The 57,671-nt window shown below is 71.1% G+C and carries 53 protein-coding genes and 1 pseudogene (1 of these 54 running past the window's edge); 43 read left to right on the top strand and 11 right to left on the bottom strand.

From position 1 onward, the window contains the following. On the top strand, positions 1-360 hold the final stretch of the coding sequence (locus tag GVL05_RS07495; protein ID WP_111086095.1) for an NAD(P)H-dependent glycerol-3-phosphate dehydrogenase. Its footprint begins 654 nt before the window's first position; only the last 360 of its 1,014 coding nucleotides appear in the window; its start codon lies off the left edge, out of view; it ends in the stop codon at positions 358-360. 32 nt (positions 361-392) lie between these two features. Continuing rightward, entirely contained in the window at positions 393-1,502 is a 1,110-nt protein-coding gene (locus tag GVL05_RS07490) for a D-alanine--D-alanine ligase family protein (protein ID WP_327785634.1), read from the top strand. Between the two features lie 30 nt (positions 1,503-1,532). Here GVL05_RS07490 and GVL05_RS07485 read toward each other — a convergent pair whose 3' ends face one another. Continuing rightward, entirely contained in the window at positions 1,533-2,018 is a 486-nt protein-coding gene (locus tag GVL05_RS07485; protein WP_123937673.1) for a DUF3515 family protein, read from the bottom strand. 24 nt (positions 2,019-2,042) lie between these two features. Here GVL05_RS07485 and thiL point away from each other — a divergent pair, with 24 nt between their 5' ends. Further along, entirely contained in the window at positions 2,043-3,038 is a 996-nt protein-coding gene (gene thiL, locus GVL05_RS07480; RefSeq protein ID WP_159572577.1) for a thiamine-phosphate kinase, read from the top strand. Between the two features lie 217 nt (positions 3,039-3,255). On the opposite strand, the gene GVL05_RS07475 is transcribed toward thiL, so the two are convergent. After that, complete coding sequence (locus tag GVL05_RS07475; RefSeq protein WP_123937675.1) at positions 3,256-3,819, bottom strand: RsmD family RNA methyltransferase; 564 nt, start codon at positions 3,817-3,819, stop codon at positions 3,256-3,258. Positions 3,820-3,905: 86 nt separating this feature from the next. Here GVL05_RS07475 and GVL05_RS07470 point away from each other — a divergent pair, with 86 nt between their 5' ends. From GVL05_RS07470 to GVL05_RS07440, 7 genes are all read left to right on the top strand, one after another. Continuing rightward, the gene (locus tag GVL05_RS07470; RefSeq protein ID WP_159572575.1) at positions 3,906-6,134 is read left to right on the top strand and encodes an ATP-dependent DNA helicase RecG; all 2,229 of its coding nucleotides are present in this window, start codon (positions 3,906-3,908) and stop codon (positions 6,132-6,134) included. A 43-nt stretch (positions 6,135-6,177) separates the two neighbouring features. Continuing rightward, the gene (gene coaD / locus GVL05_RS07465) at positions 6,178-6,663 is read left to right on the top strand and encodes a pantetheine-phosphate adenylyltransferase (protein ID WP_159572573.1); all 486 of its coding nucleotides are present in this window, start codon (positions 6,178-6,180) and stop codon (positions 6,661-6,663) included. 106 nt (positions 6,664-6,769) lie between these two features. Continuing rightward, on the top strand, positions 6,770-7,363 hold the full coding sequence (locus GVL05_RS07460; protein WP_307860992.1) for a DUF177 domain-containing protein: 594 nt from the start codon (positions 6,770-6,772) through the stop codon (positions 7,361-7,363). Between the two features lie 55 nt (positions 7,364-7,418). Continuing rightward, the gene (gene rpmF / locus GVL05_RS07455; protein WP_017888273.1) at positions 7,419-7,622 is read left to right on the top strand and encodes a 50S ribosomal protein L32; all 204 of its coding nucleotides are present in this window, start codon (positions 7,419-7,421) and stop codon (positions 7,620-7,622) included. A 13-nt stretch (positions 7,623-7,635) separates the two neighbouring features. Next, a complete protein-coding gene (gene rnc, locus GVL05_RS07450) occupies positions 7,636-8,361 on the top strand; it encodes a ribonuclease III (RefSeq protein WP_228506018.1) in 726 nt (241 codons plus the stop codon). A 4-nt stretch (positions 8,362-8,365) separates the two neighbouring features. Next, positions 8,366-9,337 carry a bifunctional DNA-formamidopyrimidine glycosylase/DNA-(apurinic or apyrimidinic site) lyase gene (gene mutM, locus GVL05_RS07445; RefSeq protein WP_159572571.1) on the top strand — a complete coding sequence of 324 codons (972 nt, stop codon included), beginning with the start codon at positions 8,366-8,368 and terminating at the stop codon, positions 9,335-9,337. Between the two features lie 68 nt (positions 9,338-9,405). Further along, positions 9,406-13,224 (top strand): AAA family ATPase, encoded by a 3,819-nt coding sequence (locus GVL05_RS07440; RefSeq protein ID WP_159572569.1) that lies wholly within the window; start codon positions 9,406-9,408, stop codon positions 13,222-13,224. A 215-nt stretch (positions 13,225-13,439) separates the two neighbouring features. Here the strand turns inward: GVL05_RS07440 and GVL05_RS07435 are convergent, their stop codons facing one another. Continuing rightward, complete coding sequence (locus tag GVL05_RS07435) at positions 13,440-14,468, bottom strand: TerC family protein (RefSeq protein WP_111086101.1); 1,029 nt, start codon at positions 14,466-14,468, stop codon at positions 13,440-13,442. 229 nt (positions 14,469-14,697) lie between these two features. On the opposite strand from GVL05_RS07435, the gene ftsY reads away from it, so the two are divergent. Together ftsY and GVL05_RS19970 are read left to right on the top strand one after the other, a co-directional pair. Further along, positions 14,698-15,567, top strand: a complete 870-nt coding sequence (gene ftsY / locus GVL05_RS07430; protein WP_111086057.1) for a signal recognition particle-docking protein FtsY — start codon at positions 14,698-14,700, stop codon at positions 15,565-15,567. A 60-nt stretch (positions 15,568-15,627) separates the two neighbouring features. Further along, the gene (locus tag GVL05_RS19970) at positions 15,628-15,786 is read left to right on the top strand and encodes a DUF4175 domain-containing protein (protein ID WP_139199230.1); all 159 of its coding nucleotides are present in this window, start codon (positions 15,628-15,630) and stop codon (positions 15,784-15,786) included. 189 nt (positions 15,787-15,975) lie between these two features. Here GVL05_RS19970 and lipA read toward each other — a convergent pair whose 3' ends face one another. Both lipA and lipB read right to left on the bottom strand, forming a co-directional pair. Beyond that, positions 15,976-16,959, bottom strand: coding sequence for a lipoyl synthase (gene lipA, locus GVL05_RS07425; RefSeq protein WP_111086058.1), 984 nt, complete (start codon positions 16,957-16,959; stop codon positions 15,976-15,978). Then, a complete protein-coding gene (gene lipB, locus GVL05_RS07420; protein ID WP_159572567.1) occupies positions 16,956-17,717 on the bottom strand; it encodes a lipoyl(octanoyl) transferase LipB in 762 nt (253 codons plus the stop codon). The genes lipA and lipB overlap by 4 nt, the downstream gene beginning before the upstream one ends. 89 nt (positions 17,718-17,806) lie before the next feature. Between lipB and GVL05_RS07415 the strand changes: the two genes are divergently transcribed. Then, on the top strand, positions 17,807-18,469 hold the full coding sequence (locus GVL05_RS07415) for a hypothetical protein (RefSeq protein WP_159572566.1): 663 nt from the start codon (positions 17,807-17,809) through the stop codon (positions 18,467-18,469). A 54-nt stretch (positions 18,470-18,523) separates the two neighbouring features. Here the strand turns inward: GVL05_RS07415 and GVL05_RS07410 are convergent. Further along, positions 18,524-19,317, bottom strand: a pseudogene (locus tag GVL05_RS07410) (nucleotidyltransferase domain-containing protein). Between the two features lie 70 nt (positions 19,318-19,387). Between GVL05_RS07410 and ffh the strand changes: the two are divergent. Further along, positions 19,388-20,941 carry a signal recognition particle protein gene (ffh, locus tag GVL05_RS07405; RefSeq protein ID WP_111086061.1) on the top strand — a complete coding sequence of 518 codons (1,554 nt, stop codon included), beginning with the start codon at positions 19,388-19,390 and terminating at the stop codon, positions 20,939-20,941. 327 nt (positions 20,942-21,268) lie between these two features. Here the strand turns inward: ffh and GVL05_RS07400 are convergent, their stop codons facing one another. After that, complete coding sequence (locus GVL05_RS07400) at positions 21,269-22,408, bottom strand: glutamate--cysteine ligase (protein ID WP_200849175.1); 1,140 nt, start codon at positions 22,406-22,408, stop codon at positions 21,269-21,271. Positions 22,409-22,527: 119 nt separating this feature from the next. Between GVL05_RS07400 and aroA the strand changes: the two genes are divergently transcribed. The 8 genes from aroA to trmD all read left to right on the top strand — a co-directional run bounded on the left by aroA (position 22,528) and on the right by trmD (position 32,090). After that, positions 22,528-25,788 carry a 3-phosphoshikimate 1-carboxyvinyltransferase gene (gene aroA / locus GVL05_RS07395; protein WP_159572565.1) on the top strand — a complete coding sequence of 1,087 codons (3,261 nt, stop codon included), beginning with the start codon at positions 22,528-22,530 and terminating at the stop codon, positions 25,786-25,788. After that, positions 25,785-26,954, top strand: coding sequence for an acyl-CoA dehydrogenase family protein (locus tag GVL05_RS07390; protein ID WP_159572563.1), 1,170 nt, complete (start codon positions 25,785-25,787; stop codon positions 26,952-26,954). Before aroA ends, GVL05_RS07390 begins: the two co-directional genes overlap by 4 nt. 84 nt (positions 26,955-27,038) lie before the next feature. Beyond that, a complete protein-coding gene (locus GVL05_RS07385; protein WP_159572561.1) occupies positions 27,039-27,884 on the top strand; it encodes an SDR family oxidoreductase in 846 nt (281 codons plus the stop codon). A gap of 4 nt (positions 27,885-27,888) precedes the next feature. Next, on the top strand, positions 27,889-30,009 hold the full coding sequence (locus tag GVL05_RS07380) for an FAD-dependent oxidoreductase (protein WP_235035897.1): 2,121 nt from the start codon (positions 27,889-27,891) through the stop codon (positions 30,007-30,009). A gap of 164 nt (positions 30,010-30,173) precedes the next feature. Further along, positions 30,174-30,587 carry a 30S ribosomal protein S16 gene (gene rpsP / locus GVL05_RS07375; RefSeq protein ID WP_111086066.1) on the top strand — a complete coding sequence of 138 codons (414 nt, stop codon included), beginning with the start codon at positions 30,174-30,176 and terminating at the stop codon, positions 30,585-30,587. Between the two features lie 3 nt (positions 30,588-30,590). After that, positions 30,591-30,827 carry an RNA-binding protein gene (locus tag GVL05_RS07370; RefSeq protein WP_111086067.1) on the top strand — a complete coding sequence of 79 codons (237 nt, stop codon included), beginning with the start codon at positions 30,591-30,593 and terminating at the stop codon, positions 30,825-30,827. A 19-nt stretch (positions 30,828-30,846) separates the two neighbouring features. After that, positions 30,847-31,392 carry a ribosome maturation factor RimM gene (gene rimM / locus GVL05_RS07365; protein ID WP_123294799.1) on the top strand — a complete coding sequence of 182 codons (546 nt, stop codon included), beginning with the start codon at positions 30,847-30,849 and terminating at the stop codon, positions 31,390-31,392. Positions 31,393-31,397: 5 nt separating this feature from the next. After that, a complete protein-coding gene (trmD, locus tag GVL05_RS07360) occupies positions 31,398-32,090 on the top strand; it encodes a tRNA (guanosine(37)-N1)-methyltransferase TrmD (protein WP_123294798.1) in 693 nt (230 codons plus the stop codon). Between the two features lie 143 nt (positions 32,091-32,233). On the opposite strand, the gene map is transcribed toward trmD, so the two are convergent. Beyond that, complete coding sequence (map, locus tag GVL05_RS07355; RefSeq protein WP_159572559.1) at positions 32,234-33,025, bottom strand: type I methionyl aminopeptidase; 792 nt, start codon at positions 33,023-33,025, stop codon at positions 32,234-32,236. 167 nt (positions 33,026-33,192) lie between these two features. Between map and rplS the strand changes: the two genes are divergently transcribed. From rplS to GVL05_RS07310, 9 genes are all read left to right on the top strand, one after another. Beyond that, a complete protein-coding gene (rplS, locus tag GVL05_RS07350; RefSeq protein ID WP_123339832.1) occupies positions 33,193-33,549 on the top strand; it encodes a 50S ribosomal protein L19 in 357 nt (118 codons plus the stop codon). A 133-nt stretch (positions 33,550-33,682) separates the two neighbouring features. After that, entirely contained in the window at positions 33,683-34,426 is a 744-nt protein-coding gene (gene lepB, locus GVL05_RS07345; RefSeq protein ID WP_111086070.1) for a signal peptidase I, read from the top strand. Beyond that, positions 34,423-35,121: a ribonuclease HII gene (locus tag GVL05_RS07340; protein ID WP_159572557.1), complete on the top strand. Its 699-nt coding sequence runs from the start codon at positions 34,423-34,425 to the stop codon at positions 35,119-35,121. Before lepB ends, GVL05_RS07340 begins: the two co-directional genes overlap by 4 nt. Positions 35,122-35,359: 238 nt before the next feature. After that, positions 35,360-35,683, top strand: coding sequence for a DUF2469 family protein (locus GVL05_RS07335; RefSeq protein ID WP_111086072.1), 324 nt, complete (start codon positions 35,360-35,362; stop codon positions 35,681-35,683). A gap of 105 nt (positions 35,684-35,788) precedes the next feature. After that, entirely contained in the window at positions 35,789-36,136 is a 348-nt protein-coding gene (locus GVL05_RS07330) for an Lsr2 family protein (RefSeq protein ID WP_111086073.1), read from the top strand. Positions 36,137-36,288: 152 nt separating this feature from the next. Continuing rightward, complete coding sequence (locus GVL05_RS07325) at positions 36,289-36,678, top strand: YraN family protein (protein ID WP_123294793.1); 390 nt, start codon at positions 36,289-36,291, stop codon at positions 36,676-36,678. Next, positions 36,675-38,198: a YifB family Mg chelatase-like AAA ATPase gene (locus GVL05_RS07320; RefSeq protein ID WP_123937692.1), complete on the top strand. Its 1,524-nt coding sequence runs from the start codon at positions 36,675-36,677 to the stop codon at positions 38,196-38,198. Before GVL05_RS07325 ends, GVL05_RS07320 begins: the two co-directional genes overlap by 4 nt. Beyond that, a complete protein-coding gene (dprA, locus tag GVL05_RS07315; protein ID WP_159572555.1) occupies positions 38,195-39,442 on the top strand; it encodes a DNA-processing protein DprA in 1,248 nt (415 codons plus the stop codon). Before GVL05_RS07320 ends, dprA begins: the two co-directional genes overlap by 4 nt. 61 nt (positions 39,443-39,503) lie before the next feature. Beyond that, entirely contained in the window at positions 39,504-40,406 is a 903-nt protein-coding gene (locus GVL05_RS07310) for a tyrosine recombinase XerC (protein ID WP_159572618.1), read from the top strand. A 130-nt stretch (positions 40,407-40,536) separates the two neighbouring features. Here GVL05_RS07310 and GVL05_RS07305 read toward each other — a convergent pair whose 3' ends face one another. Further along, a complete protein-coding gene (locus tag GVL05_RS07305; protein WP_159572553.1) occupies positions 40,537-41,127 on the bottom strand; it encodes a M23 family metallopeptidase in 591 nt (196 codons plus the stop codon). 358 nt (positions 41,128-41,485) lie between these two features. Here GVL05_RS07305 and GVL05_RS07300 point away from each other — a divergent pair, with 358 nt between their 5' ends. From GVL05_RS07300 to GVL05_RS07255, 10 genes are all read left to right on the top strand, one after another. Beyond that, the gene (locus tag GVL05_RS07300; RefSeq protein WP_235035896.1) at positions 41,486-42,928 is read left to right on the top strand and encodes a sugar porter family MFS transporter; all 1,443 of its coding nucleotides are present in this window, start codon (positions 41,486-41,488) and stop codon (positions 42,926-42,928) included. 312 nt (positions 42,929-43,240) lie between these two features. Next, positions 43,241-44,167, top strand: coding sequence for a 30S ribosomal protein S2 (rpsB, locus tag GVL05_RS07295; protein ID WP_111086086.1), 927 nt, complete (start codon positions 43,241-43,243; stop codon positions 44,165-44,167). Between the two features lie 82 nt (positions 44,168-44,249). After that, entirely contained in the window at positions 44,250-45,077 is an 828-nt protein-coding gene (gene tsf / locus GVL05_RS07290) for a translation elongation factor Ts (protein WP_111086087.1), read from the top strand. A gap of 126 nt (positions 45,078-45,203) precedes the next feature. Next, positions 45,204-45,923, top strand: a complete 720-nt coding sequence (gene pyrH, locus GVL05_RS07285) for a UMP kinase (protein ID WP_111086088.1) — start codon at positions 45,204-45,206, stop codon at positions 45,921-45,923. 47 nt (positions 45,924-45,970) lie between these two features. After that, on the top strand, positions 45,971-46,525 hold the full coding sequence (gene frr / locus GVL05_RS07280) for a ribosome recycling factor (protein WP_111086089.1): 555 nt from the start codon (positions 45,971-45,973) through the stop codon (positions 46,523-46,525). 65 nt (positions 46,526-46,590) lie between these two features. Beyond that, positions 46,591-47,535, top strand: coding sequence for a phosphatidate cytidylyltransferase (locus GVL05_RS07275; RefSeq protein WP_123294841.1), 945 nt, complete (start codon positions 46,591-46,593; stop codon positions 47,533-47,535). A gap of 90 nt (positions 47,536-47,625) precedes the next feature. Further along, a complete protein-coding gene (locus GVL05_RS07270; RefSeq protein ID WP_111086090.1) occupies positions 47,626-48,174 on the top strand; it encodes a DivIVA domain-containing protein in 549 nt (182 codons plus the stop codon). Positions 48,175-48,234: 60 nt separating this feature from the next. Next, positions 48,235-49,212, top strand: coding sequence for a lytic transglycosylase domain-containing protein (locus GVL05_RS20145; RefSeq protein ID WP_235035895.1), 978 nt, complete (start codon positions 48,235-48,237; stop codon positions 49,210-49,212). A 12-nt stretch (positions 49,213-49,224) separates the two neighbouring features. Then, the gene (locus GVL05_RS07260) at positions 49,225-49,527 is read left to right on the top strand and encodes a hypothetical protein (protein ID WP_235035894.1); all 303 of its coding nucleotides are present in this window, start codon (positions 49,225-49,227) and stop codon (positions 49,525-49,527) included. Next, positions 49,524-50,258 (top strand): alpha/beta hydrolase, encoded by a 735-nt coding sequence (locus GVL05_RS07255; protein ID WP_131846410.1) that lies wholly within the window; start codon positions 49,524-49,526, stop codon positions 50,256-50,258. Before GVL05_RS07260 ends, GVL05_RS07255 begins: the two co-directional genes overlap by 4 nt. A 91-nt stretch (positions 50,259-50,349) precedes the next feature. Here GVL05_RS07255 and GVL05_RS07250 read toward each other — a convergent pair whose 3' ends face one another. Next, entirely contained in the window at positions 50,350-52,188 is a 1,839-nt protein-coding gene (locus GVL05_RS07250; protein WP_131879802.1) for a hypothetical protein, read from the bottom strand. A 184-nt stretch (positions 52,189-52,372) separates the two neighbouring features. Between GVL05_RS07250 and GVL05_RS07245 the strand changes: the two genes are divergently transcribed. Both GVL05_RS07245 and GVL05_RS07240 read left to right on the top strand, forming a co-directional pair. After that, complete coding sequence (locus GVL05_RS07245) at positions 52,373-54,115, top strand: hypothetical protein (RefSeq protein ID WP_131846412.1); 1,743 nt, start codon at positions 52,373-52,375, stop codon at positions 54,113-54,115. Further along, positions 54,112-55,119, top strand: a complete 1,008-nt coding sequence (locus GVL05_RS07240; protein ID WP_131879800.1) for a tetratricopeptide repeat protein — start codon at positions 54,112-54,114, stop codon at positions 55,117-55,119. Before GVL05_RS07245 ends, GVL05_RS07240 begins: the two co-directional genes overlap by 4 nt. 90 nt (positions 55,120-55,209) lie before the next feature. On the opposite strand, the gene glgB is transcribed toward GVL05_RS07240, so the two are convergent. Continuing rightward, entirely contained in the window at positions 55,210-57,354 is a 2,145-nt protein-coding gene (gene glgB / locus GVL05_RS07235; protein WP_159572616.1) for a 1,4-alpha-glucan branching protein GlgB, read from the bottom strand. Positions 57,355-57,671 lie beyond the last annotated feature (317 nt).

Below are 57,671 nucleotides of genomic sequence, written 5' to 3'. Positions count from 1 at the left end.
ATCATCACCCGTGGGCTCGCCGAGATGACCGAGTTCGCGGTGTCGCTCGGCGCGCAGCCGTCGACCCTGTCGGGCCTCGCGGGCCTCGGCGACCTCATCGCCACCTGCCAGTCGCCGCTGTCCCGGAACAACACCGCCGGGCGCCTGCTCGGGCAGGGGTACCGGTTCGACGAGGTCGTGCGGCAGATGAACCAGACCGCCGAGGGCCTGGCGTCCGTCGCACCGATCCTCGAGCTCGCCGCCGCGAACGGCGTCGACATGCCCATCGTCAGCCAGGTCGGCGAGGTCCTCGCCGGTAGGCTCGATCCGCGCAACATCGCGCCGCACCTCACCGAGACCGACGAGCCCCAGGGCGAGTGACCGGTCCCGCACCGAGTCACGAAGGGACTCCCGTGCCCACGATCCCCGAGGGAACCGACGTTCCCACGACCACCGTCGCCGTCCTGTTCGGCGGGCGCTCGAGCGAGCACGAGATCAGCTGCGTGACCGCCGGCGGCATCATGGACGTCGTCGACCGCACCGAGTACCAGATCGTCCCGATCGGCATCACGAAGGACGGCGCGTTCACGCTGCAGTCCGACGACCCCTCGCAGTGGGCGATCCGCGACGGCTCCCTGCCGACCGTGCCCGACAACGGCACGCGCGTGGCGTTCCCGACGTCGCCGGCGACGAACGAACTCGTCGTCTCGCACCCGGACGGCTCGGTCACGACCGTCGCCGTCGACGTGGTGTTCCCGATCCTGCACGGTCCGTTCGGCGAGGACGGCACGATCCAGGGCCTCCTCGAGATCGCTGGTCTGCCGTACGTCGGTGACGGCGTGCTCGCGAGCGCCCTGGCGATGGACAAGCACGTCGCGAAGGCCGTCCTCGAGCACGCCGGTCTGCGGGTCGCTCCCTGGACGACCGTGCTCCGCCGTGAATGGGCGGCCGCCCCGGTCGACGTCGCCGAGGCGATCGCGGCGCACGGCTGGCCGCTGTTCGTGAAGCCGGCACGCGCCGGGTCGAGCATGGGCGTCTCGCGCGTCGACGGGCCCGACGAGCTCGGCGCCGCGATGGACCTGGCGTTCGAGCACGACTCCAAGGTGATCGTCGAACCCCGCGTCGTCGGCCGCGAGGTCGAGGTCGCCGTGCTCGAGGGCCGTGACGGTGCGCCGCGCACGAGCCTGCCCGGCGAGATCGTCGTGGCCGAGGACGGCTTCTACGACTTCGCGTCGAAGTACCTCGGTGGCGATGAGTCCCTGCTGTGCCCGGCGCCGCTCACCGAGGCGCAGACCGACGAGATCCGGTCGATCGGTGCTCGTGCGTTCGAGGCCATCGGTGGTTCCGGGCTCGCCCGCGTCGACTGCTTCCTGACCGACGACGGCTTCGTCGTGAACGAGGTCAACACGATGCCCGGGTTCACCCCGCTGTCGATGTACCCGCGCTGCTGGGCGGCATCCGGTGTGTCCTACGGCGAGCTGGTCACCGAGCTCATCGAGCTGGGGCGCGCCGCCGTCCGGTGACGCTGGGCGGGGCGACGGGGTCGGCCCGCGTCAGCCCTGCACGTCGGACGGGTCCAGGCACTTGTGCCCGTCCTCCGGCAGCGTCGACACCGCCGTCGCGATGTCCTGCAGCACCGCGCTGCCGGTCTTCGACGTGTCGACGACGACCTGCACCGCGGGGGACCGTCCGAACGTCGTGTAGACGATCTGCTTGCCGCGGTCGTCGCGGATCCAGTCGACCGACCCGAGCGTGAAGCACGGCAGGTCGGACACGGTGGGCACGGCCACGCCGCAGTGGTAGAGCGCGGCCTCCGGGTCGCCCCAGGCCGCGGTGGACTGCGCGTTGGTGTTCCGCAGGTCGTACGTCGAGTCGACGGTCGCGGGCAACCGCACCTGTGCGGCCGCGCACGCCGCCGCGTTCGCGGAGGGTGCCGCGCTCATGCCGACGGAGTTGGTGCACCCGGTCAGCCCTGCCGCGAGGGCGATCACGACCCCCGCGATCGCGAGGGTGCGAGGGGTGCGGCGCGCGGTGTCCATCGCGGTCCAGGCTACCGTTCTCGTGTGGACGCGACGTACGACGCCTGGGCCGGACCGACCGTGGGGGAGCTCGGTGAGCTGGTCGTCCTCGACCGGATCACGAGCCGGCTGCCGACGGGCTCGCCGCTCGTGGGGCCCGGGGACGACTGCGCCGTGGTCGCCGCCCCCGACGGCCGGTTCGTCGTGACGACGGACATGATGGTGCACGGCCCGGACTTCCGGTGGGCGTGGTCCTCGCCCGAGGACGTCGGCTGGAAGGCCGCCGCGACGAACCTGTCGGACGTCGCGGCGATGGGCGCGGTGCCGAGTGGCCTCGTCATCGCCCTCGCCGCACCGCAGGACACCCCCGTGGCGGTGCTCGAGGGCATCGCGGACGGGTTCCGCCTCGCTGTCGACGCCCTCGCGCCCGGATGCGGTGTGGTCGGCGGCGACCTCTCCACCTCGGCGACCTTCACGGTGGCGGTGACGGCGTTCGGCGACCTCGGTGGTCGCGCCCCGGTGCTCCGGTCAGGGGCTCGTGCGGGGGACGTCGTGGCGGTCTCCGGCGAACTCGGCCGTGCTGCCCGCGGGCTCGCGCGGCTCTTCCGTGACGGCGTGGACGCGCAGGGCGAACCGGACCGTGCAGCGACGGTGGCGAGCGGTGCGGACGACGATCCCGACGTCGGCCGCCAGCGCCGCCCCGTGCCCCCGATCGGCGACGGGCCCCTCGCCGCCGCGGCCGGGGCGACGGCGATGCTCGACCTGTCCGACGGCCTGGCGATCGACGCCGGACGGCTCGCCCGTGCGAGCCGGGTGACGCTCGACCTCGATGCCGACGCCCCGCTCGACGAGGTCGCGCTGCACGGCGGCGAGGACCACGGCCTACTCGCGACCTTCCCCGCCGAGGCTGCGCTGCCGGGTGGCTTCCGCCGCATCGGTGTCGTGCGCGACCGCGGCGACGCGGACCTGCTGCGCGCCGGGTCTCCGGTGCCGACGACCGGCTGGGACCCCTACGCCGACTGGGACGGCGCCGCCGGCTGACCCGCCCGGCCCGACGTCGGACGGCGGCAACGTGGCGGAGCCGAGCCGGGCCTCCCGGTCAGTGCGCGCGCATCTGTCGACGGAACACGCGTCGATCACCTGGTGTCCTGTCGGAAGTTGCGCACGCATCCGATGCATGCGCACCTTGCGACACGGCACGCGTCGATCGACTCGTGGATCGTCGCGAAACGCGCCCACGCCCCGAGATCCGCGCGGCTCAGGACGCGGCAGCCACCGCCTCCCACGCCACGGTCTCGCCGTAGCTGCGCTTGCTGAACGGCTCGAGCCCGGCGGGCCACGTCGGTTCGGCGGAGCGCTTGCTCCGCTCGACGACCACCACGGCACCGGCCGTCAACCGCGGCACGAGCGTCTCGAGCACCTCGGCGATCTCGTGCTCGGTCACGTCGTAGGGCGGGTCGATGAACACCAGGTCGAACGTGCGCACCGTCCCGCGCAGGTACCCGAGCACCGGCTGCGGCTGCACGTCGATCCGCACCCCGGGAATCCGCTGCTGCACGGCCTTCGCGTTCGCCCGGCACGCCTGCGCCGCGGCCGACGCGCGGTCGACCAGCACGACCTCGACCGCACCGCGCGACGCCGCTTCGAGCCCGAGGGCACCGGTGCCGGCGTAGAGGTCCGCGACGGAGGTGTCGTCGACGAGTCCACGGGCCTCGAGCGACGAGAACAGCGCTTCGCGCACCCGGTCGCTCGTCGGCCGCGTGCCGGACTTCGGCACACGGAGCGTCGTGTTGCCGGCGGCGCCGGCGATGATGCGGGTCATGCAGCCACCGTATCGGCCGGCGGCGTCGTCCACAGGCCGGACGGGAGGCACGTGGCACGTCGGTCGTGCCCGGTACCGTGGTGTCCGTGGTCACCACCGGAACCCCCGCTGCGCCGGCCGCGCCCGACCTCGGTCCGGCGCCCCTCGACGCGCGGCTCGCGAACGTGCTCGGTGGTCGGACCGCGTCCGCGATCCAGAAGGCGTTCGGCCACCGCACGGTGGGGGAGTTCCTCGAGCACGCACCCCGGCGCTACGCCGAGCGCGGGGCCCTGACGGCGCTCGACTCCCTGGCGATCGGCGAGCCGGTCACCATCGTGGCCGAGGTGGTCGACGTCCGCGAGCGCACGATGCGTGCCCGCCGCGGATCGATCCTCGAAGCCAAGATCGGCGACGGCAAGGGGCTGCTCACCCTGACGTTCTTCAACCAGGGCTGGCGCACCAAGGACCTGGTGCCCGGTGCCCGCGGCATCTTCTCCGGCAAGGTCAGCGACTACCGCGGTGCCCGCCAGCTCGCCCACCCGGACTACGAGCTCTTCGACCCCGACGACCCGCGTGCCACGGCCGACCCGGGTTCGGACGAAGCGATCCGGTGGTCGCGGCAGCCGATCCCGATCTACCCGGCGACGGCGTCGCTCACCTCGTGGCAGATCGCGAAGTCGATGGGGATCGTGCTCGACACCCTGTCGGACCTGCCCGACCCGGTGCCGGCCTCGGCGCGCAGCCGGCTCGACCTCGTCCCGTTCCGCCGGGCGCTCGAGCTGCTCCACCGCCCCGAGAAGGTCGCGGACTTCAAGCGCGCGCAGGACGCCCTGCGCTACCGCGAGGCGTTCGTGCTGCAGACCGCCCTGGTGCAGCGCCGGATCCGAGCCCGACGCACCGCGGCGACCCCGCGGGTGGCGGCTCCCGGTGGCATCCTCGAGCGGTTCGACGCCACCCTGCCGTTCACCCTGACCGACGACCAGCGTGCCGTCGGTGCCGAGATCGACACCGACATCGCCCGCACCTGGCCGATGCACCGGCTGGTGCAGGGCGAGGTCGGCTCCGGCAAGACCCTCGTGGCCATCCGCGCCATGCTCACGGTGGCCGAGTCCGGTGGGCAGTCCGCCCTCATCGCCCCGACCGAGGTGCTGGCCGCGCAGCACCTGCGGTCCATCGTGAAGTTCCTCGGACCGGACCTGGCGGCCGAGCTCCGCCCGGTGATCCTGACCGGGTCGCAGTCCACCGACGAACGCCGACGGGCCCTGCTCGCCGCGGCGTCGGGCAGCTCGCGGCTCGTGGTCGGCACCCACGCCCTGCTCGGCGACCGCGTCGACTTCGCCGAACTCGGGCTCGTGGTCGTCGACGAGCAGCACCGCTTCGGCGTCGAGCAACGTGAAGCGCTCCGGACCAAGGGCGCCACCCCGCCGCACGTCCTGGTGCTCACCGCCACGCCGATCCCACGCACCGTCGCGATGACGGTGTTCGGCGACCTCGACGTCTCGACGATCACCGGGCTGCCCTCCGGTCGTGCCGGCGTCGAGACCTTCACGGTCCCGCTGGCGGAGCGCCCCGGGTGGGAGTCCCGCATCTGGTCCCGGATGGCGGAGGAGCTCGACAAGGGGCGTCAGGCCTTCGTGGTCTGCCCCGCCATCGACGACGCCCACGCCGAGGACGACGGCGAACCCGCGCCCGCCGAGTCCGAGGACGACGCCCCCAAGCGCGCCCCGGCGACCGTGCTCGCCACCGCCGAGCGGATGCGCACGATGCCCGTGCTCGAAGGCCGAAGGATCGCGGTGCTGCACGGCCGGATGACGGCGGAGGAGAAGGACCGCGTGATGACGTCCTTCGCCGCCGGCGACCTGGACGTCCTCGTCGCCACGACCGTGATCGAGGTCGGTGTCGACGTGCCGAACGCCGCGATGATGGCCGTGCTCGACGCCGATCGCTTCGGCGTCTCCCAGCTGCACCAGCTGCGCGGCCGCATCGGCCGTGGGCAGTGGGCGGGCGTCTGCCTGCTCGTCACCACCGCCGAGCTCGAGACCACCTCGCGGGAACGCGTCGACGCGGTGTCCGCCTCGGACGACGGCTTCGAGCTCGCCCGGGTCGACCTCGAGCTCCGGCGCGAGGGCGACGTGCTCGGCGAGCGGCAGTCGGGCGGCCGGTCGTCGCTGAACCTGCTGCGCGTGGTCGAGCACGCCGACCTCATCGTGGACGCCCGTGGCGAAGCCGAGCGGGTCCTCGAACCCGATCCCGAGCTCGACGGGTCCCCGGCCCTGCGCGAGGCACTGGCACGCCGCCTCGACGAGTCCGACGCGGCGTTCCTCGGCAAGAACTGACCCGGAGCCGGACGCCCTGGCACGGACCGGTATCGTCGCTGCCATGGCGCAGATCGCGGTGGTCCCCGGTTCCTTCGACCCCGTCACGCTCGGGCACCTCGACGTCATCGGTCGAGCTGCCGGGCTGTTCGACGAGGTGCACGTGCTCGTGGTGCACAACCCGGACAAGAAGCCCGCGATGTTCGAGGCGGTCGACCGCGTCCGGCTCATCGAGGAGTCCCTGGCCGAGGTCGGCACGCCGGGAACGGTCCGGGTCGGGGAGTGGACCTCCGGGCTCCTGGTCGACTACTGCCGGCAGGTCGGGGCGAAGGTGCTCGTCAAGGGCGTGCGGTCGGGCGAGGACGTCGCCTACGAGACCCCGATGGCGATCATGAACCGGCACCTCGCCGACGTCGAGACCGTGTTCCTGCTGCCCGACGCCTCGCGCTCCCACGTGTCGAGCTCGCTCATCCGCCAGGTGTCGACGCTCGGCGGCGACGTCACCCCCTACGTGCCGAAGGCCGTGGCGGTAGCCCTCGCCGCACGCTGAGCCGTGCGCTGAGCCGCGCGCCGAGCCGGAGGCACGGCCGGCCGACGCGCGGACACACCCCCGCCTGCCTCGACTCTCGGCTGCGTTCACGCTAGGGTTGACGATCGTGTCTTCCCACGTGAACAGCCCCTACGCCCTGCGCGTGCGCGACCTGGCGCACCGTCCGGGCGAGATGCGCGAGCACTCGCTCGACATCGTGGTGCCGGACGCGCTGGGAGCCGGTGTGATCGCGGTGCGCGAAGGTGCTCCGCTGCGCATCGACCTGCGGCTCGAGGGCCTGCACGAGGGTGTCCTCGTGTCCGGTCACGCCTCGGCCGACGCGACGGGGGAGTGCTCGCGCTGCCTCATCGACATCAGCGAACCCGTCGAGGTCGATTTCGCCGAGCTGTTCGCGTATGATGCCTCGGAGGATTTCGACTTCTTCGTTCGCGATGACCACGTGGACTGCGAACAGGTCGTTCGAGATGCGGTGGTGCTGGCGCTGCCGTTCCAGCCGGTCTGCCGACCGGACTGCCCAGGCCTCGACCCGGTGACGGGCGAGCGACTGGCCGACCTCGATGAGCAGCCCGTTCACGAGACCCTGGACCCGCGCTGGGCAGCCCTGACCGGCATCCAGCTCGAAGCAGCCGAGCGTGCCGCCCACGGCGACACCACCGACACGAAGACCACCGAGGGCGAGGAGCGGGCCGAGGCCGAGTAGGCCCCGACACCGCCAGCCCCCGTACCGACCACCGACCAACCGAAAGAGATTCACCATGGCCGTTCCCAAGCGCAAGCAGTCCCGTGCGAACACGCACGCCCGTCGTTCGCAGTGGAAGGCCACGCCGATCCAGCTCGTCAAGACGATCGAGAACGGTCAGGTCACCTACAGCCTCCCGCACCGCGCGAAGGTCGTCGAGGACTCGGCCGGCACCCCCCTGTACATGGAGTACAAGGGCCGCAAGGTCGCTGACGTCTGATCGGACCGAACGCATGACGACGACGTCCGGCGCCACGGGGTCCCGCCCCGTTGGGCCGGACGTCGTTCGTCTGCAGGGCCAGCTCGGGGTCGACATCGACCTCGAGCTGCTCCAGCTCGCCCTGACGCACCGCTCTTACGCGTACGAGCACGGGGGCATCAAGCACAACGAGCGCCTCGAGTTCCTCGGCGACTCGATCCTCGGCCAGGCCGTGACCGTGAAGCTCTACCGGTCCTTCCCCGACCTCGACGAGGGTGACCTCGCGAAGCGTCGCGCCAGTCTGGTGTCGACGGTCGCGCTGGCCGAGATCGCCCGGATGATCGGGCTCGGCCAGTACCTGCGCCTCGGCAAGGGCGAGGAACAGACCGGCGGCCGCGACAAGTCGTCGATCCTCGCCGACACCGTCGAAGCCGTCATCGGTGCCACCTACCTGTCCGCGGGCCCCGACCCGGCGACCGACCTGGTGCTCCGCCTGGTCGAGCCGCTGATGATCGACCCTGATCGCTTCGGCGCCGCGATGGACCCGAAGACGAGCCTGCAGGAGCTCGCGGCGAGCCTGTCGCTCGGCAACCCGGCCTACCGCGTCACCGAGACCGGCCCGGACCACGACAAGACCTTCAGCGCGACCGTCGTCCTGCAGGGCGAGGACATCGCCGTCGGCACCGGCTCGAGCAAGAAGGCCGCCGAGATGTCCGCGGCGCTCGACGCCTGGACCCGGCTGTCCGGCCGAGCGGCCTGACCGCGTGCCCGAACTCCCCGAGGTCGAGGTCGTCCGCGCCGGCCTCGAACCCGCGGTCAGCGGCGCTCGGGTGCTGCACGTCGACGTCCTGGACGAGCGAGCGCTCACCCGGCACGACGGCCCGGCCGAGGACTTCGCCGACCGCCTGACCGGTCGCACCATCGCCGCAGCGGTCCGTCGGGGCAAGTTCCTCTGGATGCCGTTGCAGCCCGAGCACGAGGGCGACCGGCCCGAAGCGCTCGTCGCCCACCTCGGCATGAGCGGTCAGATCCTGCTCGGCCGCGATCGACCGGCGGCGAAGCACCGCCGCATCCTCATCGACGTGCAACCCGCAGGCACCGACCGCGACGGCATCGCCGAACCCGCGGTCGAGCTCGAGTTCGTCGACCAGCGCACCTTCGGCTCGATGGCGATCGACGCGATGGTGCCGACGGTGGACGGCGCCCCCGCCGGGTTCGCCGGGCACGTCGACGCATCGGACCCCGACGCCGTGTGGCGCCGGAGCGTGCCGCAGCAGGTGTCGCACATCGCCCGCGACCCGCTCGACCCCGCGTTCGACGACGACCGCTTCACCGCCATCGCCCGGAAGCGTTCGAGCGGCATCAAGCGGATCCTGCTCGACCAGGGCGTCGTGAGCGGCATCGGGAACATCTACGCCGACGAGTCCCTCTGGGCTGCGAAGCTGCACTACGACCGACCGGCCGAGCGGCTGACCCGTGCCGACCTCGCACGCCTGCTCCACGAGGTGCGCAGTGTCCTCCGGCGTGCGCTGGAGGACGGCGGGACGAGCTTCGACGCCCAGTACGTCAACGTCAACGGGCAGTCCGGGTACTTCTCGCAGCGGCTGAACGTGTACGGACAGCAGGGGAAGCCCTGCCCCCGCTGCGGCACGACGATCGTGCGCGAGGCCTTCATGAACCGGTCGAGCCACATCTGCCCCGTGTGCCAACCGCGTCCCCGCGCCCACACGCGTTAGCCTGACGCCCAGCAGCACAGCCCAGCAGCGGCCCCGCCGCAGCACGCGTGAGCACACCCGGAGACCGCATGTACTTGAAGAGCCTGACCATCAAGGGGTTCAAGTCCTTCGCGCAGCCGACGACGTTCGCGTTCGAGCCGGGCGTCACGTGCATCGTCGGCCCGAACGGCTCGGGCAAGTCCAACGTCGTCGACGCCCTGGCCTGGGTGATGGGGGAGCAGGGGGCGAAGACCCTGCGCGGCGGCAAGATGGAGGACGTCATCTTCGCGGGCACCTCGACCCGCGGGCCGCTCGGCCGCGCCCAGGTGCTGCTGACGATCGACAACACCGACGGGCTGCTGCCGATCGACTACTCCGAGGTGACGATCGCGCGCACGCTGTTCCGCAACGGCGGCAGCGAGTACGCCATCAACGGCGAGAACTGCCGGCTGCTCGACGTGCAGGAGCTCCTGAGTGACACCGGCCTCGGCCGCGAGATGCACGTCATCGTCGGGCAGGGGCAGCTCGACAAGGTCCTGCACGCCACCCCGGAGGACCGCCGCGGCTTCATCGAGGAAGCCGCCGGCATCCTGAAGCACCGTCGCCGCAAGGAGAAGACCCTCCGGAAGCTCGACGCGATGCAGACGAACCTGACCCGCCTGTCCGACCTCGCGGGCGAGATCCGGCGCCAGCTGAAGCCGCTCGGACGCCAGGCCGAGGTCGCGCGCAAGGCCCAGTCCGTCGCCGCCGTCGCGCGGGACGCCAAGGCCCGCATCCTCGCCGACGACGTCGTCCGGCTGCGCCGCGAACTGCACGACCACCAGGAGGTCGAGGCGGGCCGCAAGTCCGAGCGCATCGTCCTGACCGAGCGACTCGACCAGACCCGGGTCCGCCAGCAGCACGTCGAGCAGAGCATGGTCGGCGATGACGTCGATCGCGCCCGGACCGTGGTGCACCGCCTGGAGAGCGTGCAGGAGCGCCTGCGCGGGCTGTCCAGCCTGGCGAACCAGCGGCTGATGTTCCTGGCGCAGCAGGCCGACGCCCCGCAGCAGGGCCCCTCGATCACCCCGGAGCGGGTGGCCGGTGTCCGTGCCGAGGCCGATCGGCTCGCCGCCCGTGCCGACGAGATGCAGGGCGGTTCCGCCGAGACCGCCCGTGCGGTGCAGGCCGCCCGTGACGCGCTCGACGCCCTCGACGAACGAATCGCCGCGCAGGCCGCCCGCGTCTCGCAGCACGACCTCGAGGCGCAGCGGCTGGCGAACGCCGTCGACGTGGCCCGGTCGAAGCGCGGGTCCACGGTGGCGGACCGTGAGCGTCGCCAGCGGGCCCTCGCCGAGGCGGGCGAACGCGCCGAGCGTGCGACCGCGGCCCTCGCCGAACTCGGCACCGATCCGTCCGAGGGCGTCGACGACGAGGCCCTCGCCGCCACGCTCCAGGCGGCTCGTGCCCAGCTGGAGACCGCGCAGGCCGCCCGCGACGAGCAGCGCGACCGACTGCACGCCCTCGAGCGCGAGCGGGACGCGCTCGACGCGCGGGTCGCGGCGCTCGGCATGTCGATCGACGTCCGCGACGGTTCGCAGGCGCTCATCGACGCCGGACGTGCGGGCATCGTCGGGCGCCTGGCCGACGCGCTCACGGTGACGCCCGGGTTCGAGGGCGCCGTCGCCGTCGCGCTCGACGGGCTCGCGGACGCCGTCCTCGCGGACGACCGCGCGGTCGCGCTCGACGCCGTCGACCACGCCCGCTCCGCGGACATCGGACGCATCGACGTCGTCGTCGCGGATGCCGAGGTCGTCCCCACGGACCTGCCGGACACGCTGCCGGCCGGCGTCCGCCGCGCCCTCGACCTGGTGCAGGGCCCGCCGGCGATCACCGCGATCCTGCGGAACACCCTGATCGCGGAGACTGCCGACGGCCAAGGCGCGAACGCGGACACGCTCGACCTGGAGGCCGTGCTCGCCGCCGCCCCGCACGCGACGGTCGTCACCCGGTCCGGTGACCTCGTGCGCGCCACCCGCGTCACCGGCGGCGGGGAACGCGTGACCTCGCGGATCGAGCTCGTCGCGGAGCGCGACGACGCCGCGACGCGACGCGACGCCATCAGGGCGGACGCCGAGGACGCGGCCACGGGCCTCCAGGCAGCACGCACCGCCGTCGAGGACGCACGCCGCCGTGCGGACGAGGCCGACGCGGCATCGCGCGCGCACGCGAAGGCGACGGCCGAGTACGACCGGGCCAGCGCCTCGACGCGGGCGAAGGCCGAGAACGCAGCGGCCGAGGTGGAGCGCCTGCGTGCCGCCCTCGCCGAGACCGACGGCGCCGTCGAGCTCGTCGACGCCGCCCTGGCAGAGGCCGAGACGGCGCACCGCGCGTTCACCGAGCAGGAGCGTCCCGTCGTCGATGCCTCCGAGCGTCCGGGCCTGCAGGACGCACTCGAGGCCGCACGCGCCGCCGAGGTCGAGCAGCGCATCCAGGTGCAGACCGTGCGCGAGCGTGTCCGCGCCGAACGGCACCGCGCCGACCAGCTCGAACGGCAACTCGAGGCCGAGCGCGCGGCGGCAGAGGAAGCAGCGCGCCGTGCGGTGATCCGCCGCGGGCAGATCGAGACCGCCGAAGCCGTCCTCGCCGACCTGCCGGGCGTGCTGGGCGCCGTCGACCGGTCGCTGGCCGAGGCGCGCGTGCAGCTCGCGACCGAGGAGTCCGAACGGTCGAAGCGCAACACCGAACTGCAGGCGATCCGGAACGAGGAGCGCGAGCTCCGCGACCGGCTGCAGACGATCACCGACGGCGTGCACTCGCTCGAGATGGAGATCTACGAGAAGAAGCTGCACGTGTCGGGCGTGCTCGACCGGGCGCTGAGCGACCTCGGGCTGACCGAGGCCGTGCTCGTCACCGAGTACGGGCCGACCGTGCCGGTGCCGGTCGACGTGCTGGTGGACCCGCGGGTGCTCGCGCGGAAGCACCGCGACGCCGAGCGCGCGGCGGCTGCCGCGGCGGGCCTCGACGAGCCGGCGGAGGGCGACACGGTGCCGGCGGACGGCGACACGGCGCCGGTCGGCGATGCCGACACCGACACTGCACCCGACGACGGCACGGCGGACCTCGACACCAGCCCCGGCGACGACACGGTGGCGCTCGTCGACGCCGAATCGACCCTGCCCGGCGGCCCCGCCCTGCCCGAGTTCGACGTCACCGACGAGGTCGACCCCGCCGACGTCGAGACCGTGCCGTACGTCCGCGCCGAGCAGGAGCGCCGCCTGCAGGCCGCCGAACGCGACCTCGGCCGGCTCGGCAAGGTGAACCCGCTCGCGCTCGAGGAGTTCCAGGCGCTGGAGCAGCGGCACGCGTTCCTCGCCGAGCAGCTCGAGGACCTGCAGAAGACCCGCACCGACCTGATGACGATCATCGACGAGCTCGACACGAAGATGCAGACGATCTTCGAGTCCGCGTTCAACGACACGAAGGACGCCTTCGACGTCATCTTCCCGATCCTGTTCCCGGGCGGCTCCGGCTCGATCAACCTCACCGACCCGACCGACCTGCTCGGCACCGGGATCGACGTGCAGGTGAAGCCCGCCGGCAAGAAGATCGACCGCCTGACGCTGCTGTCCGGCGGCGAGCGGTCCCTGGCCGCAGTGGCGCTGCTCGTCGCGATCTTCACCGCCAGGCCGTCGCCGTTCTACATCATGGACGAGGTCGAGGCCGCCCTCGACGACGCCAACCTCGGCCGCCTGCTGACGGTGTTCGAGCGGCTCCGCGAGTCGTCGCAGCTCATCGTCATCACGCACCAGAAGCGCACGATGGAGATCGCCGACGCCCTGTACGGGGTGTCGATGCGGCAGGACGGCGTGTCCGCCGTCGTCGGGCAGCGGGTGCAGAAGCGCGAGCCCGCCGACGCGGTCGCGTAGCCGGCCGGCCGGCTGGCTGCAGTCGCGCGCCGCGAAAGCGACAGATCTCCGCCAACAGTTCGCGGCAATCTGTCGCTTTCATGGAGAGGATCGTGGGCCCGCGACGAGATCTGTCGCTTTCGCGGCTCTGGCCGCGACCACGGACAGACGGGAGGCACGGTGCCAGCTGGCACCGTGCCTCCCGTCCGTGTTGCCGCCCGTCCAGGGCGTGACGCTTACTCCGCGTCGGCCGCGACCGACTCCTTCGGCTCGCCCGTCGGGGTGAGCCCGCGCTCCTGGCGCTTCTTCGAGACGACCAGCGAGGCGGTCGTCGCGACCGCGATGGTCAGCAGGATGAAGCCCAGCGAGAACCAGATCGGGATCTCGGGCGCCCACTCGATGTGCTCGCCACCGTTGATGAACGGCAGCTCGTTGACGTGCATGGCGTGGAAGACGAGCTTCACACCGATGAAGCCGAGGATGACCGCGAGGCCCTGGCCGAGGTAGATCAGGCGCTCGAGCAGTCCGGCGATCAGGAAGTACAGCTGCCGCAGCCCGAGCAGCGAGAACGCGTTCGCGGTGAACACGATGAAGGCGTCCTGGGTCAGCCCGAAGATCGCGGGGATCGAGTCGAGCGCGAACAGCACGTCGGTCAGACCGATCGCGACCATGACGAGCAGCATCGGGGTGAACAGGCGCTTGCCGTCGACCTTGGTGGTCAGGCGGTCGCCGTCGTAGTGGTCCGACGTCGGGATGATGCGCTTCAGGATGCGGATCAGGCGGGAGTCGCCCTCGTCGCCGCCGTGGTCGTTGCCGCTGCGGGCCTGCGACCACGCGAGCCAGAACAGCAGCGCACCGAACAGGTAGAACACCCACGAGAAGTTCTCGATGATCGTGACGCCGAGGGCGATGAAGATGCCTCGGGCGACGAGCGCGATCGCGACGCCGACCAGCAGGACCTTCTGCTGGAACTCCTTCGGCACGGCGAAGCTCGTCATGATGATGAGGAAGACGAACAGGTTGTCGACCGACAACGCCTTCTCGGTGAGCCACCCGGCGAAGTACTCACCGCCGGCCTGTCCGCCGCCGAAGACCAGGATGCCGAAGCCGAACAGGATCGCGAGTCCGATGTAGAACACGGACCAGAACGCGGATTCGCGGATGTGCGGCACGTGCGGGGTGCGCACGTGCGAGTAGAAGTCGAACACCAGCAGGGCGAGGATGCCTGCGATGGTGAGGAGCCAGACGAAGAGTGGGACGTCCACGGTTTCCTTCAGGTAGGCGACGTACGAGCGCATGTCGAGGGACGACACGTGGGTACGCCGAGGCCTGAAGGTCTCTTCCGCCGCGATCTGCTGCAACCGACCACGACCGGCGCCCCGGGTCCGGATCGTTCCGGGCCGTACTGACGGGGTCACCGAGAGGGAATACTCCCCTTCGTGAGACCGAGCATACCGGGCACAGCGGACATGCGCCGCGCTCTAAGCTGGGAGCATGGCGAGTTCCTGGTCACTGTCCTCACGGCTGCGCGGCCTCTTCCAGCGCAAGACGATCGACGAGACCACGTGGGAGGACCTCGAGACCGCGCTGATCGGCGCCGACTTCGGTCCGGACATCTCCGAGGCGATCATCGAGGACCTGCACGCGCGCGTCGACCGTTACGGCACGACCGACCCGGCCGACCTGCAGCGCATGCTGCGTGAGGTGCTCGAGGAACGGCTGTCGAAGCTCGACACCACGCTCAAGCTCAGCGCGCGGCCCGCCGTCGTGCTCGTCGTCGGGGTGAACGGCGTCGGCAAGACCACGACGATCGGCAAGTTCGCCAAGTTCCTGAAGACCTACGACCGCACGGTCCTCGTCGGTGCGGCCGACACCTTCCGTGCTGCCGCGGTCGAGCAGGTCGCGACCTGGGCCGAGCGCGCTGGCGTCGACGTCGTCCGCCCCTCGCAGCCCGGGCAGGACCCGGCCTCGGTGGCGTACCAGACCGTCGAGAAGGCGATCCGCGACAACACCGAGATCGTCGTCATCGACACCGCCGGCCGCCTGCACACCAAGGCAGGCCTGATGGACGAGCTCACGAAGATCAAGCGCGTCGTCGAGAAGCAGACCGAGATCAGCGAGGTACTGCTCGTCCTCGACGCGACCACCGGGCAGAACGGCCTCGCCCAGGCGCAGGCGTTCATCGAGGGCGCCGGGGTCACCGGCCTCGTCATCACCAAGCTCGACGGCTCCGCGAAGGCCGGGTTCGTGCTCAGCGTGCAGGAGAAGACGGGCATCCCGATCAAGCTCATCGGGCAGGGCGAGGGCATCAACGACCTGACCGGTTTCACCCCGCACGTGTTCGTGCAGAACCTCGTCGGCTGATTCCGGGTACTGTCTCCGCAGTACAGGGATCGTCCAGGTACACCGGAAGGAGCCCTTTCAATGCCAGCACTCCTGATCATCGCGATCATCGTCGGCCTCGTCCTGCTCTTCAGCGGCATCTTCGTCGGTGCGCTGAAGTTCCTGCTGTGGGTCGGGATCGTCCTCATCATCCTGGCCGTCATCGGCTGGCTCCTCAGGAGCATCCGCGGTCGCGCATAGCGCTCGCGTCGCCCTGAACGGGCGGATGGACGAACGGGAGGCACGGTGCCAGCTGGCACCGTGCCTCCCGTCTGTCCGTGGTCGAGTCTCGGGCCGCGCGCGCCGAGTCTCGGCCTGGGCGACACTTCTCGCGCTCCGGAGCGCGAGAACTGTCGCTGAGCGCGAAACTCGCGCAGCTCCGCGCGAGACTCAGACGGCCTGGCGACCCGGCGCCGCGTCGAGCAGGTGCGACAGGTGCTCGGGAACCGAGCCGCCGCGCGCGACCGTGGCGCGTGCCCACAGGCGTCCGGCGCGGTACGACGACCGGACGAGCGGGCCGGCGAGGACCCCGGCGAAGCCCATCTCCTCGGCGACCTCACGCAGCGCGACGAACTCCTCCGGCTTGACCCAGCGCGCCACCGGCAGGTGCCGCGGCGACGGGCGGAGGTACTGCGTCAACGTGATGATGTCCGTGCCGGCGTCGAACAGGCGTTGCAGGGCGTCCTCGATCTCGATGCGCTCCTCGCCCATGCCGAGGATCAGGTTCGACTTCGTGACGAGCCCGGCGTCGCGGCCCTGCGTGATGACGTCGAGGGAGCGCTCGAACGTGAACGCCGGTCGGATCCGCTTGAAGATCCGCGGCACGGTCTCGACGTTGTGGGCGAAGACCTCAGGGCGGGCGTCGAACACCTGGCCGAGCTGGTCCGGGCGGCCGTTGAAGTCCGGCACGAGGATCTCGACGCCGGTGCCGGGGGAGTGCTCGTGGATCTGGCGGATGGTCTCGGCGTAGAGCCAGGACCCGCCGTCGGGCAGGTCGTCGCGGGCGACGCCGGTCACCGTGGCGTACTTGAGTCCCATGGACACGACCGAGTCGGCGACCCGGCGGGGCTCGTCGCGGTCGAGCGGCTCGGGCTTGCCGGTGTCGATCTGGCAGAAGTCGCACCGGCGGGTGCACTGCGAGCCGCCGATCAGGAACGTGGCCTCGCGGTCCTCCCAGCACTCGAAGATGTTCGGGCAGCCGGCCTCCTGGCAGACGGTGTGCAGCTGCTTGTCCTTGACCAGGGCGGACAGCTCGCGGAACTCCGGGCCCTGGGTGGCACGGGTCTTGATCCACCCGGGCTTCGTCTCGATCGGGGTCTCGGCGTTGCGGGCCTCGACGCGGAGCATCCGGCGGCCTTCGGGGGCGAGGGTCATACGAGGGTCTCCTGTCGTGCGGGCGCGGTGCTGGGGGACGTGGTGTCGGCGGTCGTGACGCGGGCCGTCGTGGTGCGGGCGGTCGTGGTGCTGTGCGCGGCGCTGCCGATCCGGTGGCCGGTCCGCATGCCGTGTTCGGCAGCGCGGATGCGGTCGACCACGGTGTCGGCGAGGTCGTCGACGGTGACGGGCCGGCCGGCGGCGACACTCAGCGTCGTCACGCCGGCGTCGGCGATGCCGCACGGCACGATCGCGGCGTAGGCGTCGAGTGCGTTGTCGCAGTTGATCGCGATGCCGTGGGTCGTCACGCCCTCGGCGACGTGCAGCCCGATGGCGCCGACCTTGGCGGGTGGAGTGCCGTCCGCTCCGCGGACCCAGGCGCCGCTCCGGCCGTCGACCCGCTCGGCGTGCACCCCCACGGAGGCCGCAGCGTCGACGATGACCTGCTCGAGGTCACGCACCCACGCCACGACGTCGATCGGAACGGCCAGTGGGACGATCGGGTAGGCCACGAGCTGCCCCGGGCCGTGCCAGGTGATGCGTCCGCCGCGGTCGACCTCGACCACCGGGGCACCGTTCGTCGGCAGGTCGGACCGCTCGGTGCGTCGGCCGGCGGTGTACACGGACGGGTGCTCGCACAGCACGAGGGCCCCGGGGGAGCGGCCGGCGACGACGTCGGCGTGGAGGTCCCGCTGCAGCGCGAGTCCCTCGGCGTAGTCGAGCAGCCCGGCAGGCCGCACGATCTCGAGTTCCGGCATGCTGGCGAGCCTACGACGGTATCTGGACGGAGTACAACAACGTGGACGACCTTGACCTGAACCGTGGTTGAGGGCTTCGGATGGCGGACATGGACATCCGCCAGGCACAGCTCGCCACCCGCTCGCTCGACGACACCGCCCGGTTCTGGGAACGGCTCGGCTGCCCGGTCGACCGCGTCGACGGAATGGTCGAGGTCGTGGTGGGGTCGACGCGGCTCCTGTTCCGGGAGCTGCCGGGGATGACCGGTGCGCTGCACCTCGCGATCACGATCCCGACGGGCACGTTCGCCGCGGCTGCCGAGTGGATCGCCGGCATCGCGACGGTGCTGGTCGACGCCGACGGCCGTGACGAGTTCGAGGGCCCGCCGAACTGGAACTCGCGATCGGTGTACTTCGACGGTCCGGACCAGCAGCTGCTCGAGCTGATCGAGCGGCGGGACCTCGCCGCGGCCACACCCGCGTCCGGGCCCGCGTCCGCTGTTCCGCTTCTGTCCGTCAGCGAGGTCGGCATCGCCGTGCCCGACGTCCTCGGTGCCGTCGGGACACTGCGCCGCGCCGGACTCGAGCCCTACGCCAACCCAGCAGGCGAGGGCTTCGCCGCGGTCGGCAACGTCGACGGTCTCGTCATCCTGGTGCCGCCGGAGCGGCGCTGGTTCCCGACCGCTGACCGCCTGCCGTCGACCGCGCCGGTGGTCCTCGACGTCGGGCTGGACACCCCGGTCGAGCTCACCGAGGGGGTCGTGCTCCGCTGAGCCGTTCTGCGCCGCACCGCGCCAACCGCCCCGCTCCGCGCCGTCCGGTCGTGGTCAGCGCAGGCGGTCGAGCTCGCCGAGGAAGTACGCATCCGCTCGGGCGTACGCCTCGACCGAGGTGTTCTCGGGCGGCAGGTCGTCGAACGGCCGCGCCAGGTCGAGTTCCGCGCCGACGAAGCGGACGAGGACCTCGGGTGGGGTACCGGCGCCGAGCTCGCGCGTCCGTTCCTTCACCGCGATGAGTTCCGTCGTCGCCTCCGTCACCGCACGCTCGACCGTCGACTCGGCGAGCAGCGTCGGCAGGTCCATCGGTGGCATGGCGCTCTCCGGGTGGTCCCGCAGCCACCGGAGCGAGGCCGCGGTCCGGAGCACGTAGAAGAACCGCTTCAGCGTGATCTCGCGCTCGTTTGCCGCGCGGCGACGTGCAGGTAGTGCCGGCCGATGCGCCCCCGGTCGGCCACGCTCGCGACGAACGCCAGGAGCCGGTCGCGGAAGGCCTCGTCACCCGCGTACACGATCGGTGAGCGCAGCCACTCGCCGACCGTCGCGTTCCCGTTCACGGCGAGGCGGACCGTCTTCGCGAGGTCCCACCCGTTGACGTCGAACACCTTGTCCAGCGGTGTCTCGATGACGTCGCGGCTGGGCCAGAGCGACAGGTAGTCGTCGGACCGTCGCACGTACAGGAACCGGCAGTCGTAGTCGCTGTCGGGCGACGGGAAGCCCCAGGCGCGACTGCCGCTCTCGATCGCCCAGGGGATCGTCACACCGAGGTCGGACTGCAGGCGCGCGAGCCGCCCGTCGATCTCGGCGACCACCGCTGGGTCGAGGTCCTCTGGGACGGCGCGCATGCCTCGACGATACCGAGCGTCGGACACCGGATCAGGGAACCTGCTCGTGAACCAGTAGAATCGACGGATCATGGCGCAATTCGGTTCACTCTCCGATCGGCTGACCGAGACCTTCCGCAATCTGCGGAGCAAGGGTCGGCTGACTCCGTCCGACGTCGACGGCACCGTCCGCGAGATCCGGCGGGCGCTCCTCGACGCCGACGTCGCGCTCGAGGTCGTCAAGGCGTTCACCGCTTCCGTGCGCGAGCGTGCCCTCTCCGACGAGGTCAACCGCGCGCTGAACCCGGCGCAGCAGGTCGTCCAGATCGTCAACGAGGAACTCGTCGGCATCCTGGGCGGGCAGCAGCGTCGCCTCGAGTTCGCGAAGAAGCCGCCGACGGTCATCATGCTCGCGGGTCTGCAGGGTGCCGGTAAGACCACCCTCGCCGGCAAGCTCGGCAAGTGGCTCAAGAAGGACGGCCACACCCCGATGCTCGTCGCGGCCGACCTCCAGCGTCCGAACGCCGTGCAGCAGCTGCAGGTCGTCGGCGAGCAGGCCGGCGTCCACGTCTTCGCGCCGGAGCCCGGCAACGGCGTCGGTGACCCGGTCAAGGTCGCCAAGAACGCCATCAAGGCCGCGGTCGACCAGCAGTACGACACCGTCATCGTGGACACCGCCGGTCGTCTCGGTGTCGATGCCGAGCTGATGAAGCAGGCCGCGAACATCCGCAAGGCCGTCGACCCCGACGAGGTCCTGTTCGTCATCGACGCGATGATCGGTCAGGACGCCGTCGTCACGGCCCGCGCGTTCCAGGAAGGCGTCGACTTCACCGGAGTCGTGCTGTCGAAGCTCGACGGCGACGCCCGCGGTGGTGCGGCACTCTCGGTGGCCAGCGTCACCGGCCGCCCGATCATGTTCGCCTCCACGGGTGAGGGCCTCGACGACTTCGAGCCGTTCCACCCGGACCGCATGGCGAGCCGCATCCTCGACCTCGGCGACATCATGTCGCTCATCGAGCAGGCCCAGTCGGCCTTCGACGAGGACGAAGCCCGCGCGGTCGCCGAGAAGATCGCGTCCGACTCGTTCACGCTGAACGACTTCCTGCAGCAGATGCAGCAGCTCCGCAAGGCTGGCTCGATCAAGGGCATGCTCGGCATGCTCCCGGGCGCCAAGGGCATGCGCGAGGCACTCGACAACTTCGACGAGCGCGAGATCGTGCGCACCGAGGCGATCATCCAGTCGATGACGCCCAAGGAGCGCGAACTCCCGAAGCTCCTCAACGGCTCGCGCCGACTCCGCATCGCCAAGGGTGCCGGCTCCACGGTCACCGAGGTCAACGCCCTCGTCAACCGGTTCGAGCAGGCCGCGAAGATGATGAAGACCGTCGCCCGTGGTGGCGTGCCGCAGATGCCGGGCATGGGTCCGATCCCGGGCATGCACGGCGGCAAGAAGCAGCAGCAGGGCGGCAAGAAGAAGTCGAAGGTCGGCAACCCGGCCAAGCGTGCGGCGATCGCCGCCGGGACCGCTGCCGCTCCGCAGCAGGCGCCGAAGGGCTCCGGCCTCGGCCTCGGCGGTGCCGCCAAGGGCGGCAAGGCGCCGACCGAGGAAGAGCTCGCGAGCCTGCAGAAGTTCCTGGGTCGCTAGTCGCGATCCCCTGACGGACGGGAGGCCCGGTGCCAGCTGGCACCGGGCCTCCCGTCCGTCTGCGCGCACGTCGCGACGTTCCTTCCCAGAGCAGCCGCGATGGAAAGCGGAATCGGGCGTACCTGGTCGAAAGAAACGACCCGGTACGCCCGGATCGACCAGGTACGCCCGGAGCGACCAGGTGGGTGGGCGCGGACGGGAGGCGCGGGGCGGGCTCGTGACGTTCTTTCCCAGAACGGGCGCGATGGAAAGCGGAATCGGGCGTACCTGGTCGAAAGAAACGACCAGTTACGCCCGGATCGACCAGCTACGCGGAACGACTCGGGGCTACAGGGACTCGCGGAACTCCGTGACCAGGTGCCGGACGACCTCGCGCAGGTCACCGCCGTGCTCCTGCGCGACCCGGAGCTGCCGCTGGTACGACGCACCGTTCGCGATCATCGTGTCGAGGTGGTGCAGCTCCTGCTGGCAGCCGAGCCGCTCGGCCACCGGGTCGAGCCGCTGCACCAGGTCGTGCACCTCGTCGGTCACGAGCCGCTCGTCGCCGGCGGCGTTCGTGATGATCTCGGCCTCCATGCCGTAGCGGGCGGCGCGCCACTTGTTCTCGCGGATGAACCACGGCTGCATCGTCGGCAGGGTCTCGCCGGCGTCGAGCCGGTCGGACATCGCGGTGACCAGGCACTGCACGAGCGCGGTCACGGCGCCGACCTCGTGCAGGGTCGAGATGCCGTCGGAGACCCGGTTCTCGAGCGTCCCCCACTTCGGCGACGGGCGGATGTCCCAGCGCAGGTCCTTCACGCTGTCGATGACGCCGGTGTGCGTGAGGTCGCTCACGACCTCTTCGAAGTTCGCCCAGGCACCGAGTGCGGGCGGCAGGCCACCGGTGGGGAGCTGCTGGAACATGAGGGCCCGGTTCGAGGCGTACCCGGTGTCGATGCCGGCCCAGAAGGGGCTCGATGCGGTGAAGGCCTGCAGGTGCGGGACGTACGCGAGCATCGCGCCGAGGATCGGCAGGGCCTTGTCGCGGTCGTCGATGCCGACGTGCACGTGGACGCCCCAGATGAGCATCTGCCGACCCCACCAGCGCGTCCGGTCGATCAGGGTCGTGTAGTGCTCGCTGTCCGGGGTGATCTCCTGCTGGTCCCAGACGGCGAACGGATGCGTGCCGGAGCACATGACCTGGGCGTCGAGCGGCTCGGCGGCGTCGATGACCTCGCCGATGATGCCGGACAGCTCGCTCGTGGCGTCGCGGACCCGTGAGTGCACGCTGGAGACGACCTCGACGGTGTTCGTCAGGAGTTCCTCGGTCACCCGCTCGCGGTCGCCGAGTCGTTCGTGCACGGCCGCGATCACGGCAGGGGCACGGGGCGCGAGGTCGCCGGTCGACAGATCGACCAGCGGGAGCTCCCACTCGACGCCGATGGTCGACGGAGGGGACTCGGTGAAGCGGATGTCCATGCTGTACATCCTGCCCGGAAGGTTGTCGGACACGCACAACGACGGCGGCTTCTGGTCGTGCGGATCCGATTCACAGTAGTTCCACACCGGGCGTACCGTTGATATGTACAGAGCAGGAAGAGGTACGCATGCAGTTGGTCGTGCGCGGCACGTCCGCACCCCTCGTCGGGGAACTCGACGTCCCCGTCTCGAAGTACCACACGCACCGCGCGCTGGTGCTCGCGTCGCTGGCGAAGGGGACGAGCATCGTCTCCGGCATCAGCGCCACCCGCCAGGTCGAGTGGACCGTCGGCACGCTCCGCGCCCTCGGCGTCGACGTGAAGCGTCGCGGGGACGAGTACCACGTCACCGGGCTCGGCGGCCGGTACGAGGCCACCGACGTCGTCGACCACGGGTCCCGTGGCGCCGACGGCATCCTGAACATGGGGTCCTCCGGCACCACGCTCTACTTCATGACCGGTCTGGCGTCGCTCGCCGACGAGCCGATGACGCTCGTGGGCATGAAGTACTTCCAGCGCCGGCCCATCAAGGCGCTGCTGACCTCGCTGACCCAGATGGGCATCGAGCTCGAGGCGACGAACGACTGCCCGCCCGTGACCGTCCAGCCGAAGCGCCCCCGCGGCGGCGACGTCACGATCGCCGGCACCCTGTCGCAGTGGGTCTCCGGCCTGCTCCTCGTGGCCCCGTTCGCCGAGCAGGAGACCCGGATCCACATCACCGGCGACCGGCTCAACGAGCAGCCCTACGTCGAACTGACCGTCCGGATGATGCGGGAGTTCGGCCTGTCGGTCGAGGTCTCCGACGACTGGCTCGAGTACCGGATCCCGGCGAACCAGCAGGCCACCCCGCACGACTACGTCATCCCGCCGGACATCGGCTCCGCCGCGTTCGGCATCGCCGCGGCCGGCATCCGCGAGTCGAACCTGCTCCTGCGCGGCATGACGGCCTTCACCACCGCCGAGACCGACCACCCGGAGAGCGAGTTCCTCGACCTCGCGACGGCGATGGGCGTCCCGATGCGGATCGACGAGGAGACCGGGTTCGTGCGCATCGAACACGACGGTTCCCCGCTGCGACCGCTCGACATCGACTGCCAGCCGATCCCCGACCTGCTGCCGGTCCTGTCGACCATGGCCACCTTCGCCGAGGGCACCACCCGGCTGTGGAACGTCGCTCACATCCGGTTGAAGGAGTCCGACCGCGTCGCGGCGATGCTGCAGCTCAACCGCATGGGTGGCCGGGCCGAGCAGGGTGCCGACGAACTCCGCGTCACCGGTGTCGGGGCCGAGGGACTCCACGGCGCGCAGATGTCGTCGTTCAACGACCACCGGGTCCTGATGTCACTCGCCGTCGCCGCCTCGAAGGCGCGCGGTACCTCGGGGCTGACCTACCCGCGGGCCTACCGGATCTCGTACCCGACGTTCCTCGAGGCGATGAACTCCGTCGGCCTCGACATGGAGGTCGGCGACGCCCTCGCCGCGCAGATCGCCCGCGACGACCGGGCCGACGCGGCCGAGGCCGCCGCGATCGCCGACGCGCGCACCGACCTCGGCGAGCGCACCGATGGCGAGCGCGCCAATGGCGAGCGAACCGACGGTGAGCGGGCCGACGGTGAGCGGGCCGACGGCGCGCAGCAGCCGGTCGCTCCCACGACCCCGGAGCCGCTCGCGCTCGCCGGTGTCGACGCCGACCCCCTCGTGCTGAGCGAGAAGGTCCGCGCGCTCGCGACGACCGATCCCGACGGCCTCGCGGTCATCGAGGTCGGCGGCGCAGCACCCGTGAACACCACGTGGCGGGAACTGCAGGACGAGGCCGACAAGGTCTCCGCGCTCCTGCTCGAGCTCGGGGTCCGCAGGGGCGAGTCGGTCGCCATGCAGTTGCCGAACTGGCGCGAGTTCGTCTCCATCACCCTCGGGGCGATCCAGATCGGGGCGGTCGCGACGCCGATCATGCCGGTGTTCGGACCGCGCGAGACGACGATGACGCTCGCCCGGTCCCGCGCCCGCGTGGTGTTCCTGCCGAACGTGTTCCGCAAGCGCCGGCCCGCGCTCGAGCTCCTCGACGTCATCGACGAGGCGAAGGCCCAGCAGCGCCGGCTGTCGGTCGAGCACGTGATCGTGCTCCGGTCCGAGGCGCGCGGCCAGGTCGACGCCCCGACGAACCAGCCGCCGCTGCCGGCCGACGCCCTGGACCGGGTGGCCACGAGCGACTGGCACTGGCGCTACTTCGACAACGCCCTCGACGCCGTGCACGTGGACGTCGACGAGATCACCTCGCGCGCGCCGGGCCCGGACGACGTCTGCCAGCTGCTGTTCACGAGCGGCACGACGGGGGAGCCGAAGGGCGTGCAGCACCCGCACCGCACCCTCGGGCTGGCCACGGCCATGCACGTCGCGCAGTCGGGCTTGACGAGCGCGGACCGGATCTACATCCCGTCGCCGCTCGCGCACCAGACCGGGTTCCTGTACGGCATGCTGCTGGCGTTCCGGCTCGGTGCGCCGCAGGTCATCCAACCGGTGTGGGACGGCACCGTCGCGCTCGAGCAGGCATTCGGCGTCGCGAAGGCGTCGTTCGTGCAGTGCGCGACCCCGTTCCTGACCGACCTCGTCGACCTGGTCGAAGCCGGTGCCGCCCAGCCCGAGTCGCTGCGGATCTTCGTGCCGACCGGTGCTGCTGTGCCGCGGGCCCTCGCCCAGCGGGCCGCGACGGTGCTCGGCACGGCCATCCTCGGCGCGTTCGGTACGAGCGAGACCTGCCTCGGCGCCCTGTCCAGCCCGATCGACGACCCGGCGGCAGCGTACGGGCACGACGGTCGTGCGCTGCCGGGCATCCGGATCCGGATCGTCGACGACGAGGGCCACGAGCTCCCCGCCGACACCGAGGGCAACTTCGAGCTGCACTCGCCGACGATGTTCGACGGGTACCTCGACCGCCAGGACCTGACCGACGACGTCTTCACCGAGGACGGCTGGTACAAGACCGGCGACCTGGCGAAGGTCGACGCGAACGGCTTCCTGTCGATCACCGGCCGGATCAAGGACGTCATCAACCGCGGTGGCGAGAAGATCCCGGTCGTCGAGATCGAGAACCTGCTGTACCAGCACCCCCTGGTCACCGACGTGGCGATCGTCGCGATGCCGGACCCCCGACTCGGTGAGCGTGCGTGCGCGTTCGTCGTGCCGGCCGCCGGCGTGGAGCGGCTCGACTTCGCGGCGATGCGGCAGGCGCTCGACAAGGCGGGCGTGAGCAAGTACTACTGGCCAGAGCGGCTCGAGTCCATCGACGAACTGCCGCGCAACGCCGTCGGCAAGGTCCAGAAGAACGTCCTGCGTGAGCAGGCAGCCGCGCTCGTCGCCGCGAGCACCACGAAGGAGAACGAGACACGATGACGCTGGTCATGGAAACCGCCACCGAATCCGCCTTCCAGCAGCTCAAGGCCGAGGTCACCGAGTGGGTCCGCGGCCGCGGTGAGGAGTGGGCGGACGAGATCGAGCGCACCGGCCGGGTCGCCCCGGAGCTGTTCCAGGAGCTCAAGGACAACGGGTGGCTCAGCCTCGCCGCCCCGACCGAGCTCGGCGGACGGGCCATCCCGTTCTCGCGCTACCTCGAGATCATGGAGATCGTCTCGCGTTCGCACGCGTCGATCCGGATGCTCGTGCACGTCATCAACGGCACCTGGCGCGCGATGGCCCCCTACGCGACGCCGGAGCAGATCGAGCAGGTCGTCAAGCCGAGCGTCGCGGGGGACAAGCTCGTCGCGTTCACCCTGACCGAGGCCACGGCCGGCACCGGCGCGGACATCCGCACCACCGTCCGCCGCGAGGGCGACACCTACGTCATGAACGGTGAGAAGCACCTCATCACGTTCGGCGTGCAGGCCGACTACTGGCTCATCGCCGCCCGCCTCGAGGGCACCAGCGGCCAGGACGGCACGGTCGCGTTCCTCATGCCGAACAGCGGGCTGCCGGGTGCCGAGGTGATCGACGACTCCGACACCATGGGCATCCGCGGTACCGACCACGCGATCCTGCGCTTCACCGACGTGCCCGTGCCGGCCAGTGCGCTGCTCGGCGCCGAGGGGCAGGGGCTCGAGGTCGCGCTCGGCGGCTTCCTGCTGCCGAGTCGCGTGTCCGTCGCGATGAGCGCCGTCGGCCTCGCCGAGCGTGCGAACGAGCTCGCCGTCGAGTACGCGAACAAGCGCGAGACGTTCGGCAAGCAGCTCTCCAGCCGCCAGGCGATCCAGTTCTACCTGGCCGAGAACTACGCCGACATCGCCGCCGCCCGCGCCCTGGTGCTCGAGGCGGCCCGCGCCTACGAGGAGGACCGCCCCGACGCGGGCACGCTGTCCAGCGCCTCGAAGATGGTCGCGGTCGACATGCTCGCCCGCGTCACCGACAAGGCCCTGCAGGTGCACGGCGGCCAGGGCTACTGGAAGCGCAACGCGATCGAGCGCGTCTACCGCGACGCGCGCGCGCAGCGCTTCGAAGAGGGCACCAACGAGATCCAGAAGCTGGTCGTCGGCCGCGCCGTCGTCACCGGCAAGGCCGGGTTCTAGACCACAACCACCCACCGGACGGGAGGCCCGTGGCGGGGCCCGCCACGCGCCTCCCGTCCCTCCCCACGCACGTAGAGGACCGCAGTGACCGACAACACCAACGCACCCATCGCACTGATCACGGGCGCTTCGCGCGGCATCGGCCGCCTGCTCGCGCAGAAGCTCGGCCAGCGCGGCGTGACCGTCGTGGTCACGTACAAGGGCAACGCCGACCTGGCCGAGGAGTCGCTGGCCGACGTCAAGGCCGCCGGCGGCGACGGGATCACCGCGCAGGTCGACATCGAGCAGCCGGAGTCGATCGACGGCCTGTTCGACCTGGTGCGGGACACCTACGGCCGCCTCGACATGTTCGTCGCGAACGCCGCCGCCAGCGCGTTCAAGCCCGTCAAGGAACTGAAGCTGCACCACCTGGACCGCAGCTACGCCACCAACGCCCGCTCGTTCGTGCTCGGGGCGCAGCGTGCCGCCGAGCTGATGGACCGCGGTGGGCGCATCGTCGTCGTGACCTCGTACGGATCGCTCCGCGCGTTCCCGACCTACGCCGCGCTCGGCGCCGCGAAGGCCATGAGCGAGTCGTACATGAAGTACATGGCGGTCGAGTTCGGTCCGCGCCAGATCACGGTGAACGCGGTCAACGGTGGCCTGATCGACACCGACTCGCTCGAGTACTTCTACACGAAGGTCCCCGGCCAGGCGCCGATCGACTCGGTGTTCGAGAAGCTCCCGCTGCAGCGCCCCGGCACCGCCGACGACATGGCCGACGCGGTGGACTTCCTGCTCTCCGACAAGGCCGGCTACATCACCGGGCAGGTGCTGTCGGTCGACGGCGGCCTGACCGTGATCGCCCCGCCGTTCTGGGCGGACACGACGTCGCCGCTGCGCGACGCGGTGCTCCCTGCTGACGACGCGGCTGTCGACGCGGCAGAGTAGGGGCATGAGCACCGTCGCCATGCCCGAGCTCGCCGTCGTCTCCTCGCCGTGGACACTCGGCCCCCTGACCCTGCCGAACCGGGTGGTCATGGGGTCGATGCACACCGGACTCGAGGTGCACGACGACGGTGGGGCCGGCATGGCGGCGTTCTACCGCGAACGTGCCGCCGGCGGCGCCGCCTGCATCATCACCGGCGGCATCGCGGTGAACGACGAGGCCCGTGGTGGCCCCGACTTCGCCGTGTTCGGTGTCGGGGGAGCGGACGAGCGGTTCCGCGCCGCGGTCGACGCCGTGCACGAGGAGGGCTCCACGATCCTCGCGCAGCTGTTCCACGCCGGTCGGTACGCGCTCGCCGCGGGGATGGTCGACCGGCACGGGGAGCCCCAGCGCGTGGTGGCACCGTCGGCCCTGCCCTGGGCGGCCGCCCGTGGTGTGGTGCCGACCGAGCTGACACCGGCCGAGATCGAGCGCACCATCGAGGACTTCGCCGCCGCGGCCCGGTCCGCGCGCGACATCGGGTTCGACGGCGTCGAGATCATGGCGTCCGAGGGCTACCTCATCAACCAGTTCCAGTCGCCGCTGACGAACCTCCGTGACGACGAGTGGGGCGGTTCGCCGGAGCGTCGACGGCGCTTCACGGTGGCGGTCGTCGACGCCGTCCGTGCGGCGGTGCCCGACCTGGCCGTGACGATCCGGCTCTCCGGCGCCGACCTGATGCCCGGTTCGTCGACCGAGGACGACGTCGACGCCCTGGTGCACGACCTGCTGCCGCTCGGGCTCGACGGCATCTCGGTGGGGATCGGCTGGCACGAGTCCCGCACCCCGACCGTGCAGGCCGCCGTGCCGCACGGTGCCTGGCTCGCCTACGCCGCGCGCATCGCCGGGGTCGTGCGCGGCTCGTCGCACCCCGACGTCCGGGTGATCGCGTCGAACCGGATGACCGACCTGCGCGACGGTGAGACGGTCCTCGCCGACGGGACCATCGACGCCGTCGCGCTCGCCCGACCGTTCCTCGCCGACCCCGCGCTCGTGAACCGGTCGCTCGCGGGCCGGTTCGCGCTGGTGAACACCTGCATCGGCTGCAACCAGGCCTGCCTCGACCGCTCGATCATCGGCGCGCCGGTGTCCTGCCTGGTGAACCCGCGCGCCGCCCGCGAGGTTGCCTTCCCGGCGCGTCCGACCACCGACCCCAAGCGCGTCGACGTCGTCGGCGGGGGACCGGCCGGTCTCGCCGCAGCCGTCGACGCGGCCCGACGCGGCCACCGCGTCACCGTGTGGGAAGCCGCCGACCGGCTCGGCGGCCAGTTCGGCCTCGCCGCGCTCGTGCCCGGCAAGGAGGACTACGCCGCCACCGTGCGGGCCGCCCGCGCCGAGCTCGACGAACGAGGAGCCACGGTGCACCTCGGCCGCCCGGCCACGACTGCGGACCTGGCCGACAGCGACGCCGTGGTGCTCGCCGCCGGGGTGGTCCCGCGCGACGTCGACGTCCCCGGAGCACACCTGCCGCACGTCCTGTCGTACGAGCGGGCACTGCGCGAGGGCGTGCCGGCCGGCACCGTCGCGATCATCGGCGGCGGCGGCATCGGCGTCGACACCGCAGCGTTCCTGACCGAGTCGCCGGACGAGTCGGTCCGCGCCACCGAGTTCGCGGCGCGCTGGGACCTCGACGTCTCCGAGGAGCTCGTCGGCGACGTCCCCCAGCGGCTGCCCGCTGCGTCGCGCACGATCCGGCCGGGCTCCGACGTCACCGTGCTCCGCCGATCGGGCAAGTTCGGGCAGGGCGTCGGGATCACCTCGCGCTGGGTCGCCATCGGTCGCCTCCGTGACGCGGGGGTGCGCATGGTCGGTGGCGTGCAGGAGTACCTGCGCATCGAGCCCGGTGCCCTCTGGATCCGCGACGAGCACGGCGAGGAGCGTGCGATCCCGGCGGACACCGTCGTGGTCTGCGCCGGGCAGGAACGCGCGATCGACACCGAGGGTGACGTGCGTGACGGACTCGTGACGGGCCTCCAGGCAGCCGGTGTGCCGTTCGCTGTCGTCGGCGGCGCACGCGACGCACGGAGCGTGGACGCGGTCCGCGCGACGTCCGAGGCCCTCGAAGCGGTCCGGCGACTCGCGCCGTAGCGCGTCGGCTCGCATCACGGCCCGGAATCTGTAAGAATGAACGGTCGAATCGCCGCAGCTCGACCCTCTATCCAGCTGTGAGCGATCTCTCTCGAGCTTTCACCGTGTGTGCCCCCACGCCCGCGGTTCCAGTTCAACCACAACGTAAGCAAACAGGAGCAATTGTGGCTGTCAAGATCCGTCTGAAGCGTCTCGGTAAGATCCGTGCGCCCTACTACCGCATCGTCGTCGCCGACTCGCGCACCAAGCGCGATGGTCGTGTCCTCGAGGAGATCGGTCAGTACCACCCGACCGAGGAGCCCTCGGTCATCAAGATCGAGTCCGAGCGTGCGCTCTACTGGCTCGGCGTCGGCGCGCAGCCGACCGAGCAGGTCGCGGCCCTCCTCAAGCTGACCGGCGACTGGGCCAAGTTCAAGGGCGAGAAGGACACCGCGTCCAAGGTCAAGGTCGCCGAGCCGAAGCAGGCCTTCCAGGTCGACTCCTCGAAGAAGGCCGTCCTCAAGCCGAAGTCGGAGAAGACGGCTCCCGCCGCCAAGACCGACGACGCCGAGACCGCCGACGAGACGACCGAGGCGTAGTCCTTGCTCGAATCCGCGCTGACGCACCTCGTCAAGGGGATCGTCGATCACCCTGACGACGTGCGCGTCGCCAGCTCCACCTCCCCGCGGGGCGAGGTCCTCGAGGTGCGCGTGCACCCCGAGGACCTCGGCCGCGTGATCGGTCGTGCCGGGCGGACCGCCAAGGCACTCCGTACCCTCGTCTCGGCCCTGGCCGACGGCAAGCGGGTGCGGGTCGACGTGGTCGACACCGATTCCTAGGGAGACGACCCAGCTCCGGGTGGGTCGAATCACGAAGGCACACGGGCTCAAGGGCGGCATCAAGCTCGAGCTCTACACCGACGACCCGGATCGTCGGTTCACCCCCGGTGCCACGTTCACGCTCCAGGTCCCCGACGACTCACCGTGGTCGGGCAAGACCCTCGAGCTGGACGAGCTCCGCTGGTACAACGGTCACCCCGTCGCGTTCTTCGCGGGGATCGACGACCGCACCGGCGCCGAGTCGCTCGCCCGGATCATCCTCTGGGTCGAGCAGGACGCCGACGCCGAGACCGGCGAGGACGACGCCTGGTACGACCACCAGCTGGTCGGGCTGAAGGTGCTGCGCGACGGCGTCGAGGTCGGCACCGTCGCCCGGGTCGACCACATGCCGGCGCAGGACCTGCTCGCGATCGACACCCCGTCGCGCGGCGAGGTCCTCGTGCCGTTCGTCGCGGCGATCGTGCCCGCCGTCGACATCGCGTCCGGCACCGTCACGGTCACGCCGCCACAGGGCCTGTTCGAGGACCCCGAGGACACCTCCCGGCCCGAGACGGTCACGGACTAGCTGCCGTGCGGATCGACATCGTCACGATCTTCCCGGAGTTCTTCTCCGTGCTGGACGTGTCCCTGCTCGGCAAGGCCCGCTCCGGTGGGCTGCTCGACCTGCACGTGCACGACCTGCGCTCCTGGACGACCGACCGGCACCGCACCGTCGACGACACCCCGTACGGCGGCGGCGCCGGCATGGTCATGAAGCCGGAACCGTGGGCGCAGGCGCTGGACGCCCTGCTGCGGCCGGACGGCTCGTCGACCCTCGTGGTCCCGACGCCCGCCGGCACGCCGTTCAAGCAGTCCATCGCGCGCTCGCTCGCGTCGACGTCCGACCACCTCGTGTTCGCCTGCGGGCGGTACGAGGGCATCGACGCCCGCGTCTTCGAGTGGGCGGCGTCACGCTGCTCGGTCGTCGAACTCTCGCTCGGCGACTACGTGCTGAACGGCGGCGAGGTCGCGGCGATGGCCATGATCGAGGCCGTCGGGCGACTCGTCCCCGGCGTCGTCGGCAACCCCGAGTCCCTGGTCGAGGAGTCCCACGAGGACGGCCTGCTCGAGTACCCCTCGTACACGAAGCCCGCCGTGTGGCGTGACCACGCCGTGCCCGAGGTGCTGCTCAGCGGCCACCACGGCAAGGTCGCTGCGTGGCGGCACGAGCAGCAGGTGGAGCGGACGCGGCGCGTCCGGCCGGACCTGCTGCCGCCGGCCTGACGGGCTGCGGCCTGCCGGTCGGTTTTCGCGCTCAGCGACAGTTCTCGCGGTGCGTTCCCCGTGAACTGTCGCTGAGCACGAAACCCGGCTCCGCCGTGTCGGACGGGAGGCGCGGGGCGGGACCGCACCGCGCCTCCAGTCCGTCAGCTGGTCGGGTCGGCGCGCTGGGCGCGACGCAGGGTCAGGACCTCGGGTCCGGACTCGGTGACCGCCACCGTGTGCTCGACGTGCGCAGCACGTGAGCCGTCGACGCTCCGGAGCGTCCAGCCGTCGTCGTCCTGGTACAGCTCGTCGGTGCCCTGCATGAGCCACGGCTCGATCGCGACCACCAGGCCCGGCCGGAGCTTCAGGCCGCGACCCGGACGTCCGTCGTTCGGCACGTGCGGGTCGCCGTGCATCGTGTGACCGACACCGTGCCCGCCGAACTGCAGGTTGACGCTGTAGCCCGCCTCCTTCGCCACGTGCCCGATCGCGTGCGAGACGTCACCGAGCTTGTTGCCCGGAGCAGCCTGCGCGATGCCGGCTGCGAGGGCGCGCTCGACGGTCGAGATGAGCGTCTGGTCCTCGTCGCGGGGCGTCCCGACCTGCACCGACACGGCGGAGTCCGCCACCCAGCCGTCGACGCTCGCGGCGAAGTCGAGGCTGACAAGGTCGCCGTTCTGCAGCACGTGGTCGAACGGCAGACCGTGCAGCGCCGCGTCGTTCACCGAGGTGCACAGGTTCTTGCCGAACGGCGACTTGCCGAACGAGGGGTGGTAGTCGACGTAGCAGCTCTCGGCGCCCCGGTCGGCGATCATCCGCGCGGCGACGCGGTCGAGCTCGAGCAGGTTCACGCCGACGTCGACCGTGGCGAGCAGTTCGTCGAGGACGTCGGCCACGAACCGACCGGCGACTCGCAGTCCGTCGAGTTCCGTGGGGGTGCGCAGTTCGATCATGGGTCCATCCTCGCTGTTTTGCCCCCGGCGTTCTGTGTGGCAGTATGGGTCGCTGTGCCCTGGCTGGACTCTGCCACGGGGGAGTCGCCGACACCGGGCACGCACCACCACTTCATCAGACATCGATCCGCGGCGACCCGTGTGCGTCCGCAGAGAGTAGAACAGCCATGAGCCAGCTCCTCGACAACGTCGACGCAGCATCGCTGCGGACCGACGTCCCGGACTTCCGCGCCGGTGACACCATCAAGGTGCACGTGAACATCGTCGAAGGCACGCGCTCGCGTATCCAGGTCTTCCAGGGTGTCGTCATCGGCCGCCAGGGCCACGGCATCGGCGAGACCTTCAAGGTCCGCAAGGTGAGCTTCCAGGTCGGCGTCGAGCGCTGGTTCCCGGTGCACTCGCCGATCATCGACCACATCGAGATCGTCACCAAGGGTGACGTCCGTCGCGCGAAGCTCTACTACCTGCGCGAACTGCGCGGCAAGGCGGCCCGCCGCAAGATCAAGGAGAAGCGCGACGCCTGATCGCCTTCACAGTGAGCGCCCGCGAGCCGGACGCCGCTGCTGGCCCCTCGCCGATGTACGGTTGTGCATCGACGGGGGGCTTTCCCTTTGCGCCCGCTGAACCCGGGCGGGCACGGTGTGAACGAGAGCGGAAATGACGGACACGACTGAGGAATCCGGGCGCAGGCCCCGGCCCGAGAAGCAGCGCAACGGGATCCTCACATTCCTCCGCGACCTCGTCATCATCTTCATCGCGGCGCTGCTCGTGTCGTTCTTGGTCAAGACGTTCCTGATCCGCTCGTTCTACATCCCGTCGGCGTCGATGGAGAACACGCTGCAGATCAACGACCGCGTGATCGTCAACGAACTCGTCCCGGGTGTCGTGGCACTGAAACGCGGCGACGTCGTGGTGTTCAAGGACCCGGGTGGATGGCTCGCCGGGTCCGAGGTGCCGAGCGTCACGCCGGACACCCAGCCCGCCAAGGCGATCGACTGGGTCCTCACGCAGATCGGCCTCGGGACGGGCGACAGCGACGACCACCTCATCAAGCGTGTGATCGGTCTGCCAGGGGACAAGGTCTCCTGCTGCAACGACCTCGGGCAGATGTCGGTGAACGGCGTCCCGATCAAGGAGCCGTACCTCAAGCTGCCGGCCGGCGCCCCTGCTTCAGCGACCGACTTCTCCGTCACCGTGCCGAAGGGCACCATCTGGGTGATGGGCGACAACCGCAACGACTCCAAGGACTCCCGCTACAACGGGGACACGCCGTCGAAGGGGTTCGTGCCGTTGTCCGACGTGACCGGCCGCGCCTTCGTGATCTCCTGGCCGACGAGCCGCTGGACGTGGCTCGACGACCACCCCGAGGTGTTCGCCGGGGTGGAGGAGCGCGACCAGTGACCCCCGTCCGCCCCTCCCTCCGCGTCGAGAAGCGGCTGCTGGCCGAAGGCCGTGTCACGGTCATCGGGATGGACGAGGTCGGACGCGGTGCGATCGCCGGTCCCGTCGGCGTGGGCGTCGCGGCCGTGACGATCGACGTCGGGCGGGTCCCGCAGGGTCTGGCCGACTCGAAGCTGCTGTCCGCCACCCGCCGGACGGACCTGGTCCCCGTGGTGACCCGGTGGGCGCGCACCGCCGTCGGCATGGCGTCCGCCGAGTACGTCGACCGGCAGGGGATCGTCCCGGCGCTCGGAGCCGCAGGGGCGCAGGCGCTCGAGTCGCTGGTCGCCGGTGGCCTGTCGCTCGACGGCGCCGTCGTCGTGCTGGACGGGTCCTTCGACTGGCTGACCCGTGCCGTCCCCGCCTCGCTCCGTCCGACGACGGACCCGCTCGAGGTCGTCGTGCAGGTCAAGGCCGACCGGGACTGCGCCTCGGTCGCCGCGGCGTCGATCGTGGCGAAGGTCGCGCGGGATGCCCTGATGATCGCGGCCCACGACGAGGCACCGCACTACGCCTGGGCGTCGAACAAGGGCTACGGCTCGACCGCGCACTACGACGCCATCCGCGCGGTCGGGGCGCACGCACTCCACCGCAAGTCATGGCTGCACCAGACGTCGAGCGTGTCACTCGAGGGCTTCGACGCGCTCGGCAGCTGACGCGCTGCGGTCGCCCGCCCTGCCGTGCCTGTGGCCCGCGAGGTTCCGAAATCTCGGCATCTCGGCCCATGCCCGGTGCCGCAGCGGAACCTCGGCGGAGCGCACACGGCGTGTTGTGGAACCTCGGTGGGCTCGGATCGGGAGCGGACGCCGAGCTTGCTCGCACTTCCGTCTTCGGGTGCATCCCTCGAGCTGCTGTCGCGCACTGGTGCGGCTGCCGCCGTAGACTGTGGGCGCAATGGATGAGGACGAATTCGACGACTACGACCGCGAGGTCGAGCTGGCCCTGTACCGCGAGTACCGCGACGTCGTGTCGCAGTTCCGCTACGTGGTCGAGACCGAGCGGCGTTTCTACCTGGCGAACGAGGTCGAACTCGTGCGCCGGGACACCGAACACGATTTCTACTTCGAACTGACGATGAACGACGTCTGGGTGTGGGACGTCTACCGTTCCGACCGGTTCGTCAAGGGCGTCCGCGTCCTCACGTTCAAGGACGTGAATGTCGAAGAACTGACATCGCGAGAACTCGAACTGCCGAAGGAACTCGCACTCGACGAGTGATCGTCAATTCCGGTGCATTCGGTGAATCGCCGGTGATCGGTGACGTGCCGGAATTCCACGCGCTATTCTGGTCGGGATTTCCCGTCCAATGAACAGGAGCCGCGCATGGCACAGAAGGTCACCGTCCAGCTCGTCGACGACCTCGACGATTCCCCCATCACCACCGGTGAAGGTCGCACGGTCGAATTCGGTTTCGACGGCTCGTCGTACGAGATCGACCTGACGAACGACAACGTCGACAAGTTCCGCGAAGCGATCTCCGACTACATCGCCGCAGCGCGCAAGGTCTCCGGTCGTCGTACCGGCAGCACGGCGCCGAAGTCGGCCCCGAAGCGTGGCAACTCCGAAGAGCTCGGCAAGATCCGCGAGTGGGCGAAGGAGAACGGCTACGAGGTCTCGACCCGTGGTCGTATCTCGACCCAGGTGCAGGAAGCGTACGCAGCCGCACACTGAGCCGCTGTCGACGAAGGACCCGGATGATCGCGATCACCCGGGTCCTTCGTCATTCCTCCCCAAGGGCGATCGTCGTCGTCTGATTCCACAGAGTCTTCGTCGGTGCACATCCTCGCTGCCGTTCCCGCGATCGTTGCCGTGGAGGCAATGACATGGAACAGAAGCTGCACGATCGCCCTGGACGAACACTCCGGAACGGCCGCCTGGGGCGGTTCGGCGAGGACCAGGCCGTGGCGTGGTTGCACGAACGGGGTTTCCGGGTCCTCGAGCGGAACTGGCGGTGCGCCCGGGGCGAGATCGACATCGTCGCGTGGGATTCCTGCACACTCGCGTTCATCGAGGTGAAGACGCGATCCGGTACGACGACGGGGCATCCGTTCGAGGCGATCACGGCGACGAAGCTCACGCGGATGCGACGACTCGTGGCCGAGTGGTTCGACGCCCATCCGGAGGTGTCGGCACGCGCTATCCGCATCGACGTGGTCGCGGTCCACGTCGACGGCCCGCGGACGGCCGTGCAACACGTGGCGGGTGTGCTGTGACGGGCATCGGCCGTGCTGCGGCCGTCGCCCTGCTCGGCGTGACCGGGCGCCGGATCGAGGTCGAGGCCCACCTGACCAGCCAGCTGCCCGCCTTCAGCATCATCGGACTGCCGGACACTTCGCTCGGCGAGGCGCGCGAGCGAGTCCGTGCCGCCGCTGCGAACGCCGGGTGTCCGTTGCCGGCTCGTCGGATCACGGTGAACCTCACGCCCGCGGCGATCCCGAAACGGGGTTCCGGGTTCGACCTGGCGATCGCGATGGCCGTGCTCGCCGGCGCCGGACTCGCACCCGACGTCAGTGAGCGGATCGTCTACATCGGGGAGCTCGGTCTGGACGGTCGGGTCCGACCGGTCGCCGGAGTCATCCCGATGTTGCTCGCCGCCCGCGACGCCGGGGCCGACCGAGTCGTGCTGCCGATCGGCAACCTGCCCGAGGCTCGCGTGGTCGACGGCGTGCGCACCACCGGGGTCGACTCACTCCGTGCGGCTGCGATCGACGCCGGCGCGCTGCTGCCGCCGGTCGAGGTCGACGCGGTGCTGCCGGTGCCGGTGCCCTCGGTCCAACGCCCGGTGGCCGAACTGGCGGATGTCGTCGGGAACCCGATCGGGGTGCGCGCCGTCGTCGCCGCGGCGGCCGGTGGGCACCATGTGCTCCTGCTCGGTCCACCCGGTGCCGGCAAGACGATGCTCGCGGAGCGCCTGCCCGGGCTCCTGCCCGACCTCGACGACGCGACCGCGCTCGAGGTCGCCGCCGTCCGGTCCGTCGCCGGACTCGGGCCGGCGTCGTGGAGCACGAAGCCCCCGTGGGAGGCCCCGCACCACTCCGCGTCGGCGATCTCCCTGATCGGCGGCGGCTCCGGTGTGCTGCGACCCGGAGCAGTGTCGCGGGCGACCGGCGGCATCCTGTTCCTCGACGAAGCACCGGAGTTCCCCCGTGCGGTGCTCGACGCGCTCCGCCAGCCGCTCGAGTCCGGTCGGATCACCATCCACCGGGCTGCGGGCGCCGCCGAGTTCCCCGCGCGGTGCCAGGTCGTGCTCGCTGCCAATCCCTGCCCGTGCGGCAACGCCGGCGGAGCGCACGGCCAACCGTGTGAGTGTCCGCCGAGTGCGGTCCGGCGCTACCTCGGGCGGATGTCCGGACCGCTGCTCGACCGGATGGACATCCGGGTGCTCGTGCCCCGGGTGACGACCGGGAAGATGCGTGGTACCGACGGGAGCACGCCGACGACGGCCGAGGCCCGCGCCGGCGTCGCTGCGGCCCGCGCTCGGATGGCCGAACGCCTCCGGGACACCGGGTGGACGAAGAACGCCGAGGTCACCGGAGCCTGGCTGCGGGCGGACGGTCGGATCGAACCCGGTTCGACCACCGAGCTCGACCGGGCGCTCGACCTCGGCACCTTGACCATGCGGGGGTGGGACCGGGTGATGCGGCTCGCGTGGACCCTCGCCGACCTCGAAGCGGTCGACCGTCCGAGCAGAGCACACGTCCGGGGTGCTCTTGCCCTGCGGAGCGCGCTGTGAGCGGCGTGGGGCCCGGCCACGGCAGCGAACTGCTCGCCGCGATCCGGCGGGTCCTCGGGACTGACGGGGCGTCGGACCCGGTCCAGACCGCCGCTCGGGTCGCGTGGTCCGTGATCGTGGAGCCCGGGGACTCCGTCGCCGGTGAGCTCATGGCGGCCCTCGGGTCGGAGCGCGCCCTCGGCTCGGTCCTGCTGGCAGCCGACGGTGCGTTCGAGGATCTGCTCGACGGGTGTGTGGAGGCCGGCGTACCCGGTGCGGAGGATCCCGATGCGTTCGCCGGTGTCCTGCACACGGCCATCGACCGGTGGCGACCGCGCTTGGTCCGGTCCGACGTGGCCGACGTCGTCGCCTCGGCCGAAGCCGTCGGGGCACGACTGCTCGTGCCCGGGTCCGCTGGGTGGCCGACGGCGATCGACGACCTCGGCCCCCACGCACCACTCGTGCTCTGGACTCGCAGCGCCACGGCGGGTGTCGGCGACGGGGCACCCGCCCTGGCCGTGGTCGGGTCGCGGGCGAACACCATCGCCGGGGCCGAAGCAGCCGCCGAGATCACCTCGTCCGCCGCGGACGCCGGCTGCACGATCGTCAGCGGCGGCGCCTACGGGATCGACGCGGTCGCACACCGGGTGGCGATCGCCGCAGGGGCCCCGACGATCGCGGTCCTGGCCGGGGGGATCGACCAGCTCTACCCCGCCGGCAACGTCCAGCTGCTCCACAACGTCGCTCGGCAGGGCGCCCTGGTGGCGGAGTCGGCGCCGGGGACCCGCCCGACCCGGTGGCGTTTCCTTGCCCGGAACCGGTTGATCGCCGCCCTCGCCGATGCCGCTGTCGTCGTGGAGGCCGGTGCGCGGTCCGGTGCGCTCAACACCGCACACCACGCCGGGCAGCTCGGTCGCCCGGTGTTCGCCGTCCCGGGAGCGTTCGCGTCCTCGGCGTCGGTCGGGTGCCACCGGCTCGTGGCGCAGGGCCGGGCGCAGCTCGTCGTGCACCCGGGGGACCCGGTCGCCGCGATGCGTCCCGTGGCCGCATCCGGTGCGACCGCGGCGGCGGACGAACCCCTCGTGTCGGTCCAGCGCGATCCCGAGGTCGTCCGGGTCCTCGACGCGCTCGGCCGTCGTGCCCTGCCAGAGGCCGAGATCGCTCGACGGTCCGGGCTGTCCGGAGCGGCGGTGGCGGACGCCCTTGCGCTCGCGCAGTTGCAAGGGCTCGTGGCGCACAGCAGCGGCGGGTGGAGCCGCGCATGACGTCGGCCAGCCGTACGCTGACGACGTGGCGGACCGAGCAGAGCAGAAGGAAGAGCGACTCGTGGCAGCGGCCGACTCGTTCCTCGGGCACGCTCGACACGCCAGGGGACTCAGCGACCAGACGCTCCGCGCGTACGCGAACGACCTCGAGCAGTTCGTCGAGTTCGCCGCGCGACGCGGCGTCGTCGGCATCGACGGGGTCGACCTCGAACTCCTCCGCGACTGGTTGTGGGAAGCCGACCAGCGGGGGCTCGCACGGTCGACGATCGCCCGCCGGTCGTCGTCGGTGCGGGCGTTCACCCGGTGGGCGAGCGAGACCGGGGTGACCGCGACGGACGCCGGTGTGCGGCTCCGTGCACCGAAGGGCGGCTCGTACCTGCCGCGGGTGGTGTCGGCCGAGCAGGTCCGTGGGTTGCTGGACGGCCTCGCGGCCCGTGCAGCGACCGACGATCCCGGTGCGCTGCGGGACCTCGCGCTCGTGGAGCTGCTGTACGCCGCGGCCATCCGGGTGAGCGAGCTCGTCGGCATCGACGTCGCCGACGTCGATCGCGGGCGGCTCACGGTCCGCGTGCTCGGGAAGGGCGGGAAGGAGCGGGTCGTGCCGTTCGGCGTCCCGGCCCGTGACGCACTCGAGGCGTGGACGTCGCGGGGGCGTCCGACCCTCGCGGCGCGGGCCGACGTACCGAGCACGGCACTGTTCCTCGGCGACCAGGGTGGCCGGCTCGGGGTGCGGAGTGCGTACCGCGTGGTGGCTCGCCTGCTCGGGGACCTTCCCGGCGAAGGGCCGAGCGGACCGCACACCTTCCGGCACACCGCGGCGACGCACCTGCTCGACGGGGGAGCGGACCTGCGGGCGGTTCAGGAACTGCTCGGGCACGCGAGCCTCGGGACGACGCAGATCTACACGCACGTGTCCTCAGCACGGCTGCGCGAGGTCTACCGGACGGCCCACCCGCGCGCCTGACGGAGCGACCGCCGGACCGGCGCCGCGCACTCGTGCGGCTGCGCGGCGTCGGAACGTTGGAACGGCGCGACCGTGCGACCGTGACGTCGCACGTCGAAGTTGCACGTCGTACGTCGCCCGTCGCGGTCGCTCACCCCGGCCAGGCGGACTCCGGCAACAGCACGGGCCACTCGGCCGCGGGAAGGTACGACGTCGGGTCCACGTAGCGGCCGTCGACCCGCGCGCCGAGGTGCAGACACGGTGCCGAGGCCGGGCAGTGCCCCACGGACACCCGGCCGACCGGATCACCCTGTCGCACGTGGTCCCCGGCAGCGACGAGCGGCTGCACTGAGTCGAGGGTGCTGACGAGCCCGCCGCCGTGGTCGACCGTCACGACGCTCCTGCCGCCAACGGGTCCGGCGAACGCCACCGTGCCGTCGTCGACCGCCGCCGCAGTCGTGCCGAGCGGCGCCGGGACGTCGATCCCGCGGTGACCGGCGGCGTAGTCGTCGGACGGCGGCTCCCACCCGCGCTCGACCACCCGTGTGCCGGTCGGCCAGACCCACGGTTCGGCAGCACGAGTCGCCGCCGTGCCATACCGGTGGTCGCGCACGTCCTCCGGCGCGGGCACGGGTGCGGGCAACGACGCGGTGGCCGCCCCGAACGCCCCGAGCATCCCGATCACCACCACCATCGCGACGACCGGGGGGAGCCGAGTGCCGGAGCCGGGGAACAGGAGCATGCCGCCACTCTGTCCGGCCCGGACCCGCCACACGACCGAGGTGAGGCGGTCCGTGGAGGGTGGGGCGGGCCTCCCGGCCTGTGGAGGGACGACGCGACCGCAACGAACGAGCATGCGGACGCGTCGTGCGACGAAGCACGAGGTGATCACCGCGTGGACTGTCGGAAAGGTCGTGCCCAAGCCCACGCCCACACCCCGACCGCCCCGCGCCGACACCCGCACCCGGTTATGACCACATCCACCACGAGGAGTACAGTCGGGGCCGCTCCGGACCACGCAACGCCGCACGGACGGCGAACGAGCCGACCGCCGGGGCACCGTGCCCACAGCAGCACGGCCGGCAGAACCCAGGAGCATCGTGTCCAACACAGCCACCGGGCACGGCGAGGACCGTGCGTTCAAGGGGAAGGTCACCGCGTTCGCCATCGCAGCAGCGGTGGGCGGTTTCCTCTTCGGCTTCGACTCGTCGGTCATCAACGGCGCCGTCGAGGCCATCAAGGGCGAGTTCGGCCTGTCCGAGGCGGCGAGCGGCTTCGCCGTCGCGTCCGCGCTCATCGGCTGTGCGTTCGGCGCCTACTTCGCTGGTCGACTCGCTGACCGCTGGGGTCGCACCCGGGTGATGTTCTGGGCCGCGGTGCTGTTCCTGGTGAGCTCGATCGGCTCCGGCTTCGCGTTCGCCACGTGGGACTTCGTCCTGTGGCGTCTCGTCGGCGGCCTCGGCATCGGTACGGCCTCGGTGATCGCGCCGGCGTACATCTCCGAGGTCTCGCCGAAGGCGATCCGCGGGCGCCTGGCCTCGTTCCAGCAGCTCGCCATCACGCTCGGTATCTTCGCCGCGCTGCTCTCCGACCAGTTCTTCGCCGTCACGGCAGGCAGCGCGTCCGCCGAGGTCTTCGGCCTCCCGGCCTGGCGCTGGATGTTCCTGGTCGGCGTGATCCCGTCGGTGGTCTACGGCATCCTGGCGATCACGCTGCCGGAGTCGCCGCGCTACCTGCTCGCCAAGGGGCGGACGGAGGACGCCCGCGCGGTCATGACGAAGATCGTCCCGCGCGACACGGTGAACACGAGCCTGGAGGAGATCCAGGACGGCATCAAGAAGGAAGCCAACGAGAAGAAGGGCTCCATCCGGGGCAACCGCTTCGGCCTGCAGCCCATCGTCTGGGTCGGCATCATCCTGGCCGTCCTGCAGCAGTTCGTCGGCATCAACGTGATCTTCTACTACTCGACGACGCTCTGGCAGGCCGTCGGGTTCAAGGAGAGCGACTCGTTCCTCATCTCGACGATCACGTCGGTGGTCAACGTCGCGGTCACGTTCATCGCGATCTTCCTGGTCGACAAGGTCGGTCGGAAGCCGCTGCTCGTCACCGGTTCCGCCGGCATGTTCGTGTCGCTGGCGATGGTCGCGATCGCGTTCTCGCAGTCGACGATCGTGGACGGCAACCCGAGCCTCCCCGGCGCGTGGGGCGTCATCGCCCTCATCTTCGCGAACCTGTTCGTCGTGTCGTTCGGTGCGACGTGGGGTCCGCTCATGTGGGTGCTGCTCGGCGAGATGTTCCCGAACCGCATCCGCGCCACGGCGCTCGGCATCGGCTCGGCCGCCAACTGGGTCGCGAACTTCATCGTCACGATCACCTTCCCGGTGCTGTCCGGCTTCAACCTGACGGTCACGTACGGCATCTACGCGCTGTTCGCGCTGATCTCGTTCTTCTTCGTCATCGCGAAGATCCCGGAGACCAAGGGTCGCTCGCTCGAGGAGATGGGCATCTCCGCCGAGGGCGACACGGTGAACGCGAAGGCGTGATCAGTCGCGTCTGAGACACCCAGGACACCGGACAGGAGGCCCGGATCACGTCAGCCGGTCGGCGCGCGTGATCCGGGCCTCCTGTCTGCTAGCATTTCTCCAGCAGTGCGCTGATGCGCGCTGACTTCGCGTGTCCACAGGGTCGTCAACGGTTCGCCGTCTCCGACCCGGCACCCGACCACCGGTCCCGCTCTCACGAGCGGGCGGTCGCGTGCCAGGACACCAGGGATCACGACCTCCGGTCGTGCTCGACACAACCGCAACAGGGGCACAGCACGGCTGCGCTCCGAGAACACAGAAGGAGGACGGCACATGGCCGTCGTCACCATCCGCCAGCTGCTCGACAGCGGCGTCCACTTCGGACACCAGACCCGCCGGTGGAACCCGAAGGTGAAGCGCTTCATCCTCGCCGAGCGCTCGGGCATCCACATCATCGACCTGCAGCAGTCGCTGGCCTTCATCGACCGCGCGTACGACTTCGTCAAGGAGACGGTCGCGCACGGTGGCACGATCCTCTTCGTGGGCACCAAGAAGCAGGCGCAGGGCTCCATCGCCGAGCAGGCGACCCGCGTCGGCCAGCCGTACGTCAACCAGCGTTGGCTCGGCGGTCTGCTCACGAACTTCCAGACGGTCTCCAAGCGCCTCGCGCGCATGAAGGAGCTCGAGGAGATCGACTTCGACGACACGACGAAGGGCTTCACCAAGAAGGAGCTCCTCATCAAGAAGCGCGAGCTGGACAAGCTCCACAAGACCCTCGGTGGTATCCGCAACCTCACGCGGACCCCGAGCGCGCTCTGGATCGTCGACACCAAGAAGGAGCACCTCGCCGTCGACGAGGCGCAGAAGCTCGGTATCCCGATCATCGGCATCCTCGACACCAACTGCGACCCCGACGAGATCACGTACCCGATCCCGGGCAACGACGACGCGATCCGCTCCGTCGGTCTCCTCACCCGCATCGTCGCCGACGCCGCGGCCGAGGGCCTGAAGACCCGCCACAACGGTGGCGACGACGAAGAGGCCGCAGAGCCCCTCGCCGAGTGGGAGCAGGAGCTCCTCGGTGGCGACGCCGCGACGCCGTCCGCCGACGCCGCTCCCGAGGGCGCGACCGTCGAGGAGAACAACGCTGACGCGCAGGTCGCCGCGAAGGAGATCGGCGAGCCGATCGCCGACGACGCGAAGAACGCGGAGCCGACGGCCGAGGCCGAGGCAGCCGCGGAGACCACCCCCGCCGAGTGACCTGTCGCAGGCGCCGGACCCGATCGGGTCCGGCGCCTGCGTCACCACTCTCCACACCCGTACCGTCCAGAAAGGACAGTCAATGGCAAACTTCACCGCTGCTGACGTGAAGAAGCTCCGCGAGGACCTCGGCGCCGGCATGATGGACGCGAAGAACGCGCTCGTCGAGGCCGACGGCGACTACGACAAGGCCGTCGAGCTGCTCCGCATCAAGGGTGCGAAGGCCGTCGCCAAGCGCGACGACCGCGCCACCTCCGAGGGTGTCGTCGTCGCGAGCTCCGAGAACGGCGCCGCCACGGTCGTCGAGCTCGCGAGCGAGACCGACTTCGTCGCGAAGAACGAGAAGTTCACGACGCTGGCCGACAAGGTGCTCGGGGCCGTCGCGGCCGCCGGTGCAGCTGACGTCGCCGCCGCGAACGCCGCCCCCGTCGACGGCAAGACCGTCCTCGAGGTCGTCAACGAGTCGGCCGCCGCACTGGGCGAGAAGCTCGAGGTCCGCACGGTCCGCCGTGTCGAGGGCTCGGCCTTCGAGATCTACCTGCACAAGACCAGCCAGGACCTGCCGCCGCAGATCGCCGTCGTCATCGCGTACGAGGGTGACAACGCTGCCGAGGCCCGCTCGATCGCCCAGCACGTCGCGTTCGCGAACCCGACGTACCTGACCCGCGACGAGGTCCCGGCCGACGAGATCGCCAAGGAGCGTGCGACCGTCGAGGCGATCACGCGCGAGGAGGGCAAGCCCGAGGCTGCGCTCCCGAAGATCGTCGAGGGTCGGGTGAACGCCTACATCAAGCAGGTGTCGCTCCTCGACCAGGACTACGCGAAGGACAACAAGATCTCCGTCGCGAAGGCCGCCGAGAACGCCGGCATCACGATCCAGGGCTTCGCCCGCGTCAAGGTCGGCGCGTAACGAACCCGTGACGGGGTCAGGAACCAACCAGGTTCCTGGCCCCGTTTTTCGCGCCTCCGGGCGCGACACACACGCGACACATCCGCGAGTACATTTCCACGAGACCACGACGAAGGGTGCGATCAGATGACCGACGAGAAGACCGGACGACGCCGCGTACTGCTGAAGCTGTCGGGAGAGGCCTTCGGGGCCGGATCGCTCGGCGTGAACCCCGACGTGATCGGGGCCATCGCCAAGGAGATCGCCGTCGCCGCGCGCGAGGTCGAGATCGCGATCGTCGTCGGCGGGGGCAACTTCTTCCGCGGCGCCGAGCTCTCGCAGCGCGGGATGGACCGCGGCCGTGCCGACTACATGGGCATGCTCGGCACCGTGATGAACGCGCTCGCCCTGCAGGACTTCCTCGAGCAGGCCGGGGCCGCCACGCGCGTGCAGTCGGCCATCGCGATGACCCAGGTCGCCGAGCCGTACATCCCGCGGCGCGCCGAGCGGCACCTCGAGAAGGGCCGCGTCGTCATCTTCGGCGCCGGCGCCGGTCTGCCGTACTTCTCGACCGACACGGTGGCCGCGCAGCGAGCGCTCGAGATCAAGGCCGACGAGGTCCTCGTCGCCAAGAACGGTGTCGACGGCGTGTACACGGCGGACCCGAAGAAGGACGCCACGGCCGAGAAGCTGCACCACGTGACCTACCAGGACGCGCTCCTGAAGGGCCTGAAGGTCGTCGACGCCACGGCGTTCTCGCTCTGCATGGACAACGGCATGCCGATGCACGTCTTCGGCATGGAGGGCGACGGCAACGTCCAGGCCGCCATCCGTGGCGAGCGCATCGGCACCGTGGTCAGCAACTGACCCGCACCGCTGACTAGACTCGACGCCAGTACCGAAGGAGTAACACCGTGATCAGTGATGTCCTGACCGAAGCCACCGAGAAGATGGCGAAGGCTGTCGAGGTCGCCAAGGACGACTTCTCGACCGTCCGCACCGGCCGCATCAACGCGGCGCTCTTCCAGAAGATCCCGGTCGAGTACTACGGCACGCCGACGCCGCTCGCGCAGCTCGCGTCGCTGCAGACGCCCGAGGCCCGCACGCTCATCGTGACGCCGTACGACAAGACGGCGCTCAAGGAGATCGAGCGCGCCATCGCGACGTTCCCGAACCTCGGCGCCAGCCCGACGAACGACGGCGACATCGTCCGCGTGACGATCCCGGAGCTCACCAAGGACCGCCGCAAGGAGTTCGTCAAGCTCGTGCGGACGAAGGGCGAGGACCACAAGGTCGTCATCCGGAACATCCGCCGCAAGGCCAAGGACGACCTTGACGCACTCAAGGGTGAGATCTCGGACGACGAGATCTCGCGCGGCGACAAGGACCTCGAGGCCCTGACGAAGAAGCACGTCGACCAGATCGACGAGTCGCTGAAGAAGAAGGAAGCCGAACTCCTCGAGGTCTGATGCGCCGCCCGGACCAGGGCGGTGAACGCCCCACAGCAGAGCACGGACCCGACCACACCGGGCCCGTGAAGAAGGGGCTCCGCCAGGACTTCGATGCGCGTGCCCGAGCGGCCCGCACCGACTTCGAGGCGCAGCTCCGGCAGCGCAAGGCCGACTTCGGTGCGCGCAACGAGGCCCTGACGGCGCGCACCGGGCGCAACCTGCCGGCGGCGATCGGCATCGCGCTCGCGTTCGCCGTGGTCATGCTCGGCACGCTCCTCATCTGGCCGCCGTCGTTCATGGTCGTGGCGGCGTTCCTGCTCGGCGTGGGCGTCTACGAGCTCACGAGCGCCATGCGCTTCGCCGGCCGGGACGTCCCGCGGATCCCGAGCGTCGCCGTCGCGATCGCGATCGTGCCGGCGGCGTTCCTGCTCGGGCAGGTCGCGGCACTCTTCACGCTGCTCGGTGGCATCGTCCTGATCAGCCTCTGGCGTCTGGTCGAGGTCGCGCTCTCGCGGCAGAAGCCGTCGGCCGGCGACGTGTTCCGCGACGTCACGAACGGTCTGTTCGTGCAGGCGTACATCTCGCTGCTCGGCGCCTGTGTCGTCCTGCTCTCCGCGCAGTCGCAGGGCAACCTGTGGGTGATCGGCTTCATCCTGGTCGTCGTCGCTGTCGACACCGGTGCCTACGCCACCGGGTTGAACCTCGGCAAGCACCCGATGGCGCCGCGGATCAGCCCGAAGAAGACGTGGGAGGGCTTCGCCGGATCGGTCGCAGCGAGCATCATCGTCGGCATCCTGGTCGCCTGGCTCATGCTCGGCCTGCCGTGGTGGACCGGCGTCGTGCTCGGCGTGCTGATCTCCGGGTCCGCGACCCTGGGTGACCTCACCGAGTCGATGATCAAGCGCGACCTCGGCATCAAGGACATCTCTTCCTTCCTGCCCGGGCACGGCGGACTGCTCGACCGCATCGACAGCATCCTGCCGTCGGCTGCCGTCGCCTACGTGCTGTACCTGATCGTCAACCACTGACCGACCTCGATCGACCTCGTCGGCCCACCCTGAGCGCCGCCCTCAGCGCGTCCAGGTTGTGCCACGGGTCGGGACTGGCAGAATGACGCCGTGGCCACCACCTTCCCGACCGCAGCCCGCTCCGCCCTCGGATACGACGTCGACGAAGTCGAGCGTTTCCTCGAGGACGCCCGTCGTGCGTACTCCGCCGACGACAGCGCCCCCGGCATCGAGGCTGCGAAGATCCGCGCCACCGCGTTCTCGATGCGCAAGGGCGGCTACTCCACCTCGCACGTCGACGCAGCGCTGGAGCGCCTCGAGGACGCCTTCGCGGCCCGGGAGCGCGAGCGGGAGATCGGCGACGCCGGACAGAAGGCCTGGTACGCCGAGGCCCGCACGAAGGCCTCCGACGTCGTGGCCCGCCTCGAGCGCCCGGACGGACAGCGGTTCAACCGGGTGAGCGTGCTCGGCACCGGCTACCACCCGAAGGACGTCGACGCGTTCGCGGCCCGCCTCGGTGGCTACTTCCGCGAGGGCAAGCCGCTGAGCCTCACCGAGGTGCGGTCGATCGTGTTCCGCCCGAAGCACGGCGGCTACCGCGAGGGCCAGGTGGACGCGCTGCTCGACGCCGTCGTCGAGGTCATGCTCGCCGTCCGCTGACGACGCGCTGCACCCAGGTGCTTCGCTTTCCGTGATCGTTCCGTTACCCTGGTCCTACTCATGGGCAGGCACACGGCAGACCACAGCTCCGACCGCGATCCCCGCGAGCACCTCAGCCTCCAGGCTTCGGGTGAGCGCCGCGCGGCACTGAACCGAACCCGTACGGCGGACACCTCGGTGCTCCAGGCGAACCCGCAGGTCCTGCCGGAGACCGGTCCCGTCGCGACGCCGAAGTCCGTCGCAGCGAACCGCGTGTCCGACGAACGCATCGCCGCGTTCGCGCACGAGGCCCCCGCGGCCCGGGTGGACCCGCGCGCCGCCAAGCAGCGCACCGCGACGGCGCAGCAGCCGAGCCGTGGCGCAGCCGCCGCGGTCAACGCCTTCGCACGGAAGCGTTCCTCGGTTCCGGCGTTCTCGTTCGTCGGGGTCTTCCTCTTCGTCGGGGCGTCGCTCTTCAACCCGCTCCAGGCCGACGTCGCGCAGGCCGCGGTCGACACCCCGGTGCTCGTGAAGACGCCGCAGGCCCCGCAGCAGTACACCGCGCACGGCACCTACGGCGACGCCGCTGCCGACCGTGACGGCTACGGCGTGACCGTGCCGGCGCCCAAGGTCGTCAAGCCCGTCGTCGAGGAAGAAGCCGACGACGCCACCACCGACGAGACGACCGACGCCGCCGCGACCGAGACCGAGACCGTCTCCGCCGCGAACACGCTGGCCGCCGTCGCCGCGACGCCCGACGCGGGCAGCGCACAGGCCATCGCCCTGCAGCTCGTCACGGCCCGGGGTTGGGGAACCGACCAGTACAACTGCCTCGTCTCGCTGTGGAACAAGGAGTCCGGCTGGCGGGTGAACGCCTACAACCCCAGCGGCGCGTACGGCATCCCGCAGGCGCTCCCGGGCAGCAAGATGGCGACCGCCGGTGCCGACTGGCAGACGAACCCCGCGACGCAGATCACGTGGGGTCTCAACTACATCGCCGGTGTCTACGGCACGCCCTGCGGCGCCTGGGGCCACAGCCAGGCGAACAACTGGTACTGATCGGCAGTTGGGGTGCCGCGCAGCAACCGGCCGCGGCGTCCCCGTGGTCGCGACGTCGAGCCTGACGAGGACACCGGCCTCGATCGGCTGATGAGCTCGTGGAAGCGCACCGAGGTGCGTCGCGGGCGGGAGTACCTCGTCCAGCCCGTCTCCGCGGCCTCGGCGCAGAAGGAGTACGTCTGCCCCGGGTGCGGCGGTACGGTCCTGCCCGGCACCGCACACGTGGTGGTCTGGCGTTCCGACGGGGTCCTCGGCGACGCTGCCGACCTGGCATCGCGCCGTCACTGGCACAACCACTGCTGGAGCATCGCATGACCGACGACGGCGAGATCCGCTCCGCCACGCAGCTGCCCGCTCGCCGCACCGACGTCGAGCTCGTCACCGACGACCACCTCACCCTGGTCGGGGAGCTCGCCGAACCGGAGTCGCGCTCGGCACGGGGCACCGTCGTGACGCTGCACCCACTGCCGACCGCGCACGGCTTCATGGACTCGCACGTGCTCAAGAAGGCCGCCGCGCGTCTGCCGGCGCTGGCGGACATCGCGGTCCTGCGCTTCAACTTCCGGTCGGTGACGTCGCCACGCGGCACGTCCGAGGGTGTGTTCGGCGAGGGTGTCTCCGAGGGATTCGACCTGCGCGCCGCCGTCGCCGAGGTGGTCGACCGTGGTCTGCCGACGCCGTGGTTGGTCGGGTGGTCCTTCGGCACCGAGGTGATCCTCAAGCACGCACTGGAACACGTCGAGGCCGGCACCGTGGCGGGCGTGGTCCTGCTCTCGCCGCCGCTGCACCGCACCACGGAGGACGAGCTCGCGCGCTGGGCAGCCGTGGACGTCCCGGTGGTGGCCCTGGTGCCCGAGCACGACGACTTCCTGCAGCCCGACGAAGCGATCGCCCGGTTCGCCGTCGCCCCGAACGTCCGGGTCGTCCCGATCGAGGGCGCGAAGCACCTGTGGGTGGGGGAGCGCTACGTCCGGATCGTCCTCGACGCCGTCGCCGACCTCGTCGTGCCGGGCAGCGCGCCGCTGCCGACGCACTGGCCGGTCTGACGGCGCTCGCCGGTCCGACGCACGGTGCGTGCCCACCTCGGTGCGGTGGGCCGACCGGGAGGCGCGACCCGCGCCTCCCGGTCGGCTCGCGTCAGCGTTCGGTCGCGTCCACTGCGTCGTCGGCCGCTCCGGGCGCGGTGCCGGGCGCGGTCCCCAGCAGGCCGGTCGCGTGCGTGAGCACGCCGCGCAGGTTCTCCAGGTAGCCCGCCACGGCTTCGCGCTCGGTGCGGATCGCCGACAGTCGGTCCTCGGCCTCGGCGGTGATGGCAGCCGTGCGCTCCTCGGCATCGGAGACCATCCGGTGCACGCGGTCCTGGGCATCGGCGACGATGGTGCGGGCGTGCTCCTGCGCGTCGGCGGTGCTGGTGCGCTCGAGGTCGTCGGCTTCCTGCTGGAGCCGCTCGGCGCGCTCTCGGGCCTCGGTGGCACGGCGCGTGGCCTCGGCGAGCTGCAGGTTCGCTTCGTCGAGGTACTTCTGCGTCTCGGTGACGGTCTCGTGGTGCTTCTGCAGGTAGTCCTGCTCGGCGTCGTCCCGGCGTGAGGCGAGCTCGGACTCGAGCGTCGTGCGGGCCTCGTCACGCTCGCGGGCGACCTCGGCACGGGCCTCGTCACGTTCCTTCGCCAGGTCGGCGCGGGCGGTGTCGATCTCCTGACGGAGGGCGGTGCGCTCGGACTCGAGGGTGTCGAGTTCGGCGGAGCGACGGTCGGCGATCTCGGTGTCGACCTCGGCGTGCTCGCGTTCGCGGCGGGCGGCGAGGGCGTTCTCGTGCTCGCGGTCAGCGCGTTCGGCGGCGGCGTCGGCCTCGGCGCGCTCCCGCTCGATGCGGGTGTCGTGCTCCTCGAGCTCGCGTGCGATGCGGTCGGCGGTCTCCTGCACGAGCCGCTCGTTCTCGACGCGCGTCTGTTCCTCGTCGACGCGCAGCTGCGCACGCGACGCTTCGGCCTCCTGTGCCAGGGCGGTGCGCGCCGAGGCGAGCTCCCGGTCCCACTCGGCACGGGCTGCGGCGAGTTCCTCGTCCACGACCCGGCGGCGGTCGGCGAACTCGCCGTCGATCTCGGCGCGACGTCGGTCGACCTCGGCCTGCAGCTCGGCGCGGCCGGTCTCGATCGCCAGGGCGTGCGCCTGCTGCTGCTCGTCGCGCTCCCGGTGCCACGCAGCACGCCCCTCGGCGACCTCGCGCTCGAGCGCCTGACGGCGGGTGGACTCCTCGTGGTCGAGGTCCTCGACCCGGCGGGCGTGGTCGGCCTCGAACACCGAGCGGCGGTGCTCGGTCTCGCGGTCGAGGTCGGCCGCGGCGGTGCGGGAGTCGGCCGACTCGCGCAGGGCGATCTCGCGCAGCTCGGCGACCTCGTGCTCGACCTGGGCGCGCAGGGCGTTCGTCTCACGGATGGCGACGGAGCGGACCTCGGCGGCCTCGGTCACCGCGGCACCCCGGATGGCCGCGGCCTCGTTGCGGGCGTCCTGGGTCAGCAGGCCGGCTTCGGCACGGGCACGCTCGACGGTGTCGGCGGCCTCGGCACGAGCACGGGTGAGTTCGTTGGTGGAGCGGGTGCGCGCGTCCTCGAGGGTGTCGCGGGCTTCTTCCTGTGCCTCGCGCACGGTGCGGTCGGCCTCGGCCCGGCTCGACGCCCGCAGGCGCTGTGCGTCGATGTCCGCCTGGCTGATGAGACGGGTGGACTGCTCCTCCGCCACGCGCAGGGTCGACTCGAGTCGCGTGCCCAGGCCGCTGTAGGTGGGGGTGCCGGCCTCGTCGAGTTCGCCCTGGAGCTCGGAGACGCGGGACTGCAGGAGACGGATCTCCTTCGCGGCGTCGGCACGGTCGGTGTTCGACTTGATGAGCTCACGGCGCAGGTCGTTCAGTGAGCGGTCGACGTCGTCGCGGCGGTACCCGCGCAGCTCGGTCCCGAACTCTGCCTCGTCGTTCGCCACGTGTCGCTCCTGGGTGCTCGGCGGAGGGCCCGATCCGGCCCGCGGTCGAGTGTAGTGGTGGCCCGACGGGGTCGTCTGAGTCCGACGACAGCCCGGATGGATGCGCTGCTCAGCCATGCTCGCTATCCTGAGTCGCTGATTCGCGCGCCGACATCCCCACCCCGGCGCGGTAGGGAGAGTGTTCGTGCGATTCGTCCTGGCGATCGTCAGTTTCGTCATCGGCCTGCTGCTCGTCGCGTTGGCGGTCGGACAGCGGACCGTGTTCGCTCCGCCGTCCTCGCTCGTCGCGGACAGCTCGACCACCAGCTCCGCTCCGGTCACCGTGATCCCCGGTTCGACGCTCAACGCGAACCCCGGCTACCAGCGCATCAACGTGTCCGGCTCCGGCAAGGTCTTCGCGGCGTACGGCAAGACGGCCGACGTCGACGCGTGGGTCGGTGACGCCGAGCACACCACGCTCCGGTTCGACGCCGAGAGCGCGAAGCTGGTGGGCAAGACCACCGGCTCCGAGGCGTCCGTCCCGTCGCCGAAGGGCAGTGACCTCTGGTACCAGGAGTACGACGGCTCCGGGCAGTTCACGGTCCGTCTGCCGCAGGACGTCTCGGTCCTCATCGTCAGCGACGGCACCGCCGCCGCCCCGAGCGACGTCTCGGTCACCTGGCCGAAGGACACCGCGACGCCGTCCGTCGGGCCCCTGCTGGTCGCCGGTGGCGTCTTCGCACTCGGCGGCATCGTGCTGCTGGTCCTGGCGTTCCTGCACCAGCGCCGCGGTCGTGGGCCGCGTCGTCGCAGCGGTGGCACCCGACCGCCGCGTGTGCGGGCCTCGCGCCGTGCCGCCGCCGCCGGTGCACAGGTCCCGACCCGGGGCCGCCGCGGATCGCGCGCGTTCATCGCGGTCCCCGTGGTGCTCGTCGGCACGCTCGCACTGGCCGGCTGCTCCTCCGACTACTGGCCGCAGGGCGGGGACCCCTCGCTCGCGACCCCGACCCCCACGGCCAGCGCGACCGGCGCAGCGGAGACCACCGAGCCCACGGCGGCGACCAAGCAGCAGATCACCCGGGTCGTCGAGCGGATCGCCACGGTGGCGAAGCAGTCCGACGGCGCCCGCGACCGTGACCTGGCGAAGACCCGCTTCACCGGTGCCGCGCTCGACCTGCGCCTGGCGAACTACTCCATCCGCGGCAAGGACTCCGACGCCAAGGCACCGCCGGCGATCTCGGCCGGTCAGGTGTGCGTCGCGTTGCCCCAGCAGACCGACACGTGGCCGCGCACGGTCTTCGTGATCGTCGCCGAGGACTGCGACGCCAAGTCGGCACCGCAGGCCCTGACGCTCGTGCAGGACACCGCGCGCGACCCGTACAAGGTCGCCTACGACGTCTCGCTCGAGGCCGACGCCAAGATCCCGAGCCTCGCCCCGACGTCGATCGGTGCGGCGCTCCTGGCCCCGCAGTCGAAGCTCCTCGCGATCGCCCCGGACCAGGTCGCGACCGCCTACGGCGACATCCTGTCCAAGGACTCGAAGAGCGAGTACGCCGACCTGTTCGCCACCGAGGGTGACGGCCTCCGCACCACCATCGGCAAGGCGTACAAGGACAAGAAGGCGAAGTCCCTGCCGGACACGGCGAAGATCGAGTACTCGTCCGAGGCCCCGGAGGACTCCGCCGTCGCGATCGCGACCGACGACGCCGGCGCGCTCGTCTCCGCCGACCTCAACGAGATCGAGAAGGTGACCCCGACCGCCTCCGGCGCCGAGGTCAACACCGAGGGTGCCGTCAAGGCACTGTCCGGGGTCGACACGAGCAAGAAGGGCATCAGCGCCACGTACGGCGTCCAGCTGCTCTTCTACGTGCCGCCGGTCGCCTCGGATGACAAAGTGGTCCTGCTCGGGTTCACGCAGGGCCTGACCGCAGCGAGTGAGGTGCAATGAGCAACATCCCCCCGACCCCGTCCGGGCTCCGCGGAGCCGTGGACCTGTCGTCCCTCGTCGACCGCGCACAGCGGCCGCCCCAGCCGCCCGCCGGTGCTCCGGCGCAGGCGGGAAGCCCGACCGGTGCAGCAGCGCCGGGCACCGAGACCGGCGGCGACCTGACCGTCCCGTCGCTCGTGCTCGACGTCACCGACGACACGTTCCAGGACGTCCTGGAGCTGTCGTCCGTGGTGCCGGTCATCGTCGACATCTGGGCCGAGTGGTGCGGGCCGTGCAAGCAGCTCTCGCCGATCCTCGAGCAGCTGACCGCCGAGTACGGCGGGCGCGTGCTGCTCGCCAAGGTGGACGCCGACACGAACCCCCAGCTCGTGCAGGCGTTCCAGGCGCAGTCGATCCCGACCGTGGCCGCGCTGATCGGCGGACGCCCGCTCGGGCTCTTCGTCGGCGCGCTGCCCGAGGCGCAGGTCCGCGACGTCTACGAGCAGGTCCTCCAGGCAGCCGAGCAGAACGGCGTCTCCGGTCGCGTCACCGTGGACGGTGCCGCTCCGCCCGAGGACACCGCCGAGCAGGGTGAGCCGGAGCCGGAAGCACTGCCGCCGCACCACCAGGCTGCGTACGACGCGATCGAGCAGGGCGACTACGCCACGGCGATCACCGAGTACAAGACCGCGATCCTGCAGGACCCGCACGACCAGATGGCCGTCGCGGGGCTCGCGCAGGTGTCGCTCCTGGACCGGTTGAACGGCCACACCGCGGACGACATCCGTGCCGCTGCCGGTGCGGGTCCGAAGGACGTCCAGGCGCAGCTCGCGGTCGCCGACCTCGACATCTCCGGTGGCCACGTCGAGGACGCCTTCGGGCGCCTGCTCGACCTGGTGCCGACGGTGTTCGGCGAGGACCGTGAGGCCCTGCGCGTCCGCCTGGTCGAGTACTTCGAGCTCATCGGGACCGACGACCCGCGCGTGGTCGCGGCCCGCCGTCGCCTGGCGAGCGCGCTGTACTAAGACGCACGCAACGAACGGACGGGAGGCCCGTGGCGGATCCGCCACGGGCCTCCCGTCCGTCTGCGGCCGCGTCCAGGACGCGGGCCACAGCTAGCGCTCGAGCTTGAGCCAGACTGCGCCGAGCGGCGGTACCACGAGGTGCGCCGAGGCGGGGCGGCCGGCCCACGGGGTGTCCTCGGCGGTGACGACTCCGAGGTTGCCGACACCGGAGCCGCCGTACTCCGCGGCGTCGGTGTTGAGCACCTCGTGCCACTCGCCGGCGCTCGGCAGGCCGAACCGACGCTCCACGGGCACGCCCGAGAAGTTCACGAACACCGCCAGCCGGTCGTCGCCGTCCTTGCGCAGGAACCCGAGCGTCGAGTGGGGTGCGTCGCCGCCCTCGATCCACTCGAAGCCGTCGGCCGTGCTGTCGTGCGTCCAGAGCGCGGGCGTGTCCTTGTACACCCGGTTCAGGGCGGCGACGAGGTCCTGCACGCCGCGGTGCCCGGGCTGGTCGAGGAGCCACCAGTCGAGCCCCTTCGCCTCGGACCACTCTGCGGGCTGGGCGAACTCCTGCCCCATGAAGAGCAGCTGCTTGCCGGGGTGCGCCCACATGAACGCCAGGTAGGCCCGGACGTTCGCGAGCTTCTGCCACTCGTCGCCGGGCATCTTGCCGTAGAGGGACCCCTTGCCGTGCACGACCTCGTCGTGGCTGATCGGCAGGGTGAACTGCTCACTGAACGCGTAGACGAGCGAGAACGTGATCTCGTCGTGGTGGTAGCTGCGGTACGCGGGGTCGCGCTGCACGTACTCGAGCGAGTCGTGCATCCAGCCCATGTTCCACTTCTGGCCGAACCCGAGCCCACCGGCGCTCGTCGGCTGGGTCACGCCGGGCCACGAGGTGCTCTCCTCGGCGATCATCACGATGCCCGGGTAGCGCTTGTAGGCGGTGGCGTTCGTCTCCTGCAGGAACGCGACGGCGTCCAGGTTCTCGCGGCCGCCGTGGATGTTCGGCAGCCAGTCGGTCCGGGAGTAGTCGAGGTACAGGATCGAGGCGACGGCGTCGACGCGCAGGCCGTCGATGTGGAACTCCTCCAGCCAGTACAGGGCGTTGGCGACCAGGAAGTTCCGGACCTGCGGCTGCCCGAAGTCGAACACGTAGGTGCCCCAGTCGAGCTGCTCGCCGCGGCGGGGGTCCGGGTGCTCGAACAGCGCGTGGCCGTCGAAGCGTCCGAGTGCCCACTCGTCCTTCGGGAAGTGTCCGGGGACCCAGTCCATGATCACGCCGATGCCGGCGGAGTGCAGGCGGTCGATCAGGTACCGCAGGTCGTCGGGGGAGCCGTAGCGTGCGGTCGGAGCGTAGTACCCGGTGACCTGGTAGCCCCACGAGCCGCCGAACGGGTGCTCGGCGAGCGGCAGGAACTCCACGTGCGTGAAGCCCGTGTACTGCACGTGCCCGATCAGCTGGTCGGCGACCTCGCGGTAGGACAGCCCGGGGCGCCACGAGCCGAGGTGGACCTCGTAGACGCTCATCGGCTGGTCGTGCGTGGTCGTCTCCGCGCGGCGTTCCATCCAGGCGCGGTCGCCCTCGGACCACGTGTAGCTCGACTCGGTGATGACCGAGGCGGTGGCCGGGGCGATCTCGGCCTCGCGGGCGAACGGGTCCGCGCGCTCGACCCAGCCGGAGTCGGTGAGGATCTGGAACTTGTACCGCTGCCCCGCGACGGCTCCGGGCCAGAACAGCTCCCAGACGCCGAGGTCGCTCAGGCGGCGCATCGCGGTGGTGCGGCCTTCCCAGCCCTCGAAGTCGCCGATGACGCGCACGGCGGTGGCTCGGGGTGCCCACACGGAGAACGCGACGCCGTCGACGCCGTCGATCGTGCGGACGTGCGCGCCGAGGTGGTGCCAGAGCTGCTCGTCGCGGCCCTCACCGAACAGGTGCAGGTCGAGCTCGCCGAGCGTCGGGGCGAACCGGTACGCGTCGTCGGTCGTCCAGGTGGCGTCGTCCTCTTCCGAGGACTCGTCGAAGTCGTAGTCGGCCTCGACCCGGTAGCGCCCGAGCTCCTCGGCGGTGGCACCGGCCCAGAGACCGTCGCCCTCGTGGGTCAGCTCGACGTCGTCGCCGTCGAGCCGGACGAGCCGGACCGCCTGCGCCAGGTGGCGCACCACGCGGACGCTCGTGCCACCGTCGACGGCGTGCGGGCCGAGGACGTCGTGGGGCTGGGACCAGCGGCCCTCGGCGACCTGTTGGCGCAGCCACTGCTCGACCGGAGCCGGGCGCGGGCCCGTGCTGTCGGCGGTGGCGGGCTCGGGAGCCGGCGGCGTCGGGAGGGCGGTCGACGGCGCAACGGTGGACGGGCCTCCGGTCGGAGCGCCCGAGGACGCGACGGCGTCGACGGACGGTACCCGCGGGTGCGTCGCGTCGGCGGGGTGCCCCGCCAGCGTGGCGGACTCGGCGACCCCGCGGTCGGGCGCCTCGCGCGGTGCAGCGGGAGCGCCTGGCAGGTCCTCGTCGGGGGCGGAGACCCGCGGCTCGTAGCGCGGCTCCGGCTTCGCGTCGGACGGCGTCCGCG

The sequence above is a fragment of the Curtobacterium sp. 18060 genome (genome assembly GCF_902706105.1).
Classification (GTDB): domain Bacteria; phylum Actinomycetota; class Actinomycetes; order Actinomycetales; family Microbacteriaceae; genus Curtobacterium.
This window is presented reverse-complemented; position numbering and strand designations above follow the sequence as displayed.

What these genes read in the sequence shown, in the direction of transcription:
- GVL05_RS07485 (WP_123937673.1), bottom strand. Translation starts at nt 2,018, where the DNA reads ATGGACACCGCGCGCCGCACCCCTCGCACCCTCGCGATCGCGGGGGTC.
- GVL05_RS07475 (WP_123937675.1), bottom strand. Translation starts at nt 3,819, where the DNA reads ATGACCCGCATCATCGCCGGCGCCGCCGGCAACACGACGCTCCGTGTG.
- coaD (WP_159572573.1), top strand. Translation starts at nt 6,178, where the DNA reads ATGGCGCAGATCGCGGTGGTCCCCGGTTCCTTCGACCCCGTCACGCTC.
- rpmF (WP_017888273.1), top strand. Translation starts at nt 7,419, where the DNA reads ATGGCCGTTCCCAAGCGCAAGCAGTCCCGTGCGAACACGCACGCCCGT.
- rnc (WP_228506018.1), top strand. Translation starts at nt 7,636, where the DNA reads ATGACGACGACGTCCGGCGCCACGGGGTCCCGCCCCGTTGGGCCGGAC.
- GVL05_RS07440 (WP_159572569.1), top strand. Translation starts at nt 9,406, where the DNA reads ATGTACTTGAAGAGCCTGACCATCAAGGGGTTCAAGTCCTTCGCGCAG.
- ftsY (WP_111086057.1), top strand. Translation starts at nt 14,698, where the DNA reads ATGGCGAGTTCCTGGTCACTGTCCTCACGGCTGCGCGGCCTCTTCCAG.
- GVL05_RS19970 (WP_139199230.1), top strand. Translation starts at nt 15,628, where the DNA reads ATGCCAGCACTCCTGATCATCGCGATCATCGTCGGCCTCGTCCTGCTC.
- lipA (WP_111086058.1), bottom strand. Translation starts at nt 16,959, where the DNA reads ATGACCCTCGCCCCCGAAGGCCGCCGGATGCTCCGCGTCGAGGCCCGC.
- lipB (WP_159572567.1), bottom strand. Translation starts at nt 17,717, where the DNA reads ATGCCGGAACTCGAGATCGTGCGGCCTGCCGGGCTGCTCGACTACGCC.
- GVL05_RS07415 (WP_159572566.1), top strand. Translation starts at nt 17,807, where the DNA reads ATGGACATCCGCCAGGCACAGCTCGCCACCCGCTCGCTCGACGACACC.
- ffh (WP_111086061.1), top strand. Translation starts at nt 19,388, where the DNA reads ATGGCGCAATTCGGTTCACTCTCCGATCGGCTGACCGAGACCTTCCGC.
- GVL05_RS07400 (WP_200849175.1), bottom strand. Translation starts at nt 22,408, where the DNA reads ATGTACAGCATGGACATCCGCTTCACCGAGTCCCCTCCGTCGACCATC.
- aroA (WP_159572565.1), top strand. Translation starts at nt 22,528, where the DNA reads ATGCAGTTGGTCGTGCGCGGCACGTCCGCACCCCTCGTCGGGGAACTC.
- GVL05_RS07390 (WP_159572563.1), top strand. Translation starts at nt 25,785, where the DNA reads ATGACGCTGGTCATGGAAACCGCCACCGAATCCGCCTTCCAGCAGCTC.
- GVL05_RS07380 (WP_235035897.1), top strand. Translation starts at nt 27,889, where the DNA reads ATGAGCACCGTCGCCATGCCCGAGCTCGCCGTCGTCTCCTCGCCGTGG.
- map (WP_159572559.1), bottom strand. Translation starts at nt 33,025, where the DNA reads ATGATCGAACTGCGCACCCCCACGGAACTCGACGGACTGCGAGTCGCC.
- rplS (WP_123339832.1), top strand. Translation starts at nt 33,193, where the DNA reads ATGAGCCAGCTCCTCGACAACGTCGACGCAGCATCGCTGCGGACCGAC.
- lepB (WP_111086070.1), top strand. Translation starts at nt 33,683, where the DNA reads ATGACGGACACGACTGAGGAATCCGGGCGCAGGCCCCGGCCCGAGAAG.
- GVL05_RS07335 (WP_111086072.1), top strand. Translation starts at nt 35,360, where the DNA reads ATGGATGAGGACGAATTCGACGACTACGACCGCGAGGTCGAGCTGGCC.
- GVL05_RS07330 (WP_111086073.1), top strand. Translation starts at nt 35,789, where the DNA reads ATGGCACAGAAGGTCACCGTCCAGCTCGTCGACGACCTCGACGATTCC.
- GVL05_RS07325 (WP_123294793.1), top strand. Translation starts at nt 36,289, where the DNA reads ATGGAACAGAAGCTGCACGATCGCCCTGGACGAACACTCCGGAACGGC.
- GVL05_RS07305 (WP_159572553.1), bottom strand. Translation starts at nt 41,127, where the DNA reads ATGCTCCTGTTCCCCGGCTCCGGCACTCGGCTCCCCCCGGTCGTCGCG.
- rpsB (WP_111086086.1), top strand. Translation starts at nt 43,241, where the DNA reads ATGGCCGTCGTCACCATCCGCCAGCTGCTCGACAGCGGCGTCCACTTC.
- tsf (WP_111086087.1), top strand. Translation starts at nt 44,250, where the DNA reads ATGGCAAACTTCACCGCTGCTGACGTGAAGAAGCTCCGCGAGGACCTC.
- pyrH (WP_111086088.1), top strand. Translation starts at nt 45,204, where the DNA reads ATGACCGACGAGAAGACCGGACGACGCCGCGTACTGCTGAAGCTGTCG.
- GVL05_RS20145 (WP_235035895.1), top strand. Translation starts at nt 48,235, where the DNA reads ATGGGCAGGCACACGGCAGACCACAGCTCCGACCGCGATCCCCGCGAG.
- GVL05_RS07255 (WP_131846410.1), top strand. Translation starts at nt 49,524, where the DNA reads ATGACCGACGACGGCGAGATCCGCTCCGCCACGCAGCTGCCCGCTCGC.
- GVL05_RS07240 (WP_131879800.1), top strand. Translation starts at nt 54,112, where the DNA reads ATGAGCAACATCCCCCCGACCCCGTCCGGGCTCCGCGGAGCCGTGGAC.